Below are 55,020 nucleotides of genomic sequence, written 5' to 3' on the forward strand. Positions count from 1 at the left end.
ATTATCTTTCGCCAGCAGAGTTCGCGGCGAAACATCGGGCAACAGCGGATGCTCCTGCCGCTTTCCAGGAGCTGGTTTAAAGGGACTTTGCTAGAAGCCGACTGGCCCTACCGAAGGGGGCAGGTCAGGACCGACCGGCTTTAAAAAAACTGTCCCACCGAAGCGGGATCGCTTGCCGCCCCCCGGCCGGTCGCAAACTGCCCGTTGGAACTAGTCGCGGGCGCGGCGTCAGCAAGGGGGCAAAAGCTACCGTTGGCTCATTATGCGACGCATATCACCGGCCCGACTCGTTCGTGCGAGGTCGATGATGGTCCGATCGAGACGGCGCCGCCGCCTTGTCCCGGAGCGATTGGAGTTGTTCTCACTGAATCGCAGTCGACGCTGCGGCAGATATCCGCCTCCATTGGAAGTTTGGGACCCAAAACAGCGAAGCCAAAGCAGAAAGCCCTCATACCGAGGGCTTTCAATTTAGCTACAGTTTCAAAACTTTATTGCACTACTTAGTCGACGCTACAGCGGCGTTGGACTTACGCGAAGTTCTTCGCGGCGAAATCCCAGTTCACGATGTTCCAGAACGCTTCGACGAACTTCGGACGCGCGTTGCGGTAGTCGATGTAGTAGGCGTGTTCCCAGACGTCGATCGTCAGGAGCGCCTTCGCATCCGTCGTGAGCGGCGTAGCCGCGTTGCTCGTCGAGACGATATCGAGCGAGCCGTCCGCCTTCTTCACGAGCCACGTCCAGCCCGAGCCGAAGTTACCCACGGCCGCCTTCGTGAAGGCCTCCTTGAAGGCATCGTACGAGCCCCACTTGGCGTTGATCGCGTCGGCCAGCGCGCCCTTCGGCGCACCACCGCCTTGCGGCGTCAGGCCATTCCAGAAGAACGTGTGGTTCCAGACTTGTGCGGAATTGTTGAAGATGCCGCCCGACGACTTCTTGACGATCTCTTCGAGCGAGAGATTCTCGAACTCCGTGCCCTTGATCAGATTGTTCAGATTCGTGACGTAGGCCTGGTGATGCTTGCCGTAGTGGAATTCGAGCGTCTCTTCCGACATATGCGGCGCAAGCGCTTTCTTGTCGAACGGCAACGGCGGGAGCTTATGTTCCATGGTGCAGTTCCTTCTATCGATTGATCGAGTGTGGGGTACTTTGTCGCAGGTTACGCTTCCGAGGCTTGGATTGTAGGCGACTTGGAATAACCCCACAAATCAGTAGCCCTTTTTCCGCAGCATTGACCGCAGCCTCGACGCAACGACGTAAAAAATGCTGAGATCGCGGCCTATGGTCGCATCTTTCGAAAGCCCGCTACCTGCCCGGGCATCTTCGCCACGGTCCTTCAGAAACCATCGGTCAGGCGCGGCTGCACATCGGCGAACGAAACATCCGCCGCCCCTTGCGCGAGGTGGACCGTGTAGCGACGCGCGGGTTTCACCGCGCTCGGGCTGCGGATCGCCCGCCCCGTCTCGCCGTCGAGCAGGGCCGCATAGCCGCGCTCCAGCGTGCGTTGCGGGCTGAGTACTTCGAGTCGAGCGCAAAGCGTGCCCAGTTTCGCTTCCTGCCGCTCGGCCAGGCGCGCGAGCGCGACATCGAGGCGGCGCGCATATCCGATCAGCGCGGCGCGCTCAGCCGCCAAATCGGGCCGCCACCGCTGCCAGCGAAGACGCACGACCGCAAAGCGCGCTCGCGCATCGCGCACCGGCCGTCCTGCCGCCGCGGCGAGTCGCGCCTGCAATTGCTCCAGATGCACGCGCTGTCGCCGCAAGCGCTCGGCCGGACTCACGAGCCGGCGTGCAAGCCAATCCAGTTGCTGCGCGCGCCGCTCCATCAGGCGGCCGAAGCCGCGCGCCAGCGCGGCGACGCGCTGATCGAGTTCGCGCAGCAGAACAGTACGCTGCGGGCTGACGAGCTCGGCCGCCCCTGTCGGCGTCGGCGCGCGCACATCGGCGGCAAAATCGGCAATCGTCACGTCCGTCTCATGGCCCACGCCGCTCACCACGGGGAGATCGCTTGCCGCGATCGCACGGGCAAGCACTTCTTCGTTGAAAGCCCAGAGATCTTCGATGGAACCGCCGCCGCGGCACACGATCAGTACGTCGACCTCGCGCCGCGCGTTGGCCTGCCGGATCATCGCCGCGAGCTTCTCGCCAGCGCCCGCCCCTTGCACGGGCGCCGGATAGACGATGACCGACACGTGAGGCGCGCGCCGCGCCAGCGTCGTCAGCACATCGCGCAGGGCGGCCGCCTGCAGCGATGTCACGATGCCGATGGAGCGCGGATGCGTCGGCAACTCACGCTTGCGCTCGGCGGCGAAAAGCCCCTCCGCTTCGAGCTGCGTCTTCAATCGCAGAAACGCTTCATAGAGCCGGCCGACGCCCGTGCGACGCACCGCCTCGACATTGAGCTGGAGCTCGCCGCGCGGCTCGTACATCGTCACGAGCGCGCGAACCTCGATCTTGTCGCCTTCGCGCGGCGTGAATTCGGCGTATTGCGCGCGGCCCCGAAACATCACACAGCGCATCTGCGCCTGCGCATCCTTGATCGAGAAATACCAATGTCCGCTCGCCGCCCGCGTGAAGTTCGACACCTCCCCGGCCACCCACGTCAGCGGAAACGAACGTTCGAGCATCGTGCTGACAGCCCGATTGAGCACCGACACGGGGATGGCCAGCTCGCCGTCGGGCCCGCCGCCCGGTAATCCGGATGAAGAATATGAATGCATTCGAGGTCCCGTTTTTTGCTGGACAGACGATAGTCCGCCACCCGGCCGACGTCCAGTCGAAATTGGGCCACGCGATGCAAGGTTTCCCACATATCGAGCATTGCGGGCCGCACGGCGTACGCGTGGCGCAAGAGCGCGACCAATTATCGCAACCCTTTGATTAACAACGATTTTTATTTGTTCACACAAACACGGTCGCCGATGGGATGCTTGATTTATCGGCCTTTGCGTCGTTTGTGACGAGGGTTCTTCACAGAGTTATCCACAACCGTCGCGCGTTGCGCGTAGCGCCCCCGCTCCAGCCGGGCCTTGCCCGGCGCCGCCCGGGCGCGCTAGAGTGCCGGGTTCCCACTGCAGCGATACGAGCCCAACCGACCGACGATATGCGCGTTCTTAACCGATTCGCCGAGAGAACCCTAGCGCGGCTCGAAGCGTACATCGCCCGACAATGGCAACGCCGCGGCATGTTCGCGATCGCATGTGTCCCGTTGGCCTGTATGTTCAGCGTCGTCGCGGCCCTGCGCCGCATCGCTTTCTCGCTCGGCTGGCGGGAGCGCGTGCGCGTTGGAGTGCCCGTCATCATCGTCGGCAATCTGACGGTAGGGGGAACGGGGAAAACGCCGACCGTCATCGCACTCGTCGACGCGCTGCGCTCGGCCGGATTCACCCCCGGCGTAGTGTCGCGCGGCTACGGGGCGAAGCTGCGCCGCCCCCGGGCCGTTACCTCGGCCTCACGCCCGGACGAAGCCGGCGACGAGCCGCTGCTCATTGCGCGTCGCACCGGTGCACCGGTCTGGGTGTGCCCCGATCGCGTCGCTGCGGCCCATGCACTCGTCGCAGCGCACCGCGATGTCGACGTGATCGTCAGTGACGATGGCCTGCAGCACTACCGGCTCGCGCGCGACATCGAAATCGTCGTGTTCGATCAGCGCTTGGCGGGCAACGGCTTGCCGCTGCCCGCGGGCCCATTGCGCGAGCCGCTCTCGCGCAGGCGCGACGCCACGCTCGTCAACGATCCATTCAACCGGACGCTGCCGCCGTGGCCCGACACGTTCGCCCTCGCGATCGCGCCCGGCGACGCCTGGCATCTCGCCGATCCGGCGCTGCGCAGACCGCTTTCGCAATTCGCCGGCGAGCGTGTGCTCGCCGCGGCAGGCATCGGCTCGCCCGAGCGCTTTTTCGCGACGCTGCGTGCCGCGGGTCTCGCCCCCGAAACGCTCGCGCTGCCCGATCACTACGCCTTTCGCGACGATCCATTTGCGCACACGCGCGCGGACATCATTCTGATCACCGAAAAGGATGCGGTAAAATTGCGCTCCCGGCACGACGCGCGAATCTGGGTCGTTCCTGTCGAAGCCACGCTACCTGGCCGCCTTATCGCACTCGTTGTGGAGAAACTCCGTGGACGCTCGCCTGCTTGAAATTCTCGTCTGCCCGATTTGCAAGGGGCCGCTGCGCTACGATCGCGCCCACGAGGAATTGATTTGTCAGGCCGACAAGCTCGCCTATCCGATTCGCGACGGCATCCCGGTGATGCTCGTCGACGAAGCCCGGCAAACGGTCGAGGGTACCCCCGTCGAGCCGCTCGATCCCGCCGGCGGCGCATGAGGCCACGAAAAGTCGCCGCGACCGAAAGCATCCCTTCCCATCCGCAGTAGCGCCTCCTTCGATGATCGACTCCCCAACGCCCGACTCTGCGTCTTTCGTCGCAGTGGTGCCCGCGCGCCTCGCTTCCACGCGCTTGCCCGAGAAGCCGCTCGCCGATATCGCCGGCAGGCCGATGGTCGTGCGTGTGGCCGAACGCGCGCGCGCAGCAGGCGCGTCGCAGGTATTGATCGCTTCCGATGATGCGCGCGTCATCGACGCTGCCCGCGTGTGGGGGATCGACGCGCTGTTGACGCGTGCCGATCACCCGTCCGGAACGGACCGGCTCGCCGAGGTCGCCACCCATTTCAATTGGAGCGACGACACCATCGTCGTGAATGTGCAAGGCGACGAACCGCTCATCGATCCCGCGTTGATCCGCGCGGTGGCGTCGCATCTCGCAGCCCATCCCGACTGTGCGATCGCGACGGCGGCCCATCCGATCGAAGAGCCCGCGGAGGTCTTCAGTCCCAACGTCGTCAAAGTCGTGCTCGATGCGCGCGGCCGGGCGCTCTACTTCTCGCGCGCGCCGATTCCGTGGATGCGCGATGCCTATCAGCCGCATTGCTCGACAGGCGCACTCGACGTGGCGGCGATGCCGTCACCGCCGGCCGATACCGTCTTTCGTCATATCGGGCTCTACGCTTACCGCGCGCGCTTTCTGCGCACGTACCCGACGCTCGCGCAAGCGCCGATCGAGCAGACCGAGATGCTCGAGCAACTGCGCGCGATGTGGCACGGCGAGCGCATCGCCGTGCTCGTCACACCCGATGCGCCCGCACCCGGCGTCGATACGCCGGCCGACCTCGAGCGCGTGCGCCTGCTTTTTAGCTTGGAGCGTTGACGGGCGTGGCATAATCAGGCCCGAAAAGCGCGAGCATTCGCAACACTCGGCTTCCGGTTCCCGCCCGCTTCGCCGCCCGCCTTCGCGAACACGTTGCCCGATGGGCCGTGCCGCCGGCGGGACACCGCCACTGGGTGTCCGCGGGGATGGCCGATCCGCTCGAACTTCGCGCCGAAGCATTCCATACAATTCGGAGATATCACCATGCGTTTGATCCTGTTGGGTGCGCCCGGCGCCGGAAAGGGTACCCAAGCGAACTTCATCAAGGAAAAATTCGGGATTCCGCAGATTTCGACCGGCGATATGCTGCGCGCGGCGGTGAAAGCCGGCTCGCCGCTCGGCGTCGAAGCCAAGCGCTTCATGGATGCGGGTGAACTCGTCCCCGATGCGCTCATCATCGATCTCGTCAAGGAACGGCTGCGCGAGCCCGATTGTGCGAAGGGCTATCTGTTCGACGGTTTTCCGCGCACGCTGCCGCAGGCCGAAGCGATGAAGCAGGCCGGCGTTGCGATCGATTATGTTCTCGAGATCGATGTGCCGTTCGACGAAATCATCGTGCGCATGAGCGGCCGCCGCACACACCCGGGCTCGGGCCGTACCTATCACGTGAAATTCAATCCGCCGAAAGTGGAAGGCAAGGACGACGTGACGGGCGAGCCGCTGATCCAGCGCGACGACGATAAGGAAGAGACCGTGAAAAGACGGCTCGACGTCTATGTCGCGCAGACGAAGCCGCTCATCGAGTACTACCAGCAATGGGCACAGCGTGGTGCCGAGAACGGCCTCGAAGCGCCGCAGTACCGCCGCATTTCGGGACTCGGTTCGGTCGACGATATTCGCCAGCGCGTGTTCGAAGCGCTCGTGTAACGACACGCTCGATTTCGTCGCACGACAAGCGCTCGGTAACCGCCCAGAAGACCCGCCCTCGCCGGCGGGTTTTTTTGCGCCCGCGACAAGCGATTACAATCTGCTGCGGTCCATCGCCCCGCGGTCACGAGCCGCGCCGGCGCGGGCCGCCATCCAGTCAACACGTCAAGGAGTCACAGCATGGAAATTCGCGGCAACGCATTCCTGATCACCGGAGGCGCATCGGGGCTTGGCGCCGCAACGGCACGCCTCATCGCACGAGAAGGCGGCAAGGTGGCCCTCGCCGATTTGAACGAAGCGGCGGGCAATGCGCTTGCGGGCGAACTCGGCGGCACCTTCGTCAAATGCGACGTGAGCCGCGAAGAGGATGCGCAGCGCGCCGTGGATGCCGCGCTCGGACTCGGCAAGCTCGTCGGCCTCGTGAATTGCGCCGGCGTGGCGCCGGCCGTCAAGACGGTCGGCAAGGACGGCCCCCACCCGCTCGAGGCATTTCGCCGCACGGTAGAGATCAACCTGATCGGTACGTTCAACGTCTTGCGCCTCGCCGCCGCCGCGATGTCGAAAAACGAACCCAATGCGCAAGGCGAACGCGGTGTGATCGTGAATACGGCCTCGGTCGCCGCGTTCGACGGTCAGATCGGCCAAGCCGCCTATGCAGCTTCGAAAAGCGGCGTCGCCGGGATGACGTTGCCGATCGCACGCGATCTGGCGCGCAGCGGGATTCGTGTGATGACGATTGCGCCGGGCATCTTCGAGACGCCGATGCTGCTCGGCATGCCGAAAGAAGTGCAGGACTCGCTCGGTGCCATGGTGCCGTTCCCGTCGCGCCTCGGTAGACCGGACGAATACGCGATGCTGGTCAAGCAGATCCTCGACAATCCGATGTTGAACGGCGAGGTCATTCGGCTCGACGGTGCCATCCGGATGCAGCCGAAATAACGGGTGCCGAACGGCAAAACGCCCGCAGCGTGCATCGTGCTTGCGGGCGTTTCCAGAATGTTCGTGGCGCTCAGTGCTCGGTCACGTCGAGAACGCCGGCGCCGCGGCGGGTGCGCTCAGCCGTTGCCTTGATCCGTCCTTTGACGCAACTCCTGGAGCTGCGTTTCCACGGTCATCGCGTCTTCCGCATCGGGGCGATCGCTCAGGTAGCGCTCCAGATCTTCGAGCGCAGGCCGCAGGTAGTCCAGCCGCGCGTAGGCGAAACCGCGGTCGCGCACCTCTTCGACGTCCTCCGGCAGCAAGATGACGAGCCGCTGCTGCACGGCAAGCAAGCGCTGCCAGCGCTCCGTTTGCAGATAAATCGCCTTCAGGTTGCGCAGCATGCGCGCAATGATCTCGCGGCTCGTCGCCGGCTGCAGCAGCATGCGCAGCGCGCTGCCGAGCGATTCGGTCACATGTGAAAGATAGGGCTCGAGCATCTCCACCATCTGCGCCTCGGAAAGCGACTGGCCCGTTGTCGGATCGAGCATGACATCGCCCTCCGGCAACGTCACGCGCATCAGGAAGTGACCGGGAAACGAAACGCCATGAACGGGCACGCCGATTTGCTCGCCCAGCTCCATATAGAGCACGGCCAGCGTGATCGGAATGCCGCGGCGCCGCTTGAGCACCGTATTGAGATGGCTGTTGTCGGGGTCGTAGTAGTCGTTCAGATTGCCGGCGAACCCCAGGTCGCGGAAAAAGAATCGGTTCAGCGCGCCAATTTTTTCGGTCAGCCCCGCCTCGGCGGGCAAGCGGCGCTTGAGCCGCAACGCGAGCTCGTCGAGTTCGGCCAGCGTGGCCTGCAAATCGACGTCGGGATAGGCATCCTGAGCGATCGCAAGCGCGGTCTCGGTGAGCGGCAGGCCGTCGTCCTCCGCAACCAGGCTGGCGAAGTAATCGAGAACCGATGTCATGATCGTCACTTGGCTCGCCTTCTGAAGTACGCGTATTTGAAACCCATCAGCCACAGCATGCTGAAATATAGCGCGGCAAAGAGCACGCTGCAGGCGGCGAGCAAGCCGATGCGCTCGAGCGGCCGCGCGTGCATGCCGATCCAGTCGAAGTTCGCCGCGCACCAGTGCATCGCGCCGGCCAGCACGAGCGACGCACCGGCCAGCTGAGCGAGGAACAACGTCCATCCGCTCGACGGCGTATAAATGCCGCGCCGGCGCAGCCCGGCGAACAACAACAACGCATTGACGCAAGCGCCGAGCCCGACGCTCAGCGTCAGCCCGGCGTGCGCGAAGATCGGCACGAACACGAGATTGCCGATCTGGGTCGCAATCAACACACCCACACCGATCTTCACCGGCGTCTTGATGTCCTGCTTCGCGTAGAAACCCGGCGCGAGGATTTTGATCAGAATGAGCCCGACGAGCCCGACCCCGTAGGCGGCCAGTGCGCGCCCGACCATCACGACCGAAAAGCCGTCGAATCGGCCATAGTTGAATAGCGTCGCGGTCAGCGGCTCGGCGAAGAAGAAGAGCGCGAGCGCACTCGGTGCGGCGAGTAGAAATGTCACGCGCAATCCCCAATCGAGCAAGGCCGAATACTCGTGGGTGTCGGCGTCGACGTGGGCCTTCGAGAGGCTCGGCAGCAGGATCGTCCCAAGCGCAACGCCGAGCAGCGCCGTCGGGAACTCCATCAGGCGGTCGGCGTAGTTAATCCAGGACACGGCGCCGGGCCCGAGCCGCGATGCGATGTTCGTGTTGATGATGAGGCTGAGCTGCGCCACGGAGACGGCGAAAGTGGCCGGCACCATTTTGACGAGCACACGCTTGACGCCGCGATGGGCAAGCGCTGCGATCGGATTGAGCCCGATGCGCGGGACCATGTCGATTCTGCGCAGCCCAGGCCATTGCACGGCGAATTGCAGCACGCCGCCCACGATGACGGCCCACGCGAGCGCGAACACAGGTACTCTCAGATGCGGCGCGACGGCCAACGCCGCCACGATGAACGAAATATTCAGCAGCACGGGCGCGAACGCCGGCAGCGAAAAATTTCCGTAGGTGTTGAGCACGCCGGAAGCCAGCGTCGTCAGCGAGATGAAGATGATGTACGGGAACATGATCCGCGTCATCGAGACGGCGAAGACGAATGCCTGGCCGTCGTTCTTCAACCCGGATGCGACGACGAACACAACCCACGAGGCCCCCGCCACCCCCGCGAGCGAGATGGCCGCGAGCGCCCAGGCGAGCACGGTCGACATGGCATCGACGAGCCGCTTCGTCGCATCGTGCCCTTCGCTATTCTTGAATTCGGCGAGAATCGGCACGAACGCTTGCGAAAATGCCCCCTCGGCCGAGAGCCGCCGTAGCAGGTTCGGAATGCGGAAAGCGACATAGAAGGCGTCGGTGAACTGGCTTGCACCGAAGGCTCGGGCAATCAGCGTTTCGCGGATCAGGCCGGTCACGCGGGAGAGCAGCGTGAAGCCGCTGACCGTCAGCAGGGCTCGGAAGAGATTCATGGGGCGCCTATTATACGGACAGCCGATGTTCTCTCCGCTGCGGCGTGAAATTTGCCAGGTGCCTGATTTTGTTGCTATACTCGCGCGTTTCGAAGCTCTGTCTCGCTTCGCCAACGGTTTTTGCGCCCCGGGCAACCGTTCCCGGCGGTTGAATCGAAAAACGGTGCCTGAACCAACATTCGGCCGGGCACCGGGAAAACAGTACAGGACAAGGAACTCTCATGGCTAACTCTGCACAAGCACGCAAGCGCGCCCGCCAAGCCGCGAAAGCGAACTCGCACAACTCGGCGCTTCGCTCGAAGTACCGCACGGCGGTCAAGGCTGTCCGCAAGGCGATCGAAGCCGGCGATCAAGCCAAGGCTGCCGAAGTCTTCCGTCTCTCGGCCAAGACGCTCGACATCATCGCCGACAAGAAGATCGTGCATAAGAACAAGGCCGCTCGCCACAAGAGCCGCCTGGCCGCTGCCGTCAAGGCACTGCAGCCCGCTGCGCAGTAACCTCGCAGTCAGCCTTTGCGCTCGAGCGCCGCAAGCGGCGCTTTCCCGCTTGGCCATCTCGAATGGCGCGGAATGATCGAGCGCTGGTGAAGACGAAAAGAAGCCCGCAAACGAACGTTGCGGGCTTTTTGCTGTGCACCTTTCTTCCCCAGCGCTTCCCTCGTCGCGCACCTGAGAACGGCCTCAGGCGGCCTTCGGGCGCGACGTTTCAGCGTCCGCGCTTCATCGCGCCATAGTCTTCCGGCAATTCACAGGCCTCGGTGACGACGAGGTTGTTATCTTTCGCGAAGTTCATGACGAAATCGAACGCCATCGGCTCGAGTTCGCGCAGGCGCGAGTCGAGAATGACGCATTTGAGATCGCCGAGCAACGTCGGGCGCACGTAACGCGAATACTGTAGCCGGGCATTGGGGCCCCGCACGCCGGGACCGTAGCGGGCCATGACGCCGGCCAGACGCTCCGACCAATCGCTCGGCCGAAACTTCTTCCCGTCATGGGTGATGCCCTGAATGAAATACTCGGTGAAGGGTGCTTCGACCATGCAAGAAACCCATGTGAGGCGCCCGAAGCTGGCATGCCCGCCGGGCTTGAGGAAACTTGTCGATTATACCGGAACGGACTTTCTTCCGCACCGCACACAAGAAGCAAAGGGCGTACCGTGACGCTGCCGCCGACTCGTCAAACGGCGGGAAATCCTTTATGCTGCATTAGGTTATCCATTGCACGGCGGCACCGCCCGGCCCCCTCCGGCCGGTCAAGTCCGCCGTATTTGCTTTATGTCTGACAAAAAAGTCCGTCACTATCTGCAGTTCAAGGATTTCTCGCTGGACGAGTACGAATACGTGCTGGAACGTGCTCGCATTCTCAAGCGCAAGTTCAAGAACTACGAGACCTATCACCCGCTGCACGACCGCACGCTCGCGATGATCTTCGAGAAGCATTCGACGCGCACGCGGCTCTCGTTCGAAGCCGGCATCTTCCAGCTCGGCGGCCACGCGGTGTTCATGAGCACGCGCGATACCCAACTGGGCCGAGGCGAGCCGATCGAGGATGCGGCGCAAGTCATTTCCCGGATGGTCGACATCATCATGATTCGCACGTTCGGGCAGGACATCCTCCACCGCTTCGCCGAAAACTCGCGCGTGCCCGTCATCAACGGGCTGACGAACGAATATCACCCGTGTCAGGTGCTGGCCGATATCTTCACGTTCTATGAGCACCGCGGGCCGATCGCCGGCAAGGTCGTCGCGTGGGTCGGCGATGCGAACAACATGCTCTATACGTGGATCGAGGCGGCCCAGATTCTCGGCTTCAAGCTGCGCGTTTCAACGCCGGCCGGCTATAAGCTCGAGCGCTCGCTCGTCGCGCCTGAAAGCGCGCCGTTTTACGAGGAGTTCGACGATCCGAACGAAGCGTGCAGCGGCGCGGATCTCGTGACGACCGATGTCTGGACGAGCATGGGTTTCGAAGCGGAAAACGAGGTGCGCAAGGCCGCATTCGCGGAGTGGTGCGTCGACACGGACATGATGGGTCGCGCGAAAGCCGATGCCCTGTTCATGCATTGCCTGCCGGCTCACCGCGGCGAGGAAGTCAGCGCGGAAGTCATCGACGGTCCGCAAAGCGTCGTCTGGGACGAGGCCGAAAACCGGCTGCACGTTCAAAAAGCGCTCATGGAGTTCCTGCTGCTCGGCAAGCTCAATCACTGAGCCTCATGCGCCGGCCCGATGAAGGGCCGCCGCCTTCGAATGCTCAAATGACGAGCGGCTCGGGCTCGAGCTCGACGCCGAATCGCTCGCGCACATCGGCTTGAATCGCACGAGCGAGCGCCAACACATCGGCACCGGTGGCCCCGCCGCGGTTGACGAGGACGAGCGCCTGGCGCTCGTGCACGGCCGCTGCCCCAAGCGCCCTTCCTTTCCAGCCGCATCGGTCGATGAGCCAGCCGGCCGCAAGCTTCGCCCGGCCGTCAGCCTGGCGGTAAGCGACGATATCGGGCGAGCTCTCCCGCAGGGCTTCCAAGGTCGAAGCGTCGACGACCGGATTTTTGAAAAAACTGCCCGCGTTGCCGAGCACGAGCGGATCCGGCAGTTTCGCGCGACGCACCGCCACCACCGCATCGAACACCGCCTGAGGCGTCGGGGCCACCCCACGCGCGTCGAGCTCGCGCGCGAGATCCGCATAATCGACGCGCGGCGTCCAGGCCTTCGGCAAACGGAACGTGACCGAGACGATCGCGAAGCGCTCGCGCCCCTCTCGCTTGAACACGCTATCGCGATAGCCGAAACGGCACGCGTTCGCGTCGAATTCGGCGCGAGCCCCCGTCGCGAGTTCCACCGCTTCGAGCGAGGCGAACCGCTCGCACATCTCGAGCCCGTAAGCGCCAATGTTCTGAATCGGCGCGGCACCGACGGTGCCTGGAATCAACGCGAGATTCTCGAGCCCCGGCCAACCCATCGATAACGTCCACGCGACGAACGCGTGCCAGTTTTCGCCCGCATGCGCCCGGACGTACCAGGCCTCGTCGTCCTCGCGCACGAGCCGCTTGCCGGTCAGCTCGACGATCATCGCGAGTCCGTCGAAATCGTCCGTGAAGACGATGTTGCTGCCCGAGCCGAGCACGAGCGTGCGCATGCCGGCCGCACGGGCATCGCGCGCGGCAAGCGCGAACTGCTCCGGGCGTTCGATGCGGCACGCTAGACGCGCGCGGACGTCGAAGCCAAACGTGTTGTGCGCGCGCAGCGGGTAGTTCGCGAGAAAGACGACGGAATCGGTAGCGGACATCGGCAAGGCCCCTGGCGGCGGCGACACGCCGCAGCTTGGGCAAATGAGAATGGGATCGGTAAAATGGCGGTCGGTCCGTGATTATAGCGAGTGACGCCCGCCACGCGGTTCGCGTCGCCGATGCTTCAACCCCTGGGAGAAACCTCTATGCCGTCGTTCGATGTCGTTTGCGAAGCCAACATGGTCGAAGTGAAAAACGCGGTCGAACAGTCGAACAAGGAAATTTCGACGCGCTTCGATTTCAAGGGCTCCGATTCGAGAGTCGAGCAAAAAGAGCGCGAGCTGACGATGTTCGCCGATGACGAGTTCAAGCTCGGCCAGCTCAAGGACGTCCTCATCGCGAAGATGGCCAAGCGCAATGTCGACGTGCGTTTTCTCGACTACGGCAAGATCGAGAAAATCGGCGGCGACAAGGTCAAGCAGATCGTCACGATCAAAAAGGGCGTGTCGGGCGATCTGGCGAAAAAGATCGTCAAACTCGTCAAGGACAGCAAGATCAAGGTCCAGGCGAGTATTCAGGGCGATGCGGTGCGCGTATCGGGCGCCAAACGCGACGATCTGCAAAGCGTGATAGCGATGCTGCGCAAGGATGTGACCGATACGCCGCTCGACTTCAACAACTTCCGCGACTGAACCCGCGCGTGCTCGCCAGCCGCGCGAGCACGCGTCAGTGCTTGCGCGGGTGCGCGTGCGAGCCAGGCGCCGCCGGCCTCTTCTTTTCGCCGATACGGCTTTCCTTGCCGGCAATCAGCTTGCCGATATTGCCGCGATGGCGCCAGATCAGCAGCGCGCTCATCGCAAAAACGGCCCAGGCCACGACGTTGGGGCCAAACAGGAAGACGTCGAAAAGCGGGGCGAACACGGCGGCCACGAGCGCAGCCAGCGACGAGTAGCGAAAGAAGAACGCAACGATGAGCCAGGTCAGCACCGTCGCGAGCCCGAGCACCGGGTTGATCGCAAGCAGGACACCAGCGGCCGTGGCGACGCCTTTCCCACCCTTGAACCTGAAGAATACCGGGTACAGATGGCCGAGGAAGACGGCCAGCGCCACGGCGGCGACCGCATTGTCATCGAGGCCGTAGCGCGGCCCCACATGCGCTGCGAGCCAGACGGCGAGCCAGCCTTTGAACGCATCGCCTGCCAGCGTCAAGACGGCCGCGACCTTGTTGCCGCTGCGCAGCACGTTCGTCGCACCGGGGTTCTTCGAGCCGTAGGAGCGCGGATCGGCCAGGCCCATCGCGGCGCTGACGACGACGGCAAACGAAATGGAGCCGATCAGATAGGCGAGAACGGCGGCAACGAGAATTTCCATGGAGAGGCTCTTTCAACAGTAACGTGCGCGTAAGGCCGAGTGCGGCGCACATTCTACCGAACACGGCCGCCCGTTCAATCGACGCTCGCGCAGTGGACCGGTTTTGCATCGAGCAATGCGCTCAGCACGCGGGGCTCGAGGCTCACCAGATAGCCGCGGCGGCCGCCATTCAGATAGATCGAAGCGAGTTCGAGAATCGAGGCTTCGACATAGACCGGCATCGACTTTTTCGTGCCGAACGGCGATGTGCCGCCGACGAGATAGCCCGAGTGCCGGCTCGCCACCTCGGGCTTGCACGGTTCGACACGTTTCGCGCCGATCTGCCGCGCGAGATTCTTGGTCGATACCGTGCGGTCTCCATGCATGAGGACGATGAGCGGCTTGGCATGCTCGTCCTCCATGACGAGCGTCTTGACGACGTGGTGTTCGTCGATGCCGAGTTGGCGCGCCGATTCGGCGGTGCCGCCATGCTCGATGTAATCGTAAGGGTGCTCGCCGAAACGGATGCCATGGCGGCGCAGCACCTGCGTCGCGGGGGTCTCGGACACATGTTTCGTTTTGTTCATCGGCGCATTGTACGGCGACCGACACGCGCGCGGATCAGCCGCGCGGGTGGTGGGCCGCGTGCAACGTCTTCAGTCGCTCGCGCGCCACATGTGTGTAGATTTGCGTCGTCGAAATATCGGCGTGGCCGAGCAGCAGTTGCACCACGCGCAGATCGGCACCGTGGTTCAGCAGGTGCGTCGCGAACGCGTGCCGCAGCGTGTGCGGCGACAATGGGGCGCGAATATCGGCCGCGCGCGCGTGGCGCTTGATGATGTTCCAGAACTGCTGGCGCGTCATGCCCTCGGCGCGCGCGGTCACGAAAAGGGCATCGGCGCTGCGCGCAGCGAGCAAGGCAGGCCGCGCATCGCGCAGATAACGCGTGATCCAGCCGTGTGCCTCTTCCCCGAACGGAACCAGCCGCTCTTTCGAGCCCTTGCCCATCACGCGCACGACACCTTCGTTCAGCCCGACCTCGACAGTCTTGAGCGTCACCAGCTCGCTCACACGCAATCCGCTCGCATACATGAGTTCGAGCATCGTGCGATCGCGCAGGCCGAGCGGCGTATCGATCTGCGGCGCGGCCAGCAGGGCCTCGACCTGCTTTTCCGTCAGCGTCGACGGGAACCGCGGCGGCTGTTTGGCCGAGCGGATTCGCAGTGTGGGATCGGCCTTGGCGCGATGCTCGCGCATGGCCCACGCATAAAAGCGGCGGAACACCGAAAGGCGCCGGTTCGCCGATGTCGCCTTGCCGTCGCTGCGCGCGGCGAGATAGCCGTTGACGTGGAGTTCGGCCGCCTCGTCGATGCGCAGCCGATGCTCTCGCCCCAGCCACTGCGCGAACAGGCGCAAATCGCGCCGGTAGGCTTCGAGCGTATTGCGGGCCAGCCCTTGCTCCAGCCAGAGCGCATCGCAAAACGCGTCGATCGACTGCGTGCTCGCCACGGCTTCGGGCGCCGGCGCGTCGTCCGCGGGAAGCGCCGCGTCGAAATCGGCAAGCTCGCTCATAGCGCGAGCGCCTGCTGTGCGCTTTCATGCGCGAGGAGCCAGCGCTTGACGCGCAGGTAGAAACCATCGCCGGCATGATGATTGAAGCCGCCGAGGCCGTTCGCCGCCACCACGCGATGACACGGAATCACGATAGGAAACGGGTTGTCGCCGCAGGCTTGGCCGACGGCGCGCGGCACGCCATCGATCTCGCGCGCGAGTTCACCATAAGTGCGCGTCTCGCCTGGGGCAATTGCGCACATCGCCTGCCAGACGCGCCGCTGAAAAGGCGTGCCGACATCCGCAAGCGGCAGATCGAACGACGCAGCGGCCGTTTCGAAGTAATGCGCGATTTGTGCCACGGCGCGTTGGGCGAGCGGCGAGACCGGTGCACGCTGCTCGGCCGACGCGGGCAGATATTCGATCAGCTCGACGACGCCGGCCGCATCGTTCACGCGAATACCCACCTTGCAGAAAGGCGCGTCCATCACGGCGCTCAACATAGTCCCTCTCCTTCGCTCATGCCGCCTCGAGTGCCCATTCGACGTGCTCTCGCACGAGCGCCGATGCATCGCCGGCGCGCGCGCGCAATGCCGCGACGACGCGCTCGCGAGCGGCCGCATCGAGCGCCGTGTCGCCTTCGACGCGCAACGCGTTGCCGAGCGCGACGGCCAGGTTGCGCAGCCAGCATTCGTAACCGATACGCCGAATCGCACTGCCTTGCAAGCGCAGATCGAAGTCATCGGCGCTCCAGGCGAACAGCTCGAGGAGCGTCGCGCGATCGAGCCCGTGGCGCACGTCGAAGTCGTCCACGGGCGCGGCCTGCGCGAACTTGTTCCACGGACACACGAGTTGGCAATCGTCGCAACCGTAGACGCGATTGCCGATCAACGGACGCAATTCGACGGGGATGCTGCCCCGCAGCTCGATCGTCAAGTAAGAAATGCAGCGTCGCGCATCGACCCGATACGGCGCGACGATCGCCCCGGTCGGGCAGGCATAGATGCAGCGCGTGCAATGTCCGCAATGCGCTCCGGCCGGGCGGGACGGTTCGCTCGTATCGACGGGCAGCGGAATATCCACATAGATCTCGCCGAGAAAGAAGAGCGAACCCGCATCGCGCTCGAGCAGCAGCGTATGCTTGCCGCGCCAGCCGATGCGCGACTTGTGCGCGAGTTCGACTTCGAGCACCGGCGCCGAATCGGTGAACACACGGTAACCATATTCGCCGATCTCCCGTTCGATGCGCTCCGCCAACTGCTGCAACCGCTGGCGCATGACCTTGTGATAGTCGCGGCCGCGCGCGTAGATCGACACGATGGCCGCCGAGGGGTCGGCGAGCCGCGCGTGCTCGCGCGCGCGCCAGTCGGCCGGTGCGTCTTCGGGCGCAATGGCCGATCGGGACGATTTGAACGATTTGACGCCCGAATCGGTCCGCCTACCCGATACGTCGCCTGACGAGCCGCTTTCAACCTTGCGCGGTTCGAGCACGGCGGCCGGCACGTAGGCGATGCGCGCGGTGATCACGCGTCGCGTTCCGGCCACAAGCTCGGCCGGCCGCGCGCGTTTCACCCCATGTTTGGCCATATAATCCATCTCGCCGTGGCACCCCGCCTCGAGCCAGGCGAAGAGCCCAGCCTCGGCCTCGGACAGATCGATATCGCTGATGCCGATCGCACCGAAGCCAAGCTCGCTGCCCCATGCCTTGATCCGCTGTGCGAGCGCCGCCAGCGCCGCATCGTCGAGACGCGAGCCCAGGGCGGTCCTCTCTTCGCGACGCGAAGCGTCGTGCGAAGCGCCTGCCGCTTCGGACGTCTTCCTGCTCATGGCGGCGTGTTCCGTACATCGTTCATCACGCTATTTTACGAGAATGCCCGTGGCGCCCGATTCGTCGCTTCATCCGCCCGCGAGCGTCCTGCTCGAGCGCACTTTTGCGCTCGAGAACCTCGCCGCCACCGAAGCATTCGGCGCACGTTTCGCAGCGGCGATCGACGCGGTGCGCGCGAGGCCTGCATTCGAGGGCCTGCATGTGCAACTGCTCGGCGATCTCGGCGCCGGCAAGACGACGCTCGTGCGTGCCACCCTTGCAGGGCTCGGACACCGGGGCCGCGTGCGGAGTCCCACCTACACACTCGTCGAACCGTATGCGCTGCCGCGCGACGGGGGCCAGTTCGACGTCTATCACTTCGATCTCTATCGGTTTGCCGACCCGGCCGAATGGGCCGACGCCGGCTTTCGCGAGTATTTCGATTCGGGTGCCGTCTGCCTCGTCGAATGGCCGGAAAAGGCCGGCGAGTTGCTGGGCGTGCCCGATCTGGTCTTCGCGCTCGAAACCGAGGGTGAGCGCCGTCGGCTCGATGCGCGCGCTTACAGCGAATCAGGAAAAGCATGTCTAGAAAGATGTTGATCAAGCCGTTCCATTCGATCGAATCGGCCGCCACGGCGGCGCCGAGCTGGCGCCGGCGCAAGGTGCTGCGCGCCGGCGCCTCGACGCTGCTCGTCGGGCTTGCCGCGCCGTTGCTCGCGCCGGCCAACGCGCTTGCGAGTTCGGTGCTCGGCGTGCGCGTCTGGCCCGCGCGCGATTACACGCGCGTCACGATCGAATCGGACCAGCCGCTGCAAAACACGCAGCAACTGCTGCAGGGACCGGACCGGCTCGTCGTCGATCTGTCAGGGCTCGATCTCGATCAGGCCTTGCGCGATCTCGTCTCGAAGATCGCACCGAACGACCCGCAGATCCGCTCGGTACGCGTCGGCCAGTTTCAGCCGCATGTCGTGCGGCTCGTGTTCGACCTCAAGGGCTCGGTCAAGCCGCAAGTGTTTTCACTGCCGCCCGTCGGGACGTATCGCTACCGGCTCGTGCTCGACCTGTACCCGACCGTCGCCCCCGATCCGCTCATGGACCTGCTCGCGCAAACCGAGCGTAAGGAAAAACAACTCGGCGAAAACCAGTCCGGCAACGAGCCGCTCGCGCCGGCACCGCTCGGGGGCCCCAGTGCGCCGCCCGCGCCCCACGACAACAGCGATGCGTTCTTCGAGCGTTACGCTCAGAACGTGCCGCCGGAAGGACATGCCGGCAGCGGCAACGCCCCATCAGGGCGCAAGCCGGGTAGCTTCGCCCATGGCAAGAGCGGCAAGGAAACCGGCGGCGGCCAGGCGACTGGCGACGGCTCGGACAGCGCGCTTGCGCGCAATGGCGATGACGGATTGGGTGACGAAGCGTACCCGTTTTCGACGCCGAAACCCGGGCGCACGGTTCGGCTGCTGACCGTCGCGATCGACCCGGGCCATGGCGGCGAAGACCCGGGCGCGATCGGCAGCGCGGGCACCTACGAAAAGCACATTGCGCTCGATGTCGCGAAGAAGCTGCGCGCGCTGATCGACGCGCAGCCCAACATGCGCGCGATGATGACGCGCGATGCGGATTTCTTCGTGCCCCTGAACGTTCGCGTGCAAAAGGCACGGCGCGTCAGCGCGGATCTTTTCGTTTCCATCCACGCCGACGCATTCACGACGTCGGCGGCGCGCGGCTCGTCCGTGTTCGCGCTCTCGGAGCACGGCGCCTCGAGCGCGGCGGCACGCTGGATGGCGAACAAGGAAAACGCGTCCGATCTGATCGGCGGGATCAACGTCAAGACAGCGGATGAAGCCGTGAATCGCGCGCTGTTCGATATGTCGACCACGGCGCAGATCCGCGATTCGCTGCGCTATGGATCGTACGTGCTGCGCGAGATCGGCGACATCAACAAGCTGCACAAGGGTGCTGTCGAGCAAGCCGGCTTCGCGGTACTGAAGGCGCCCGATATCCCCTCGATCCTCGTCGAGACGGCTTTCATCAGCAATCCCGAGGAAGAAGCGCGCCTGAACGACGAGAACTATCGCAATCAAATGGCGAGCGCGATCCTGAAAGGCATCAAACGCTATTTCGCGGCCAATCCGCCGCTCGCCAAGAGCCGCATGACCTGATCGACACAGATCGATACAGACGCCCCGGTACAATGGCGTCGTCGCGCAACGGCGCGTCGCCACGGAGCCTGCCATGTCGCCTGTACCGGAATCGTCACCGCTGCCTGAGTCGGTCCGAGCGGTCCTCAAGCCTTCGCAGCGCGACATCGGCGGCTTCGCCGTACGGCGCGTGCTGCCCGCGCTCGCCGCGCGCCTCGTGGGTCCTTTCATCTTCTTCGATCACATGGGTCCCGCCGCGCTTGCGCCCGGCGAGGGCCTCGATGTTCGCCCGCACCCGCATATCGGTCTTGCGACGGTGACCTACCTGTTCGAAGGCGCCATCGTTCATCGCGACAGCATCGGTTCCGTGCAGACGATCGTGCCGGGCGACGTCAACTGGATGACGGCGGGACGCGGCATCGTCCACTCCGAGCGGACCCCGCCCGATGAGCGAGCCCGCGGACCGCGCATGCACGGAATTCAGACCTGGGTTGCGCTGCCGCTCGAGCATGAAACGATCGAGCCTGCGTTCGAGCATCACGCGGCCGCGACACTGCCGCGCATCGAGCGCGGCGGCGTCACGCTCGACGTAATCGCGGGCTCTGCCTTCGGCGCACGCTCGCCCGTGCGTACGTTCTCGCCCACGCTGTACGTGGCGGCGCGCTTCGCGCCCGCAAGCGCACTGGCGCTCGACACCGAGCACGACGAGCGCGGCGTCTATTTAGTCGACGGCGATCTCGCGATCGACGGCATGCCGCTGCCACTGGGCCATATGGCGGTGCTGAGCCCCGGCGAGACGGCGACGCTCGCCAGCACCGGCGGGGCCACCGCCATGCTGCTTGGCGGCGCGAAACTTCCGGGCGAGCGTTTCATCGAATGGAACTTCGTGGCCAGTTCGCGCGAAAAGATCGAGGCCGCCAAGCGCGCCTGGAGCGAGCAGACGATGGGCCGAATCGAAGGCGAGACGGAGTGGATCCCGCTTCCCGAGCGCCCGCACCGGTGAGGCGGTGACGGCGCAGGGTTGAAATGCTGAGGCCCGGTCCCAATCTGAGCCGCACGTCTACTGCAAACGAGGATGCGATGAACACCACTTTGGCCACTTTCGAACAGGATGTGATCGAGGCGTCCAAGCTCGTCCCGGTCCTCGCCGATTTTTGGGCGCCGTGGTGCGGTCCGTGCAAGACGCTCGGCCCGCTGCTCGAAAAGCTCGAGCAGGACTACGCCGGAAAATGGCGCCTCGTGAAGGTCAATGTCGACGAAAACCCGGAACTGGCAGCCCACTTTCAAGTGCGCAGCATTCCGCATGTCCTGGCATTCGCCGATGGCCGGCCTGTCGATCAATTCATCGGCGTATTGCCGGAGAGTCAGTTGCGCGCATTTCTCGATCGGCTCGTGCCTAACACCGCGCAAACCGAGCATAAGCGCGCGCTGGCGGCGCTGCAAAGCGGCCAGCGCGACGTGGCGATCGATCACCTGCAAGCCGCGCTTGCACTCGAGCCCGGCAACGACGACGCGCGGCTGGATCTGATCCAGGCGCTGCTCGACGACGAGCGCATCGATGAGGCGCGCACGGAGGTTGAGCGGCTTTCGCCGAAGACGAAGCAAGGCATCGACGTGCGCTATAACACGCTGAAAACGCGGCTCGACGCGCTCGACGCGGCAACCGAGCTGCCGCCGACCGATGCGCTGGAGGCGCGCATCGCGACGAATCCGGGCGATCTCGAAGCCCGCTTCGACCTCGCGAGCGCGCTGATCGCGCGTCGCGATTACGGTGGGGCGCTCGCGCACTTGCTCGAGATCGTCAAGCGGGACCGGACGTTCCGCGACGACATCGGGCGCAAGACGATGCTCTCGGTCTTCGATCTCGCTGCGCACCAGCCCGAGCTCGTGGCCGAATGGCGGCGTAAGCTCAGCGCGGCCCTTCACTGACGAAAGGCGCGGCGGCGGCACGGCGCGGGAACGCCGTTTTGGCCGCCGCTTCCGCCTTCCCGCCTACCCCGCGGCCTTTGCCAGCGCCGCCAGCACGTGCGCGGCCGCCGCAAAACCGAAGCTCGCGGTCACGCACACGCTGGAGCCGAACCCGGCGCAATTCAGGCCGATCGGCCCCGCATGCCCGGGCGACGCTTCCAGATGTTGGGCGACATCGTCCATGTCGCATACCGCCGCCTCGGGATAGATGAGCGGCTCGTCCGAATAGACGGCACTGACCTTGAACTTCGCCTTCGGTCCACGCGGGAAACCGTGGTGCTTGCGCAATTGCGCGCGCACTTTCGAGAGCAGCGGATCTTGAATCGTCGAGGCGAGATCGTCGATGCGAATGCGCGTCGGATCGAGCTGGCCGCCCGCGCCGCCCACCGTGACGAGCGGTTGCCCGCGGGCCGCGCACCAGGCGATGAGCGCCGTCTTGGTGCGCACGCTGTCGATGGCATCGACGATGTAATCGAGCCTGCCGCCGAAGAGCGCCTCGAAGTTGTCCGGTTCGGCGAAGTCCTCGACGAGGCGCACGTCGCAAGCCCGGTCGATGAGGCGGATGCGTTCGGCCATCGCCTCGACTTTCGGCTTGCCGAAATTGCCGTCGAGCGCATGGATCTGGCGGTTCGTGTTGCTCTCGGCCACGTTGTCGAGATCGACGAGCGTCAGTGTGCCGATCGCGCTGCGCGCAAGCGCCTCCGCCACCCACGAGCCGACGCCGCCGATCCCGACGACGGCCACATGCGCCCGCTCGAACGCGGCCAGGGCGCGAGCGCCGTAGAGCCGCGCCACCCCGCCGAAGCGCCGCGCACGGTCCGCATGATCGAGATCATGCTCAGTGCGCGGGAGATGGATAAGATCGGGGCTCGTTCCCTGAGTGGCGGACATGATGCGTAAAGTGAAAGCTGCGTGAAAACCGCGGTCGAAACTACGGAGAAAGACTGCACTCGAGGGGCAGGGGTCTATTGTGCCCGATAGCGTGCCCCGGCCGTTGCTTTCGAAAAGACGACAGGAGCGCGGTCGCGCACGTTTTTTCGGCCTTGGCTATACTTGAACCGACTGAAGCGGTCACATAAGAAGATGATCACTCTTGCCGAACTTCGCAACGAATACGCGCGCGGGTCGCTCGACGAACACGATGTCGAGGCCGATCCCATCCGCCAGTTCCAGCTCTGGTTCCAGCAGGCACTCGACGCCCAGGTGCCCGAGCCGAACGCGATGACGCTTGCCACCGTGGACGAGCTGGGGCAGCCGTCGGCCCGTATCGTGCTGGTAAAGGGAGCAGACGAGCGAGGCTTCGTCTTTTTCACGAATTACGAAAGCCGCAAGGGCCACGATCTGGCGATCAATCCGCGGGCAAGTCTGCTTTTTTACTGGATCGAGCTCGAGCGTCAGGTGCGCATCGAAGGCACGGTCGAGAAAACGAGCGCTCACGAGAGCGATGCCTATTTCGCGTCGCGCCCGCTCGGATCGCGTATCGGCGCATGGGCCTCCGAGCAAAGCAGCGAAATTACCGACCGCACAGTGCTCGAGGAGCGTGAAAAAGCGTTTGCCGAGCGATTCGGCGACAATCCCCCGCGCCCGCCGCAGTGGGGAGGCTACCGCGTCGTGCCGGCGAGGATGGAATTCTGGCAAGGTCGACCGTCTCGTTTGCACGACCGCATCGTGTACACGCGCAATGCCGACGCGAGCTGGCAGATCTCACGCCTATCGCCATGACAGAAGATTGAAACGGACTGGTTTTTTTTCGAAGTCCACACCATGCCGATGCTCCAAGCGCCGGACATGGTTGTTTTGCTTAGCTTTGCTATTCATTTCAACGGACACGGAGAATCTCGCATGTTCTGGGAAAAGAAGCTGGCTCAGTGGGTGGAAGACGTGCGGGCGACGACGAATCTGCCCGCGCGCCTCGTTCTTTGGGATGGGCAGCAGCACGACTTCGGCAGTTTCGCCGCACCGCAAGTCACGCTGAAGGTCAACCATGCCTCGGCATTGCCGCTCCTGCTCGAACCGAGTCTCGACAATCTCGGCGAAGCGTATGTGAAGGGCAAGATCGATATCGAGGGCAAACTTTCGGACATCATTTCGATCGGCTATTCGCTCGCTAAGAACACCATTACGGGCGCCAGTAAGCTCGCTCGCGTGCGGCGCTATTTCAATCACACGAAATCGTCGGACAAAAAAGCCATTCAATATCATTACGACGTTTCGAACGCGTTCTATCAGCTCTGGCTCGACGAGAACATGGTCTATTCATGTGCCTACTTCGAAAACGGCGACGAGGATCTCGCCACGGCACAGTTGAAGAAGATCGACCATATCCTCACCAAGATTCAGTTGCAGCCGGGGCAGCGGCTGCTCGACATCGGCTGCGGATGGGGTGCGCTGGTGCTGCGCGCGGCCAGCAAGTTCGGCGCGAAGTGCGTCGGCGTGACGCTGTCGCAAAACCAGTTCGATCTGGCGACGGAACGGGTCAAAGCGGCGGGCCTCAGCGATCGCATCGAAATCCGTCTGCAGGATTACCGCGATATCCCGGGACAGTTCGATCGCGTGACGAGCGTCGGGATGTTCGAGCACGTCGGGCGCAAGAACCTGCCGACCTATTTCGCGAAGGTCCGGGAGCTGCTCGCCGAAGACGGCATCGCCATGAATCACGGCATTACGTCGACGGACTACGACAGCGGCGAAACCGCACTCGGGGGCGGCGAATTCATCGATCGCTACGTGTTCCCCGACGGCGAGTTGCCTCATATCAGCCTCGCGCTCGAATCGATGCAGCGCGGTGGCCTCGAAGCCGTCGATATCGAAAGCCTGCGCCGTCACTACGCACGCACGCTCAACATCTGGACGGAAAACTTCGAGACCCACGCGGACGAAGCGCGCAAGCTCGTCGACGACGAGAAATTCCGCATCTGGCGGCTCTATCTCGCCGGCTGCGCCTATGCGTTCGAGCACGACGACGTATCGATCTATCAAATCGTCTGCCGACGAGCCGGACGCAGCGCGCAGACGTTGCCGTGGTCCCGCCGCTACATGTACGATCGGCCGCTTGGAGAAACGCGTACGAGTACCGCGCCCGTTGCGGCCATCGATGGACGATAGCAAAGACGACCCACAATTCGATCTCTTCGGTTCATTGCCGGCGCCCGAGGGCGCGCCGCGAACCTCGTCGGAGGAGTCCGACCATACCGAACCGGCCCGGGCCAGCGCCGCGACTCCCGCCAAGGGCGGGCGCCGTGCGCGGCCCGTGCTGCCGGCCGCCTTCCCGCCCGAGCTCGGCGAGCTGGCTGGCAGCTTGCCACCGCAGATTCGCCTCGGAACGTCTTCGTGGTCGTTTCCGGGTTGGGAAGGCATCGTCTACGGTGAAGCCTACAGCGATTCGAAGCTCTCCCGCGACGGGCTCGCCGCCTACGGCATCCATCCGCTGCTGCGCACCGTCAGCCTCGATCGATCGTTTTACGCGCCGCTTTCCGTCGCCGAATATCTCCGTTACGCGCAACAGGTACCCGACGATTTTCGTTTCATCGTCAAGGCACCGGCATCGGTGACCGATGCGACGGTGCGGGGCGAACGCGGGGAGCCCGTCGCCGACAATCCCTGTTTTCTCGATGCGGGCCTGGCCGCTCGCGAATTCGTGGAGCCGTGCCTGGCAGGCCTTGGCGCCAAAGCCGGCGTGCTTGTTTTTCAGTTTTCGCCCATGCCCGAACGCATGCTCGCCGAGCCGGCGGCATGGATCGAACGGCTCGCCGCCTTCTTTGCCGCGTTGCCGCCGCTGCCCAGCGGCACCGATGAAGCGCCGGGCCCTTGCTATGCGCTCGAAATACGCGATGCGTGCCTGTTGACGCCGCGGCTCATCCGCATGCTGCGCGAGCGCGGTGTGCGTTATTGCGTCGGGCTGCACGCGCGCATGCCCGAGGCATTGCGCCAGGCCGCAGCCCTCGCCCTCATGGACGGTGACGAGCCAGCCGGCCCGCTCGTCGTTCGCTGGAGTCTGCACAGCGGATTCAAATACGAGCAGGCGAAGGCGAAGTACGAGCCGTTCAATCGGCTCATCGATGAAGACCCCGCCACGCGGCATTCGCTCGCAGAACTGGCCGCCCGTTATGCGCTGGCAGGCCGGCCGGTACTCATCATCGTCAACAACAAGGCAGAGGGCTCAGCCCCGCTTTCGTGCGCTGCGCTCGCTCGAGAAATAGCAGCGGCTTGCGAGCGACTGCGTGAGGAAACCACTGGTGGGGGTGGGAGCGCAGGCGTCGAGCAGAGCGAGCGCTGACTCCAGCGCCTGCGCCGCCACGTACCGTTCTACCTCCGACTCATTGCCATCAAACGCCGGAGCGTGTCCAACTGGCGAACTTGGCCCGGAACTTGGCGACTTTCGGGGCCACGACGAATGCGCAGTAGCCTTGCTCGGGATGTTGCGCAAAGTAATTCTGGTGATAGGCCTCGGCGGCCCAATAGTTGTCGTCGAGGGAGCGGACTTCGGTCACGATCGGTTTGTCGTACACGTGCTCCTGCGCGAGTTCGTCTATGACCTCGCGCGCAATGTCGCGCTGCGTATCGGAGTGCGTGAAGATGATCGACCGATATTGCGCTCCGACGTCATTGCCCTGTCGGTTGAGTTGCGTCGGATCGTGGATTGAAAAAAATACCTGGAGGATCTCCCGGTAGCTGATTTTCTTGGGGTCGAATTGAACCTTGACCACTTCGGCGTGACCGGTCCCGCCGTCGCACACCTGCTCGTAGCTCGGACGCGGGACGTTGCCGCCCGCATACCCCGATTCGACGGAAACGACGCCGTCGAGGTCGACATAGACCGCTTCCAGACACCAGAAACAACCTCCGCCCAACGTAGCGGTTTCCATCGGCTCAGTCATGACTGCCTCCCTGTCGACGCGCGTTTGTGCTTCGGTCTGTTCGCTCACAAACGGATTCTAAAAGCTTAGTGCGTTTTATGTGCGGCGGAGCGTTCGAGCCACCGGCTGACCCGAATGCGCGGCGAAATGTCCGGATTCCATTAGAATTTCGCCTATTCGCCTTTTCGCACCATGACCTTCGACTCTTCGTTCCTGCTGTTCCTTCCCCGCCTGTCCACGCCACAAGCTCGTCCACGATCCCGCCGCCGGGAGTCACGCCGATGAAGCATGCGAGCCCACCCGACTTCGATTCGGGAATGTTCCGCCGCGCGCTTGGCCAGTTCGCCACGGGCGTCACCGTCATCACCACCCGCGCCCCATCGGGCCAGTTGATCGGCATCACGGCGAGTTCGTTCAATTCCGTGTCGCTCGATCCGCCCCTCGTGCTCTGGAGCCTCGCGACCCGGTCCGCATCGATGCCGGTGTTTCGCAGCAACAGCCACTACGTGGTGAACGTGCTGTCCGAAACGCAATACGATCTCTGTCAGCGCTTTGCCACGGTCAAGGGTGACCGGTTCGCGGGGGTGTCGCACGCGGCAGGCGGCACCGGCATGCCTGTGCTCGACGGCGCGCTCGCCTGGTTCGAGTGCCATAACCGAAGCCGTTACGACGAGGGGGACCACGTGATCTTCGTCGGAGAAGTCGAGCGCTGCGGCGTCCATCCGGACGCCGAAAGCATGGCCCCGCTCGTTTTCCACGGCGGTGCATTCCATGGATTGAAGCCGCGGTAAAACACGGCGCACCGCCCCCTGTCCCATCAGACGCTCAGTGCGGCGTCGGCGTCGGCGTCAGCGTCACCGGCACGCCGGAGTCTTCCTTGAGCGTTTGCAGAACGATGTTCGACCGGATATCCATCACGCCGGGCGCCTTGTAGAGCTTCGAAAGCACGAAATCGGAGTAATGCTTGAGGCTATGCGCGAGCACGCGCAGCAGATAATGGCTCTCGCCCGTCACGACGAAGGCCGCAACCACTTCAGGCCACTCGCGCACGGCCGTGGCGAAGCGCTCGTGCCAGTTCTCCTGATCGTTGCGCATCGAAACCTGCACGAATGCCTCGAGCTCGAGCCCGAGCGCCTCGCGGTTCAGACACGCCCGGTAACGCTCGATGACGCCCTGCTCCTCCAACAAACGCAACCGGCGCAAACACGCCGATGGCGATAGCGAGATTCTTTCCGCAAGGTCGAGATTGCTGATGCGGCCCTCGTTTTGCAACACACTCAGAATGCGGCAATCCGTGGCGTCTAGTGAGATCGCGTTCATTTTTGCCCCCATTTCGATGCTTATCTCGAATTATCTTCTAGTCCGGCCCGCGTTGCGCGACGATTTCGCAAGCACCTTGCGCGCCTGGGCGCTTATCATCGAAGGATCCGTTTTTTTTACCACCCGCCAAAATGGACAGTCGCATGCTCTGGGATATTTCGCCGCCCGTCGAAGCACACACGCCGGTCTGGCCGGGCGATACGCCGGTCACGATCGAACGCGTCTGGAAAATGGACGCGGGCTCGCCCGTCAATGTCGCACGGGTGACACTCTCGCCGCATACCGGCGCGCACGCAGACGCGCCGCTGCACTATGACGCTCACGGCGCTGCGATCGGGTCTGTCGGCCTTGCGCCATACCTGGGAGCGTGCCGGGTGATCCATTGCATCGGCGCCGCACCGCTCGTGACACCGGCTCATGTCGCGGGGCAACTCGATGACACGCCCCCGCGCGTGCTGCTGCGAACCTACGAGCGGGCCCCTGTCGACGCGTGGGACGACGCGTTTTGTGCTGTGGCGCCCGAGACGCTCGATCTGCTAGCGCAACGCGGCGTGATGCTGATCGGGATCGATACGCCGTCGCTCGACCCTCAGACCTCCAAAACGATGGACGCTCACGGACGCGTGCGCGCCCACGGGATGGCGATTCTCGAAGGGCTCGTGCTGGACGCGATCGAACCCGGCGATTACGAACTCATCGCGCTGCCGCTCAAATTGACGACGCTCGATGCGAGCCCCGTGCGCGCGGTCTTGCGCGCGTTGCCCGACAAGCCCGACAAGCGCTGCTGAAGTTTTTGGATCGATCCGCCTTTCGACCCGTTCGTTTCCTGCTGCCCATACACCATGAAAACCCGTGACGAAGCGCTCGCGCTAGACCGCAGCGATCCTCTCGCGCACCTGCGCGGCCGTTTCGCGCTCGACGCGCAAACGATCTATCTTGACGGCAATTCGCTCGGCGTGCCGCCTGTCGCCGCGGCGGCGCGCGCACGCGCGGTCATCGACGACGAATGGCGCGGCGGGCTCATACGCAGTTGGAACAGCGCAGGCTGGTTCGCGTTGCCGCGCAGGCTCGGGGATAAACTCGCGCCACTCGTGGGCGCCGCGGCGGGCGAGACCGTCGTGACCGACACGATCTCGATCAATCTGTTCAAACTGCTCTCGGCGGCGTTACGCGAAGCCGACGCGCGCGATGCGAGCCGCCGCGTGATCGTCTCCGAGCGCGCGAATTTCCCGACCGATCTGTATATCGCACAGGGGCTCATCGAACAACTCGATCGCGGCTACACGCTGCGGCTCGTCGACGACCCCGCGGATCTGCCCGCCGCGATCGACGACGAAACGGCCGTCGTCATGCTCACGCACGTCAACTATCGCACCGGCCATATGCACGACATGGGCGCACTGACGCAGATCGCTCATCGTGCCGGCGCGCTCGCGCTCTGGGACCTCGCCCATTCGGCCGGCGCGGTGCCCGTCGATCTGAACGGCGCCAACGCCGATTTCGCGGTCGGCTGCACGTACAAGTATCTGAACGGCGGCCCGGGCTCGCCGGCTTTCGCGTGGGTGCCGAAGCGTCATCAGGCGCGGCTCTCGCAGCCGCTCTCCGGATGGTGGGGACATCGCGCCCCGTTCGCGATGGACCCGCGTTATACGCCCGACGACGGCATCGGACGGTTCCTTTGCGGCACGCAGCCCATCGTTTCGATGGCGCTCGTCGAAAGCGGGCTCGACGTTTTTCTCGAGACGGACATGCAGGCCGTGCGCCGCAAGTCGCTCGCCCTCACCGATCGATTCATTGCGCTTGTCGAATCGCGCTGCGCGGGCCAGGCGCTTTCGCTCGTCACGCCGCGCGCGCACGCGCAGCGCGGCTCGCACGTGAGTTTCGAACATCGGCACGGCTATGAAGTGATGCAAGCGCTCATCGCGCGCGGTGTCATCGGCGACTATCGCGAGCCGTCCGTGCTGCGCTTCGGGTTCACGCCGCTCTACACGCGCTTCGTCGACGTCTGGGATGCCGTCGAAACGCTGCGCGACATTCTCGAGCGCCAAACGTGGCGGGCGCCCGAATTCGCCGCGCGCCATACCGTGACTTGAACCGAAGTGCGCCCGAGCGGTGCGGATCGACGATGAGCCGCATTGCAGAAGTTGCAGAGGAATTCGACATGACCGATCACATGGAGTTACCCGAGTTGCCGGACGTATCCGGTGCCGGTACGGCGAAGGCCCGCAGCGCAAGCGCGCGCAACGGCGAAGGCTGGTATGACGCGAAGCTCGATTTTTCACAATCGATGAGCTATGGCGATTACTTGTCGCTCGAATCGCTGCTGTCCGCGCAGCATCCGCTGTCGCCCGATTACAACGAGATGCTGTTCATCATTCAGCACCAGACGAGCGAACTCTGGATGAAGCTCGCGCTCTATGAGCTGCACGCGGCGCTCGATTGCGTGAAGGGCGACGCTCTGCCGCCCGCCTTCAAGATGCTCGCGCGCGTGTCGCGCATTCTCGAACAACTCGTTCAGGCGTGGAATGTTCTGGCCACGATGACACCGTCCGAATACACCGCCATGCGCCCGTATCTCGGCCGGTCGTCGGGCTTTCAGTCGTATCAATACCGGCAAATCGAATTCATGCTCGGCAACAAGAACGCCCAGATGCTCAAGCCGCACGAGCATCTGCCGGACATCCTGGCGGCCGTGCGCGCGGCGCTCGAGGCGCCCTCGTTTTACGACGAAGTGATCAAGCTGCTTGCGCGACGCGGCTTCGCGATCGCGCCCGAGCGGCTCGAGCGCGACTGGACCGCACCCACCGCCTACGACGCTTCGGTCGAAGCGGCATGGCTCGAGGTCTACCGCAACCCGTCGCAGCACTGGGAACTCTACGAGATGGCGGAGGAACTCGTCGATCTCGAGGACGCATTTCGCCAGTGGCGCTTTCGTCACGTGACGACGGTGGAGCGCATCATCGGCTATAAGCAGGGCACCGGCGGCACAGCGGGCGCTCCGTATCTGCGCAAGATGCTCGACGTCGTGCTGTTCCCCGAGCTTTGGCACGTGCGCACCGTGCTTTGAAACGAGGAAGCGCCGCCACTGCTGCGGCGCCGTGCCGATACCCCCGCGCAGCGAAGCGGTTTTCCGATGGAGCGGATGATATGTTATATCATGTCACCCACACTCAATCGGGACCGACTTCATGTCCGCTGCCGCTCACTCCCATTCCGTCGCCGATCGACTTGCGCGCGCCGATGCGTTCGCGGCCGAAAACGGCCTCGCGCTGACGCCGCTGCGTCGGCAGGTCTATGCACTCGTTGCGAGTGCGGGCAAGCCGATCGGCGCCTACGACCTGCTCGCGGCACTCGAACCCGAGCGCGGACGGGTCCCACCCACCACGGTCTATCGCGCACTCGACTTTCTCGTCGAGCACGGCTTCGTGCATCGAATCGAATCGCGCAATGCGTTCGTCGCCTGCTGCGAGGTCGGCAAACCGCATCAGAGCCAATTCCTGATTTGCGAGCGTTGCGGCGAAACCGTCGAGATCCCCGGCGATGAACTTGCCGAGCGCCTGTCCGCGACGCCGCCCGCGCACGGGTTCGAAGTCCACAAGCAAGTCGTCGAGCTGAGCGGACTGTGCGGCGAATGCAAGGCGGAGGGCCGGTCGCGGTCCCGGTCCGCGCCGCCGCGCTCTTCGTAACGTCGATACCAAGGAAAAATATTGATGAATTCGATTGCCAAGCTTCGGCGCATCGGCCGCAATAGCCGTACCGTCGCCATCGCGAAAGCCGCCGCGGCGGGGTTCGCTGCGTTGTCGATGAGCGCAGCGGCGTTCGCGGCCGGCGACGTCAAAGTCAACATCGTGGCGGCCGAGAATTTCTATGGCGATATCGCGAGGCAAATCGGCGGCGACCATGTCGACGTGACGAGCATTCTCAGCAATCCCGATCAGGATCCGCATCTGTTCGAGGCTAGTCCGAAGACGGCGCGGGCGCTGCAACACGCCGCGATCGTCGTCTACAACGGCGCCGCGTACGATCCGTGGATGGAAAAACTGCTGGCCGCGTCCAAGGGCGGCCAGCGCACGACCATCGTCGCTGCCGAACTCGTCGGCAAGAAGAGCGGCGACAACCCGCATCTCTGGTACGACCCGCAGACGATGCCGGTCGTCGCCCGCAAGATCGAGGCGGCGCTGGTTATGTCGGACCCGACGCACAAGGCCGATTACGACCGGCATCTGGCGGCCGTCATCGATGCGCTCAAGCCGATCGACGAGAAGGTCGCACAGTTGCGCGAGCGCTATCGCGGCACGCCGGTGACCGCAACGGAGCCCGTGTTCGGCTATCTGTCGGACGCGATAGGCCTCGATATGCGCAACATGCGCTTTCAGTTGGCCGCCATGAACGACACCGAACCGAGCGCCAGCGACATCGCGGCGTTTGAGCGCGATCTGCGCGAGCGGAAAGTCCGCGTGCTGATCTACAACAGCCAGGCAACGGAAGCGTTGACCAAGCGGATGCTCCAGCTCGCGCAGCACGCGGGCGTGCCGACGGTGAGCGTCACGGAAACGCAACCGGCGGGCAAGACGTTCCAGCAATGGATGGTCGCTCAGCTCGGCGCGCTCGAGGCTGCGCTCAGCGCAAAACAACCATGATCGAGGCAATGGCAATGGCAACGGCGTCGGCCCGCGGCTGCACACTCGAACTCGAGCGCGTCACGATCGCCCTGGGCGGGCGCACGATCCTTGCCGATACCGATCTCTCCGTTGGCGCGGGCGAATTCGTCGGCGTGCTGGGCCCAAATGGCGCGGGCAAAACCACCCTGCTGCGCGCGATTCTCGGGCTCGTGCCGCTCGCGCACGGAACGATCCGCATCGCGGGCGAGCCGATCGCCCGCGGCAACCCGGGCATCGGCTACATGCCGCAAGTGCGCAGCGCGCTTGCGGGCCGGCGGCTGCGCGGGCGCGACTTCATCGCCATGGCGGCGGACGGACATCGTTGGGGCCTGCCGCGTACCGATGCGGCCACGCGCGCCGAAGTCGACCGGGTCCTGAATCTCGTCGACGGCCACGCGTTGGCCGAGCGCCCCTTGTCCGAGCTCTCAGGTGGCGAGCGGCAGCGGCTTTTGCTCGCGCAATGCCTGCTCGGCGAGCCGCGCCTGCTGCTGCTCGACGAGCCGCTCATCAGCCTCGATCCGAACCATCAACGCGGTGTGGTGGAACTCGTGCGCCGCGTGCAGCGCGAGTTGGGCATCACGGTGCTCTTTTCCGCACACGAGCTGAACCCGCTGTTGAGCGCGCTCGATCGCGTGCTGTATCTCGGCAACGGCTCCGCGGCGCTCGGCACCGTCGACGAAGTCATCACCCGGCCGGTGCTGTCCCGGCTCTACGGCTCGCCGATCGACGTCATGCGCGTGAACGGCCGCATTTTCGTCATGTCCGGCGACGTCGAAGTCGAAAAACACGATCACGCGCACGAGGGCGAGCCGGGGGCCGGCAACGGGCACAGCCACGGCCACGGATCCGCCGGCGAGCACCGCCACGTCCATTCTCACGGGCACACGCACGATGTTTGAATACGACTTCATGGTCAACGCGTTCGCGGCATCGGGCATCATCGCGGTGCTGGCCGGAATCGTCGGCTACTTCCTCGTCATGCGCGAGCAGACATTCGCGGGGCATGCGCTGTCCCATGTCGGCTTCACGGGCGCGACGGGCGCCGCGCTGATCGGCGTCTCGCCGCTCTGGGGGATGATTGCGTTCACGCTCGCCGCGGGGCTTTCGATGGGCGCGCTCGGCGAGCGGCTGGCCGGACGCGATGTCGCCATCGGCGTCGTGCTCTCGCTTTCCCTTGGCTGCGGACTGCTGTTCCTGCACTTCTTCACCGCGTACGCCACGCAAATCACGGCACTGCTGTTCGGCAACGTGCTCGGCGTCACGCATGCGACGCTCGCCATACTGGCCGGCATCGCGGTGGCTAGCCTCGTCGCGCTCGGCGTAATCATGCGCCCGCTCGTTTTTGCGACGCTGCAACCCGAGCTCGCCGAAGCGAAGGGGGTCTCGCTGCGCGTCGTATCGATGCTGTTCCTGACGATCGCCGCCCTCACCGTGGCGGCCTGTACGCAGATCGTCGGCGTGTTGCTCGTCTTCACGCTGATGGTCGGTCCTGCCGCCGCGGCGCAGAACATCTCCACGCGCCTTCGCAGCGGGATCGCGCTCGCCGCCGCGTTCGCACTGGCGCAGGCGTGGCTCGGCGTGACGCTCGCGTTCTATACCGATTGGCCCACGAGCTTCTGGATCACCGCCCTCGCCGCACTCGTCTATCTGGCGAGTCTGCTCGCGCGACGCCGATCTTGACTTTCACTCCGCGCAAACCGATCATTCGCTCATCGACAGAACAAAAGATCGACCCCATCGCGTCCAATCGACGAGTGGGGTCATATCTGACTGGATCGGAGACAAGCGATGGACAATGCGCAGCGCAGCGCTTCAAATGTAATCGTCCACCTCGGCGCGGGATCGTTTCACCGCGCCCATCAGGCGTGGTATCTGCATCGGCTGCAGCAGGCGAGCGCGCCGGGCGAGCCCCGATGGTCGCTCACGGTCGGCAATATCCGCGGCGACATGAATGCCGTGCTCGACGCACTGGCGGCGCAACAGGGGCGCTATACGCTCGAGACCGTCACGCCGCAAGGCGAGCGCGCCTATGAAACGGTCGGCTCGATCGGCCGCGTGCTGCCGTGGTCGCCCGGGCTCGAGGCGCTCGTCGAAGCGGGTGCCGATCCGGCGTGCAAGATCGTCTCGTTCACGGTGACCGAGGGCGGCTATTACCTCGACGAACACGACCGGCTCGATACGGCCAATGCCGATCTCGCCGCCGATCTGCGCGGCGGGCGAACCACGATCTACGGTGCGCTGGCTGCCATTCTCGAAGCCCGCCAATCCCGCAATGCGGGCCCCGTCACACTGCAAAGCTGCGACAACCTGCGCAGCAATGGCGAGCGGTTCGAAGCGGGCATGCGCGCGTTTCTCGAGTCGAGCGGCCGCACGGCGCTCGCCGAGTGGTTCGAAGCCAACACGTCCTGCCCCAATTCGATGGTCGATCGCATCACCCCGCGCCCCACACCCGAAGTTCGCGAACGCGTGAAGGCGGCGACCGGTGTCGACGACGCCTGTCCCGTCATGGGGGAGGCCTTCATCCAGTGGGTCATCGAAGATCGCTTTTGCGCCGGGCGTCCGGCATGGGAGCGCGTCGGCGCGGAACTCGTCGAATCGGTGCTGCCCTACGAGGAAGCGAAAATCCGCATCCTGAACGCGAGCCATAGCTGCATCGCATGGGCCGGCACGCTCGCGGGGCTGACGTTCATTCATGAAGGCACGCACGACGCGCAGATCCGCCGGTTCGCGTACGACTATGTGACGCAGGACGTTATCCCCTGTCTCACGCCCAGTCCGCTCGATCTCGCCCGCTATCGCGACGTCGTGCTCGACCGCTTCGGCAATCCGTATATCCAGGACACGAATCAACGCGTGGCCGCCGATGGCTTTTCGAAGATTCCAGGCTTCATCGCGCCGACGCTTTCGGAATCCTTTGCGCGCGGCGTCGAGCCTCGAGCTACCGCGGTCCTGCCCGCGCTTTTTTTCCGCTTTCTCGAGCGCTGGCGGCAAGGCACGTTGCCCTATACCTATCAGGATGGCGTGATGGACGAGGCCGCCGCGCGCGGCATGTTCGACGCGCCCGACCCACTGGCCGCTTTTTGCGCATCCCGGCTCCTGTGGGGTGGGCTGGCCGACAGCCCAGCCCTCGTGGCCGCGCTGCGAAGCGCGCTCGAGCGTGTCGATGGCTGGCTCGCCTCGAGGCGCTGAATCGATCGGCAGGGCTCACCCCCATTGCAGTGCATCATTGCGCCCGGCTAAAGTAGCGCATCGCGCTTTTCGACTCCGAATCTGAAGGGCTCACCGCCATGTATCTCGGCATCGATCTCGGCACGTCCGAAGTGAAGGTCTTGCTGCTGGACCCGAACGGGCACGTGCTCGGCACGGCCGGCTCGCCGTTTTCCGTCTCGCGGCCGCATCCGCGCTGGTCCGAGCAGAACCCCGCCGACTGGTGGGAAGGCACCTGCATTGCGCTCGCGAAGCTGCGCGAGTTGCACCGCGAAGCGTTTTCGCAGGTGCGCGGCATCGGACTCTCCGGTCAGATGCATGGCGCCGTCTTGCTCGACGAGCAGGACCGCGTGCTGCGTCCCGCGATTCTCTGGAACGACATGCGCAGCGTCGACGAATGCGAAGCGCTGACCGCGCGCGCGCCGCGGCTGCCTGAAATCGCCGGGAACCTGGCCATGCCGGGTTTTACCGCGCCGAAGCTGCTGTGGGTCGCGCGCCACGAACCCGAACTCTTTCGCCGTACCGCTACGGTGCTGCTGCCGAAAGACTATTTGCGCCTCATGATGACGGGCGACAAGGTCTCGGATCCCTCGGACGCCGCTGGGACGCTTTGGCTCGATGTCGGCCGGCGCGACTGGTCCGACGAACTGCTCGGCGCATGCGACATGAAACGCGCCCAAATGCCCCGCTTGGCTGAGGGCAGCGCCCCGTCGGGCGTGCTGCGGCCCGAGCTCGCCCGTGACTGGGGGCTTGCCTCGAACGAGATCGTCGTTGCGGCCGGTGGCGGCGACAACGCGACGAGCGCCATCGGCATCGGTGCGACGGAGCCCGGCGACGGTTTCGTCTCGCTCGGTACGTCCGGGGTGTTATGCGTCGTCGGAGATCGTTTCCTGCCGAATCCCGCTTCCGCCGTTCATGCGTTTTGCCATGCCATTCCCGACCGCTGGCATCAGATGAGTGTGGTGCTCTCCGCGGCGAGCTGTCTGCGCTGGGTCTGCAAGCTGACCGGCACCGACGAGCCGACGCTCGTCGCCGAAGCTGCCGCGCTGCCGCCGGAAGCGCTCGGCGATGCGCCGATTTTTCTACCCTATCTGTCGGGGGAGCGCACGCCCCATAACGATCCGTTCGCGCAGGGCGTTTTCTTCGGCATGACGCATGCGACCGATCGCGCGCTGCTCGGCTACGCCGTGCTCGAAGGCGTGACGCTCGCGCTGGCCGACGGGCTCGACGCCTTGGCCGCCGCCGGGACCACGCCGAACGCGCTCTCGCTGCTGGGCGGCGGAGCGCGCAGCGCCTACTGGGCGCAGTTGCTCGCCGATGCGCTATCGACTCCGACACGTCAGCATGGCGGCGGAGAAACCGGCGCGGCGCTCGGCGCGGCACGGCTCGGATGGCTGGCGGCGGGCGGCGACCCTGCGCAGGCATTGGCCAAGCCGCCCATCGTCGCGGAGTTCGCACCGAACGCCGAGCGGCATGCTGGATTGCGCAGGCGGCTCAATTCGTACCGAGCGCTCTATCGTCACGTGCGGCCGCTGTTCGATCCGGCACATCGGCAAGTCGCCTGCATGTAAGCGGCCCAAAAGGTTTTTCAGTCCTATCGGCATCGCATCCGTGTCCAAATCCAACGACAAGCTCGAACTTGCAACCCGCGCGGCCTGGCTCTACTACGTAGCCGGCGATACGCAAAATGAGATCGCCGAGAAGTTGCAAGTCTCGCGCCCCGTTGCGCAGCGGCTCGTGGCATTCGCTGTCGAAAAGAATCTGATTCGTGTGCGCGTCGAGCATCGCTTGGCCGATTGCCTCGCGCTCGCCGCGCGCCTGTCGGAGCGATACGGCTTGTCGATGTGCGAGATCGCACCCGTCGACGACGATAGCCCCGAAGCGATCGGCCGCAAGCTTGCCGTCGCGGGCGCGCAGGTCATGGAACGCTATCTGAGCGAAGAAAAGCCGATGATCGTCGCCGTCAGCAGCGGCCGTACGCTCAAGGCTGCCGTCGATCAACTCGGGCAGATCGAGCGGCCGCAGCATCGGCTCGTCTCGATGGTCGGTGCGATCGCGCAAGACGGATCGTCGAACCGTTACGACGTCGCGCTGCATATTTCGGAGAAGACGGGCGGCAAGCACTTTCTGCTGCCGGCGCCGCTGCTTGCCGATAGCGAAGCCGAGCGGGCGCAGTGGTGCAACCACCGTCTTTATCGCATCGTCGAAGGCCTGTCCGCGCAAGCGGACGTGGCGTTCGTCGGCATCGGCGACATCGGGCCGCAATGCCCGCTTCATGTCGACGGCTTCATCACGGCAGACGAAGTGCAAGAACTCACGAGCCTCGGCGCCAGGGCGGAAATGTTGGGGCTGCCGATCAATGACGAAGGCGCGCGCGTTGAATCGCCGACAGGGCGGCGCGTGACGAGCCTGCAGCTCGATGCGCCGCCCAAACGCCCGACGATCGGTTTTGCGGGCGGCCCGCGCAAGCATCGGGCCGTGCTGGCCGCGCTCAAAGGCGGCTGGCTCTCGGGGCTGGTGACCGATGAAGCGTGCGCGCGTGTGGCATTGGCGGAGGCCTAACGCCTGTTCGCGCTCATTGCGGACTTGTGCCGGCAAGCTCCCCGGCGAAGAACGCCGAGAGCCATTGAGGTACGGGCCGCCAATGCGACTCACGGCCCGTTTGGCATAAGCGCAGGCTGCCCTGCCTCGATCGCAGGTGGAATCGCCCCGCCCCGGCGGCTCACGCCGCCGACAGTACCTCGACGATCTTGCGATCGAACGCGCGGCCCTCCTGATCGAACAGATGGCAATGCTCCGGCTCCGAGCCGAGTCTCAACGCCTCACCCCGCTCATGCCGCTCGAGCGGGGGAATGCGCGCGATCAGTCCGTCGGGCGCCACCGGGGAATCCGCGTAAAGATAGGCGGCGTCGCCAAGCGACTCGACCGCGGTCACCGTCGCGGCCACACCGAACTCGCTGCCACCCGCGGCGCGTACGTGCAAGTGCTCGGGGCGAACACCGACCGTGACGGGCTCGCCCTCGCGTACGCCGCGCGGCTCCACGGCCACTTGTTGCATCTCGCCGGTTTCGTAGCGCACGAGCACGCCATCGGGCCCTGAGCTTTGCACGACGCCTGCAAGGAAATTCATCTTCGGCGAACCGATGAAACCCGCCACGAAGCGGTTCGCAGGCGCGTGGTAAAGACGGTTCGGGCTGCCGACTTGTTCGACGTTGCCGGCGGACATCACGACGATCTTGTCGGCCAGCGTCATCGCTTCGACCTGATCGTGCGTCACGTAGATCATCGTGGTCTTCAAATCGTCGTGCAGCCGCGCGAATTCGAGCCGCATCTTCACGCGCAGCGCCGCATCGAGGTTCGAGAGCGGCTCGTCGAAAAGAAACACCTTGGGCTTGCGCGTAATCGCACGCCCGATCGCCACGCGCTGCCGCTGGCCGCCCGACAGCTGCTTCGGTTTGCGGTCGAGCAGGTGATCGATATGCAGAATCTTCGCGGCGTTGCGCACGGCCTCGTCGATCTCGGCCTTCTTCGTGCCCGCGAGTTTGAGGCCGAACGCCATGTTGTCGTAGAGCGACATATGCGGATAAAGCGCGTACGACTGGAACACCATGGCGATGCCGCGCTTGGCGGGCGGCACCTCGTTCATGCGCGCGCCGTCGATGGTCAGCTCGCCGCCGCTGATGTCCTCGAGGCCCGCGATCATCCTGAGCAACGTCGATTTCCCGCAGCCGCTCGGACCGACGAACACGACGAACTCGCCATCGGCAATATCGAGATTCACATTGCGCAGCACTTCGTTTTCGTCGTAGCGCTTCGCAATGCCGCGCAAGGTTACGCTTGCCATGATTCGTCTCCTTTCATATCGGTCGATGCCCGTGCGAACGCGTCGCCCGAGTCGAGCCATCGGTCGACGAGCGCCGGCAGGCGGCGCATGTCGTCGAATACGTGTCGTGCGCCCGCAGCCGTGAGCGCATCGACGTGTTGATGAGTCGCATGCCCGCCACCGACGAAGCCGAGCGCCGTCATACCCGCGGCACTCGCGGCCGCGACCCCGGCCACGCTGTCCTCGACGACGAGGCATGCCTGCGGCGCCACGCCCAAATGATCTGCCGCGGCAAGGTAGACATCGGGCGCAGGCTTCGGCCGCGCGACGCGATCGGCGCAAAAGAGCCTGTCGCCGAAAAAGCGCGCGAGCCCGGTGCGGGCCAGCACGGCCTCGACATAGCCCGTGTAGCTGTTGCTCGCGCAAGCCTTCGTCAGCGAAACGGCGTCGAGCGCCACTTCGACGCCCGCGACGATGGGCGCGTCGCGCGCCGCGGCTTCGACACTGCGCCTGATCGCTTCGATCTCGTCGCCGCGCAACGTCTTGCCGAGCTCGGCCGCGCTGTCGCCGAGCACGCGCTCGATACGCAGCCCCAGCAGCGGCATCACGACAGGCTCCACGTCGACATCGGGCCATCGCGCGCTGAGTTCGGCGATCAGCATCTGTGCCGCGACCGCTTCGCTGTCGATGAGTACCCCATCGCAATCGCAAATCAACAGCCGGTCGGGGCGAGCAGCGATCGATCCCGTCATTTCACGGCTCCGAACGTCAAGCCGCGAACGAGCTGCTTCTGCGAGACCCAGCCGACGAGCAGAATCGGCGCGACGGCCAGCAGCGATGCAGCCGACAGCTTCGCCCAGAAGAGGCCCTCCGGGCTCGAGTACGAGGCGATGAACACAGTCAGCGGCGCCGCATGCGAGCTCGACAGATTGATGCTCCAGAACGCCTCGTTCCACGAAAGTATGACGAGCAACAGCGCGGTGGACGCGAGCCCCGGCAATGCCATCGGCGTGAGCAGATAGACGATTTCCTGCCAGGTCGACGCGCCGTCGATGCGGCCTGCCTCGAGGATGTCGCGCGGAATTTCGTTGAAGTACGTGAATGCCATCCAGACCGCGATAGGCAGGTTCATCAACGAATAGACGATGACGAGGCCCCAGACCGTATCGAGCAGTCCGAGGTTCTTCCAGAGCAAGTAGATCGGCACGAGTACGCCGACGGATGGCATCATCTTCGTCGAGAGCATCCACAACAGCAGCTTTTGCGTGCGCCGCGTCGGGAAAAACGCCATCGTATAGGCGGCCGGCACCGCGAACGCGAGGCACAACAGCGTAACGCCGGCCGAGATCAGAATCGAGTTGCGCGCGAAAGCAAAGTAATCGCTGCGGGCAAAAACCTCCCTGAAGCTGTCGAACGTCGGCGAAAAAATGAGCGAAGAGGCATAGGCGTCGCGCTCCGTCTTGAATGCGGTGATCGTCATCCAGAAGATCGGAAAGAACAGCGCGAGCGAGATCAGCCACGCGAATGTGCCCGGTATCGCGCGCTTGAGCGCGGCGAGCGACGGCAATGGCCACCCCGTGCGGGCGGCAGGCAGCGTCGGATGGCTCATTTGTCGTACTCCCCTTTGAGGTTTTTCGCGAGCATGCGCACGAGAAAGAACGCGACGACATTCGCGAGCACGACGGCGAGAATGCCGCCCGCCGACGCGAGCCCGACATCGAACTGCTGCAGACCGAGCGCATAGATGAGGTACGACAGGATCGTCGTCGCATTGCCCGGGCCGCCCGAGGTCGTCGTATAGATCTCGGCGAAGATCGACAGCAGGAAAATCGTCTCCATCATGACTACCACCGCAATGGCTCGCCGCAGGTGCGGCAGCGTGATGAAGAAGAACATGGCGATGGGGCCGGCGCCGTCGATGCGCGCGGCTTCTTTTTGCTCTTCGTCGAGCGATTGAATCGCCGTGAACAAAATCAGAAACGCGAATGGCAGCCATTGCCAGGCGACGATCACGATGATCGAGAACAGCGGGTAGTCGGCCAGCCAATCGACGGGCTGCATACCGAAAGCACGCATCAGGTCGGCCATGATGCCGTAGACCGGATGCAGCATCATGTTCTTCCAGATGAGCGCGCTGACCGTGGGCATGACGAAGAACGGCGCGATCGCGAACAGGCGTGCAATACCCTGGCCGATGAATTTCCGATCGAAGAGTACCGCCATCAACACACCGCCGACGACCGTAATGCCGAGCACCGACCCGATCAGCTCGAGCGTGTGCACGATCGAGGGCATGAACGCCGGATCGGTGATCAGATAGCGGTAGTTGTCGAGGCCGGCAAACCCGGTGGCATCGGGATTGAGCAGGTTGTAGCGCGAGAACGAGTACCAGATCGTCATCGCGAGCGGAATCGTCATCCAGAGCACGAGAACCGCGACGGAAGGCATCGCGAGCCAGCGTGTCGGCAATGCGCGCCGCTCGGGACTCGGCACGGCGGCCTCGTTCTCCGCATGCACCATGGGAAGGTGAAGATGTCGCATCGTTAAGGCCTCCTGATCTTCCGTCACCTCGTTACATCGGCCCGGCCCGTCTTGCTCGGCGTGCCGGGCGAACGGCGCGGGACCCGACGATGCGCATGGCACGCATGGCATGCATGGCACGTATTGCGCGCATCGTCCGATCGATTACTGCGTTTCGGGTCCCGCTGCCGCGGGTGCGTCTTGCCGGTTACTTTTGATAGCCCGCCTGCCGCACCGCGCGATCGGCCGCCGCGTTACCGGCCGCAAGCGCCTGATCGACGGACATCTGGCCCGCGAGCGCGCCCGAGACGCTCTGCCCGACTACCGTACCGAACGATTGAAACTCAGGAATGCCAACGAACTGCACGCCGGTGTAGGGAACGGGCTTCAACGTCGGGTGATTCGGGTCGGCCGTCTCGATCGCCTTCAGCACGAAGTCGGAGAACGGCGCCGCCTGCTTGTACTCGGCGCGCGCATATGTCGATTGGCGCGTGCCGGGCGGCACGGAAGCCCAGCCTTCGTCCTTGGCCACGAGTTCGATATAGGGCTTGCCCGTCGCCCAACCGATGAACTTCTTCGCGGCATCCTGCTGCTTGGACGTCTTCGGAATGGCGAGCGCCCAGGCCCACAACCAGTGCGAGCCGTTCGCCGTGGCTTCCGTCGGCGCTGCGGCGAAGCCGATCTTGTCGGCCACCTGCGACTGCTGCTTGTTATAGAGCATGCCGGCAGCCACCGTCGCGTCGATCCACATCGCGCACTTGCCCGAGGACATCAGCGTCAGGTTTTCATTGAAGCCGTTCGAGCTGGCGCCCGGGGGGCCATCCTTTTTCATCAGATCGACATAGGTGCTGACGGCCTTTTTCCATTCGGGCGTGGTCAGTTGCGCGTGCCACTTTTCGTCGAACCAGCGGCCGCCGTAAGCATTGACACGCGTCGTCAGGTAGGCCATGTTTTCACCCCAACCCGCCTTGCCGCGCAAGCAGATGCCGTAGATGCCGGCCGACTTGTCCGTCAGCTTGTCGGCAAATTGCGCGATCTGATCGTAGGTCGGATTCGGCGGCATCGTCAGGCCCTTCGCCGCGAACAAATCCTTGCGGTAGAACGTCATCGAGCTTTCCGCGTAAAACGGCAGCGCGTAAAGCGTACCGCCGGACGAAAGGCTGTCGCGCACGGGTTTGAGCACGTCGTTCAGATCGTAGTCAGCGGGCAGATTCGTCATCGGCGAGAGCCAGCCGCGCTTGCCCCACTGCGGAGCCTCGTAGGCGCCGATCATCATGACGTCGAACTGGCCGCTGCCCGTCGTGATATCGGTCGTGGCGCGTTGGCGCAGCACGTTTTCCTCGAGCACGACCCAATTGAGCTTGATATCCGGATTGGCCTTTTCGAACTCGGCCGAGAGCTTTTTCATCTCGAGCATGTCGGGATTGTTCACGACAGCGATCGTGACGGTCGCAGCCGATGCGGCACTGGCGGCGCCTCCCGCCGCGCAAGCCAGCACAGCGGCGCCCAACGCCTTGTATGCAAAACGGCGGGCGGTACCGAATTCAGGTTGCATCGTGTGTCTCCTAGTCTTGTACGTTGTAGGGAACTGCTCGGGCTCACGCCGCATCCGTCAGCCTTTGTTGTAGGCGCGCATGCGGCAAAGGTCTAGCTCATCCAGTTGCCGCCATCGACATTGAGGGTTTGCGCCGTGATGTAGTCGGCGTCGGCCGAGGCCAGAAAGAGCGCGGCGCCCGTGAGATCGGCGGGTACGCCCATGCGACCCAGCGGCACGGCCTCGCCCACGAGGCGTTTTTTCTCGCCGAGCGGCCGGTTTTCGTAGCGCGCGAACAAGGCGTCGACCTCGTTCCACATCGGCGTATCGATCACGCCGGGTGCGATGCCGTTGACGTTGATGCCGTGCGGTGCGAGGGCCAGAGCGGCCGATTGCGTATAACTGAGCACGGCGGCCTTCGTTGCGCAGTAGTGCGAGACGAGCGCTTCGCCGCGGCGCCCCGCCTGCGAGGACATATTGATGATCTTCCCGCCCCGGTCCTGCTCGACCATGCGGCGGGCCACCGCTTGCATCATGAAGAACATGCCTTTCACGTTGACGGCGTAGAGCTTGTCGAAGATGTCCCACGATTCGTCGAGCAGCGGGCGCATGTCGAAGATGGCGGCGTTGTTGAACAGGATGTCGATGCCTCCGAAGCGCTCCACCGTGGAAGCGACGATGCGTTCGATGTCCTCGCGGCGCGTGATGTCGGCGGTGAGCGCATGGACATGTTCGGGATGACGCTCAGCGAGCGATGCAGCGGCACCGCCGGGCTTGACATCGACGAGCACGCAGCGCGCGCCTTCGCTCAGATAACGGACGGCGACGGCCTCGCCGATTCCGCTCGCGGCGCCCGTTACGATCGCCACCTTCTCGTGCAATTTCACGAAACGTCTCCGTGGGTAGTGAAGTGACCCGTTTTTTTCGGTGAGCTATCGCTCATTCGCAGAGCATTTGCTCGTTTTGTGATCGAATGATCGGATACGCGTTCGGGCCTGTCAAGCGTGAGGAAGCGGTTTCGATGTTGCAGTGCGGGAGAGCTTCCTGCCCGACTTGCCCTCGGCGCCCGCGGGTGTCATGCAAATGAATTACACTTCAGCGATTGACTATGGGAGAACGACATGACGGCAAGCGCATTAGTGCAGACGCGCATCGACCCGGTACTCAAAGACCGTGCGACAGCGGTGCTGGAAAAGATGGGGCTGACGATATCGGACGCGATGCGGATTTTGCTGACCCGCATCGCGAACGAAGGCGCGCTGCCCTTAGGATTGACGACCGACCCGGCTGCGCACGACGCTTGGTTCCGCGCGCGGGTGAGAGAGGCATTGGAAGACGATCGTCCCGTTGTTCAGGACGAGGAAGTCGAAGCCCATTTCGCTGAACGACGTGCGGCAGCGGCCGCCAAAACCCGAAAGGACTCTACGTGAACGTTAAGTGGTCGCGTTGCGCTATAGATGACCGAGACGACATTTTCGAAACGCCAAACACCCTTAGCACCGCTGCCCCAGCACATCATCCATCAACGGCACTGCGGCGAGCGCAAGCAGCACCGTTGCGAGTGGCACCGTCGATACGAAGCCGAGATGCTTGAACCCGATCGCGCCCGCCAGACCGCCGCAGGTGAACGCGGCCAGGAGCGATGCCAGTAGCGCCAGCCGCTGCCGGTCGCAGCGCACGAACAGCGGATCGAGCGCTGCGTCGCCGCGCGCGCCGTTCCAGTAAAACAGCCTGCCCAGTTCGATGCCGAGATCGGTGACCAGACCGGTCATGTGCGTCGTACGAATTTCCGCCTTGGAAATCTTGGTGATCATCGCGTTTTGCAGCCCCATCACGAAGCACAGCAGCGCCACGGTGGCCGGTACGAACAACACCCGATGCAGTTCGAGATTCGAGCCCAGCAGCCCGAAACATACCAGTAGCATGGCCTCGAGCATCAGCGGCATCGCATAGAGGCTCGTCAGCGAGCGACGTCGGCCCCAATTGATCAGGATCGCGGAAGTCGCCGCGCCGCACAGGAACGAGAGCAAAGACGTGATACACGTTGCGGCCGCCGCGATGCTGCCGAGGGCCAGATTGTCAGCGAGCGAAGAGACGATCCCCGACATATGCGACGTGTATTGACCCACTGCCAGGAAGCCGCCCGCGTTGGCCGCCCCGGCGACAAACGCGAGCGAGCGCCCGAGCCGACGATTGGCTTCGTCGGTACGCTCGGGCATCGTGAACCCGCGGAGATATTGGATCGGCATGCTGAACGGCTCGCGCGTCGTCGGAACGACGTTAAAGGGCGCGCGCAACGGACGCCGCAATGGCAGACATACGCATTGGCGCGCAGCAAATCGTAGCACGCCGCCGATCGTCTCGCCGAACCGTCCGTCTTAGGCGAACGCGAGCGATAAGGCCCGCGCGTGGTGCGCGATGTGATCCTCGATGAACGTTTCGATGAAGTAATAGCCGTGGTCGTAGCCTTCATGCCGGCGCAGCGTCAGCGGCTGGCCGGCCGACAGGCATGCGGCTTCGAAGACATCCGGATGCAGTTGCTCCACACGGAATTTATCGGCGACGCCCTGATCGATGAGAATGCCATCCTCGAAACGGGTCGAACCGGGCCGCCCGACGAGTTCGCTTGCGTCATATTGCCGCCATGCATCGCGGTCGTCGCCGAGGTAGCCTGAAAACGCCTTTTGCCCCCACGGGCAGCGCATCGGCGCCGAAATAGGCGCGAATGCCGATACCGATCGATAAAGGCCGGGGTTGCGCAAAGCGAGCACCAGCGCCCCATGACCGCCCATCGAGTGTCCGCAAATCGACAGCCGCGAGCCGTCGATCGGCAGCTCCGCGAGCACCGTCTCGCGCAACTCGTCGCGCACGTACGAGTACATCTTGTAGTGGTTCGACCACGGCTCGCGCGTAGCATCGACGTAAAAGCCCGCCCCAACGCCGAAATCCCAGTTCTCGGCGTCGCCTTCGATGTTCGCGCCGCGCGGGCTCGTGTCAGGCGAGATCAGCGCCATGCCCAGCCGCGCGGCGAAGCGCTGCGCACCCGCCTTGATCGGAAACGTCTCTTCCGTGCTCGTCAGGCCCGCAAGATAGAACAGCGCCGGCACACGGCCATGTTGCGCATGCGGCGGCAAATAGACCGAGAACTGCATCGGCAGCCCGATCGTTTTCGACTCGTGCCGATAAAAACGCTGCTGCCCGCCATGACAGGCGTGCGACGAGAGCAATTCGAGCATATGCGTCTCCTTCAATAGAGCACGACCGAGCGAATCGATTCGCCCTTTTTCATCAGGTCGAAACCTTCGTTGATCCGCTCGAGCGGCAGGGTGTGCGTGATGAGGTCGTCGATGTTGATCTTGCCTTCCATGTACCAGTCGACGATCTTCGGCACATCGGTGCGTCCGCGCGCGCCGCCGAATGCGGAACCCTTCCATTCGCGTCCGGTGACCAGTTGAAACGGACGCGTGCTGATCTCCTGCCCCGCGGCCGCGACGCCGATGATGAACGATTGCCCCCATCCCTTGTGCGTGCATTCGAGCGCCTGGCGCATCAGTTGGACATTGCCCACGCATTCGAACGAGTAGTCCGCGCCGCCGTCCGTCAACTGGACGATATGGTCGACCACGTTGTCGACCTCGTTCGGGTTGATGAAGTGCGTCATCCCGAACTTCTTCGCGAGTTCGACTCGCTTCGGATTGATGTCGATCCCGATGATCTTGTCCGCGCCCACCATCTTCGCGCCCTGAATCACATTGAGGCCAATTCCGCCGAGCCCGAACACGACCACATTGGCACCCGCTTCGACCTTCGCCGAATAGACGACCGCGCCGACACCCGTCGTCACGCCGCAGCCGATGTAGCAGACCTTGTCGAACGGTGCGTCCTCCCGGATCTTCGCAACCGCGATTTCCGGCACGACGATGTAGTTCGAGAACGTCGACGTGCCCATGTAATGGAAAATCGGCTTGCCGTCGATCGAAAAGCGCGACGTCGCGTCAGGCATCAGGCCCTTGCCCTGCGTGGCGCGAATCTTCTGGCAGAGGTTCGTCTTGCGCGACAGGCAGAACTTGCATTCGCGGCATTCCGGCGTGTAAAGCGGGATGACGTGATCGCCCTTTTTGAGCGTGCCCACGCCTGGGCCGACATCGACGACGATGCCCGCGCCCTCATGCCCGAGAATCGCCGGAAAAATCCCTTCGGGATCGGCACCGGACAACGTGTAGTAGTCCGTGTGGCAAATACCGGTGGCCTTGACCTCGATCAATACCTCGCCCGCACGCGGTCCCGCGAGTTCGACCTCTTCGATCGTGAGCGGGGCGCCCGACTTCCATGCGATTGCGGCTTTCGTTTTCATCTACACGTGCTCCTGAGTTGTTTCTTGGGCGTGGTTTGGTCGGCCTACATGCCTTCGCCACGCGGCGACGGCCATGATCGCGCAAATCCGCTTCTCGCGCGAGCCACCGTGCGACGCGCGTCGATGATTTCTCGACATGCCGGAGCCTCTTCGCTCGAAGACCGGCATCACCGCTTGGCCACATCGAACCAGCTTTCCGTACGCCCATATAAATCGAGAAACCGCGCATATCGCGCGGCCAGCGCCGCATCGCCGCTCGGGCTCGCCACTGGCTCGGCGGGCGGCGCAAGCGCCGGCAGGTCCGCTTCGCGCCAGTGGCCGCTCGCCAGCCCCGCGATCAGTCCCGCACCGCGAGCGCCGACGTTGGGGCAATCCACAGCGTCGAGTTCGGCATCGAGCGCATCGGCAAGCAATTGCCGCCAGCGCGGATCGACCGAGCCGCCACCCGCCAGCCGCAAGCGATCGACCTCGCGCCCCGGTTGCGGCGGACTTTGCCCCGCATCGGCGCGGATCGCATCGAGCCCCGCACGCAGCGCGAATGCGACGCCTTCGAACGCCGCGCGCATCATCGTGCCGCGTGTGTCGTCGAGGCCGAGGCCTAGCCAGCCGCCGCGCGCGGCCGGGTTCATCCAGGGCGAGCGCTCGCCGCTCAGGTAAGGCAGGAATGTCACGGCTGAGCGTGTCGTCTCCGTGCTGGTCAGGCCGAACGCGTCCGCATAGGCAGCGGGCCAGTCAACGTAACCGAGCCAGGCGCGCACGTGCTCGAGCGCGACACCCACGTTCTGCATCGCCGCCATGCGGTACCACTGCCCCGTTGCCGTCCGATAGCGATGCAACCCGCGTGCGGGCCGGGGCTCGTTCGTCGCCAGAACCACGATCTGCCCTCCGCTGCCCGTGGTCACGAGCGCATCTCCGTCGTGCGCGAGGCCGCTGCCGAGTGCGGCGCTCGCCGTGTCGGCCGCACCCACCGCGAGCGGAATGCCGGCTGGCAGACCGAGCGAGCGCGCCGCCTCGGCCGATAGTTCGCCCGCCGCCGCATACGAATGAGGCGCGAGCGGCGCGAACCACTGGCGCGGCAACCCAAGTGCGGCAATGCGCTCGTCGTCCCACGCCCCCGAAGCATCGGTAAGCGCGGTTGCGCAGGCGTCCGACGGATCGCTGAGTGCGGCTCCGCCCAATGCCACGCGCAGCCAATCCTTCGGTTGCAACGCCCAGCGCGTCGCGGCCACCGCCCTCGGCTCGTTTTCCACGATCCACCGTAAGAGCGGCCCCGCCATGCCGGGCGCGACGGGGTTGGGCTGCGGCTCGGGCCACGCATCGAGTAAGCCCGCGGCGCGCGTGTCGGGCCAGAGCATCGCCGGGCGCACTGCGCGGCCCTGCTCGTCCGTCAGTACCACGCCGTGCATCTGGCCCGCGATGCCGATGGCTTTAACGCCTGCCCGCTCCTCGTGTGGCAGAGCCGCCGCGGCGTCGATGAGGGCTCGCCACCACGCCTCGACCGGGGTTTGCGCCCATCCGGGCTGCGGTGTCTCGACCGCATAGGCCGCGCCGGACGCGGCCCGTTCGTGCCCGTCTTCGTCGAGGATCGCAAGCTTGAGCGAGGCGGTGCCAAGGTCGATACCGAGAAATCGCATGGTGAAGGAAACCGGTTTTTTGGAGCGGATGGGGGTTGGCGCGGCGCGGGAACGGCGAGCGCAACACATGATAGCGGGTGCCGTCAGGCTGCACCGTGCAGCGAACCTCGAGGCCGTCCGTCGCACGGCGCACTCGCGATCGAACTCGATCTCCAACTCGAATCACACTGCGGTCGCGAACGAACGGCTGAGCGACGATATGTTCAGGACTCCGAATTGACCGGTGGGACAAATGGTCGCGCCATGTCCCTATTTTTTTCCTACTTGCGCCTACGACCTGAGCGGCCCGTCTGGTGTGGTTCTCAGGGGCGTTGGCCATTGATAGCCGCAATTCATCAGATCTTTGAATTGATCGAATTAGACCAATTTAAGCCTTCATATCGGGGCATGCTACGCCGTCCAATGTCTTTAGGATTCAATCTACCGAGAGGTTCCGAGAGTCCTGGTCAAGTTAATGGATTTCCCGAATCTCCCTAAAGGGGTCGGCGTCGGCAGCCGTAAACAAGCCGAGAGGCCCATTGGTCCTCCCGGCGTGCTCGCGCTGCGATAGTCGCTGATTACTTCGGATTCCTAACTTTCTTTGGAGCTCACCATGCTGCGTTTCATCATGTCCCTGTCGCGCGACGAGCGCGGCGTTAGCGCGCTCGAATATGCCATTCTCGCGGCGATCGTGGTTGCTGCGCTCGTCTCGGTCGGTACTGTCTTTAGCGGCGCCGATGGATTGTCGGCTCTGTTCACCACCCTGTTTACGAAGATCAAGGCCCAGCTTCCCGCGTAAGCGGTCGGATGGATGCCCGTTGCTGCACGCAGCCTCGGGCCCATCAGCAACTGGTGCGTCCTTTTGCCGCCAGGAGAGTTCGTCATGGATCCGATCAAAGCGATGGCATACCTCGTCCTTGCCGTGCTCGCACTCTCGGATCTTCGCCGGCGGCGTCTGCCCAATGTCTGGGTATCTGCGTTCGCCGCGCTCTATCTACTGGAGGCGGCACTGAACGGCAGCGCGCTCCCGGAAATTGCCGCGCACGCCGCGCTCGGCGCGTTTTCGCTCGGCCTCGCCGCTGTGTTTTTTCGGCTGGGCTGGCTCGGAGGCGGTGACGTGAAGTTCGGTGCGGCCGTCTTGCTTTGGTGCGGCCCCGCTTACGCCCTCGCACTACTCGTCATCGTTTCAGTGTCCGGCGCCCTCCTCGGCCTTTCAATGCTCGCACTCGCGTTTGCACTTCGCCACCCCGCTTGCAGCGGTGTCGCCCGACGCACGACCTGCCTCTCCGCGTCCCGCGGCGTCCCCTATGGACTCCCACTCGCGCTAGGGGGAGCCATAGCAGTGCTGCTGCAGCCGACAGCCGGTATTCGTGCCGTAGCCACGCTGCTGACATCCTCGTTCGGTCATCCACTCGGTCTCGCGCTAATCGGCCATGCGCGATTTGCCTAACGAGAACGCGCCGTCCCTATGCCAAACATTCTGAAGCTTGCCGCGCTCATCGCCGTTGCCGCGATTGGTGCTTTCGTCATTCGCGCGCTGTTCATCGCGGCTTCGGCGCCCGGCGTTGCGAAGCCCGCTGCGCTCGTGCGCGTGCGCGCCGCAGCGGACGAGCTGCCCGACGGTCTGCTGTTGAGAGAGTCCGACCTCGTCTGGAAAGCGGTACCACGCGATCAGATCCCGGCCGGCGCGCTGTTGGAAGGCTCGCCCGAAGCCGGCGCAAACAATGACCTGAAAGGTGATTTGCTGCGTCACGCCGTGCATGCGGGCACGCCACTCGGCCTCACCGATGTCATCTTGCCCAGCGCGCCCGGCTTTCTTGCCGCGGCGCTCAAGCCAGGCATGCGCGCAATCTCGGTATCTATCGACGACGTTTCCGGCAACGCAGGACTCATTCAACCGGGCGACTTTGTCGACGTGCTGCTCACGCAGCAAATTCGCGCCGATGCGGGCGTCGATGTTCCGCCGGCGCGGGCTGTGGAATCCGAAACGGTTGCGGAACGCGTGCGCGTGCTTGCGGTCGGCTCTGCCTTCAAACGTCCGAAGGACGATGCGGCGGCCTCGACTACGAACGTGCGAACGGCGACTTTCGAAGTCACACCGGCCGGCGCGCAGTCGATCACCGTGGCTGCGCATCTCGGCACGCTCTCGCTTGCGCTGCGCAGCTTTGCGACGCGCGACAAGCACGGCTCCGACGCCGAAGACGTCTCACGCGCGCAAACGCCGCCCGTCTGGGCCGGCGACGTGTCGCGTGCGCTAAAGGCCGTGGCTCCGCCTGCCGCAACACCCGGCAGACCAGCGGCACAAGTCCGGCAAGTCATGATCTATCGCGGCTCGAAGGCCGAACTGGCAGGCGGCTCGGCACAAAACGGCGCACCGCCGGGCGGACAGCCGCTGCCGCCATTGCCGCCCGGTACGCCAGCGGGCGTGCCCGCCCGTACCGCAAACGAACCCGCTACCCCTGCAGGAACATAGGACTCACATGGCCAGCCTCACACGCGCCAATCCGTTCGCACGCCGCGCACGCCATCGCCCGGCCACGCTCGCCGAACTCGCGACGCAGCTCGCGCATTTTGGCGCGCTCGCCGCATTCCTTTGCATTGCGATGCTCGCCGGCGCGCGTGCGGCATCGGCCGACGAACCGGACGCATTGTCCGTCGCGGCGGGCGGTGGGACGATGATCTCGCTGCCCGAGCCGGCCGTGGCCGTCTTCGTGGCGGACCCCGATATCGCCGATGTCCATGTGCCCACGCCGCGTTCCGTTTTCGTGCTCGGCAAGAAGGCCGGCACGACGACGCTCTTTGCATTGGGCGCAAACAATCGACAAATCCTGCGCAAGACGATCAGCGTGTCCACGGACACGGGTTCCGTTCAGCGGCTCTTGGATACGCGCTTTCCGCAGTTGGGCGTGCATGTGACGAGCGCGCCCGGCTCGCTGATGGTAAGCGGCTCGGTGCCGAGCGCGGCCGATGCCGACGCCGTCGTCCAGACGCTGCAGCCCTATTTGCACGCCAAGGAGCAACTGGTCAACCGGATGACGGTCGCGCATCCGATTCAGGTACTGCTGCGCGTTCGCATCACTGAAGTCGATCGCAACATCACGCATCAGCTCGGCGTCGACTGGAACGCGTTGGGCAAGAACGGCAACTTTTTCGGTGGCCTGTTCAACGGGCGCGCAATCTTCGACTCGACTACCAACCTTTTCAACCTGTCGTCGACGGGCGCGTACTCAGTGCTCGGCGGGTTCAAGGCTGGCGGCACGCAGATCGAGGGCGTCCTGGACGCGCTCGACAAGGAAGGGTTGATCACGATGCTGGCCGAACCCAATCTGACCGCCGTCTCGGGACAAACTGCGAGCTTCCTCGCGGGCGGTGAACTACCGATTCCCGTTCCGCAGACCGGCTCGACGAGCACGATCACAATCGAATATAAGCCCTACGGCGTCTCGCTCAATTTCACGCCGACCGTCATGGCGGATAACCGCATCAGCCTTAGCGTGCGCCCCGAAGTGAGCCAGATCGATCCGACGAACAGCATCACGCTGAACTCGATCGTCGTGCCCGCGCTAACGGTGCGCCGTATGGAAACTACGGTGGAGCTGTCGAGCGGGCAAAGCTTCGCCATCGGCGGTTTGTTGCAAAGCACGTCGAGCGATGTCCTGTCCGAGCTGCCGGGCCTCGGCCGGCTGCCGGTGCTCGGCAAGCTGTTTTCCTCGACGAGCTACCAGAACAACAAGACCGAGCTCGTCGTCATCGTCACGCCTTACATCGTCGGCCCGACCGGCCCAGGACAATTGCACGGCGCGCTCGACGACATCATGCGCCCGAGCACCGACGTCGAATTCGCCGTCCAGCATTCGCTCGGAGCGGATCCGCTGTCGGGGCAGTCGCCTCGCCTCGTCGGCGCCGCCGGCTTCGTCTACTGAGCAGGAGAACCCGGACCATGATGAACTCACGGCACATCCTCATCGTTACCGTCTTCGCCGGCGCCGCGAGCATCGGCCTCACGTCCTGCATGTCGGCGCCGCTCGGCATGCCCGACGCGTCGGTGATCGGCTACGTGCCCGGGGAAAACGGCGGACATGCGGTCCCGCCCTCATGCGAGGCACTCAACGAAGCGGCGCCGATGCGAGACGCCGGGATGCAACGCCCAGGTGTGGCGTTCGGCTGCGCCACGTATTCGAATCTCGCGGCAATGGTCGCACGCCCCGCCGATTTCGTGAGCCCCCGCCCATACGCCGGGGCTGACGCCCCGCTGGCCGCAAGCGCTGTGCGGCGCTACGAAGAAGGCCGCGCAATGCCGCTGAGCGGAGCCTATAGCGGCAATTCGGCGTCTTCCTCGTCTTCTTCGCCCGCGGCATCGCCGGCGGGTTCACAGTAACGGAGACGACCAGCATGGGCGCTCACGAAACCAGTCTGTTCAAACGCCACGCGCGCCCTTCCGGCGCGGAGAAGCTCATTGCGGTCGTCACCGACGCCACCAGCGCCGAGGTCATCAACAACGTAGTCGTCGATGAAGGCATCGCGACCTCGCACGTCACACTGGGTTCGCTCGACGATGCAGTGGGCGTCATGACTGCGCTCAAGGAGTCTCCGCACTACCTGATCATCGATGTGTCAGGCTCTGCCATGCCGATTTCCGATCTCATGCGGCTCGCGGATGTCGTGGACCCATCGGTCACGGTCGTCGCAATCGGCGAGCGCAATGACGTCGGCCTTTTCCGAAACCTGCTGCAACTCGGCATACGCGACTATCTCGTCAAACCGCTCACGGTCGAGCTGGTCAGGCGTGCGCTCGCCGCAAACGACGCGAGCACTTCGCCGCGAATGGGCAAGGCGCTGAGCTTCGCGGGCACGCGAGGCGGCGTCGGCGTGACGACGATTGCGACGGCGCTTGCGAGCCACCTCGCCGACAAGACGCGCCGCCGCATCGCATACATCGACCTCGACCCGTACGGCGGCGCAGCAGCCTCGATGTTCGGCGTATCCGCCACGAGCGGTCTCATCGAACTGCTGCAAAACCCGCATCGGCTCGACCAACAGCTGATCAACCAGGCGTTCATCGCGCAGAGCGATCGCTTGTTCGTCCTGGCCTCCGAACTACCGTACAACCAGGATTTTTCGTTGCGCGCGGGGGCGCTCTCCGAACTCATCGCCATGCTCAAGCGCCACTTCCATTACATCGTGATGGATTTGCCGCATCGGGGCGGCATGCTGATCGACGAAGCGTTCGAGGCAAGCGCGATGATCCATGTCGTAGCGGACCTCTCTGTGCACTCGACGCGCGAAGCGGCGCGCCTGTGCCAGTTCGCCGAAGCACGCGACGCGAATCCCGCGATATCGGTACTCGTAAACGAGTCGAGACAGCCCGTGCCCGGCCGCGTGAATTCGAAGGATTTCGTCGGTGCGCTCGCGCGGGGATCGGTCCATTCGCTGCCGTACGAGCCGCAGACGCTGGCGCTTGCCGAAAATCTCGGAGAGGCGCTCGCCAGCACGCAGCGTTCGCCGTTCGCAGCGGCGATCGTCGCGCTCGCCAACTCGATCACCGGCAACGAGGAAGCAGCGACACCGGCGCGCACA

The 55,020-nt window shown here is 64.4% G+C and carries 57 protein-coding genes (1 of these 57 only partly in view); 33 read left to right on the plus strand and 24 right to left on the minus strand.

The annotated features are described in order from the left end of the window. Positions 1–527: 527 nt before the first annotated feature. Positions 528–1,106, minus strand: a complete 579-nt coding sequence (gene sodB, locus GWC77_RS12840) for a superoxide dismutase [Fe] (protein ID WP_173257284.1) — start codon at positions 1,104–1,106, stop codon at positions 528–530. Positions 1,107–1,333: 227 nt separating this feature from the next. Continuing rightward, on the minus strand, positions 1,334–2,716 hold the full coding sequence (gene xseA / locus GWC77_RS12845; protein ID WP_173257285.1) for an exodeoxyribonuclease VII large subunit: 1,383 nt from the start codon (positions 2,714–2,716) through the stop codon (positions 1,334–1,336). Positions 2,717–3,099: 383 nt separating this feature from the next. Between xseA and lpxK the strand changes: the two genes are divergently transcribed. From lpxK to GWC77_RS12870, 5 genes are all read left to right on the plus strand, one after another. Then, positions 3,100–4,137, plus strand: coding sequence for a tetraacyldisaccharide 4'-kinase (gene lpxK, locus GWC77_RS12850; protein WP_173257286.1), 1,038 nt, complete (start codon positions 3,100–3,102; stop codon positions 4,135–4,137). Further along, positions 4,118–4,324, plus strand: coding sequence for a Trm112 family protein (locus tag GWC77_RS12855; protein ID WP_173257287.1), 207 nt, complete (start codon positions 4,118–4,120; stop codon positions 4,322–4,324). The genes lpxK and GWC77_RS12855 overlap by 20 nt, the downstream gene beginning before the upstream one ends. A gap of 61 nt (positions 4,325–4,385) precedes the next feature. Beyond that, positions 4,386–5,204 (plus strand): 3-deoxy-manno-octulosonate cytidylyltransferase, encoded by an 819-nt coding sequence (gene kdsB / locus GWC77_RS12860; protein ID WP_173257288.1) that lies wholly within the window; start codon positions 4,386–4,388, stop codon positions 5,202–5,204. Positions 5,205–5,408: 204 nt separating this feature from the next. Continuing rightward, on the plus strand, positions 5,409–6,071 hold the full coding sequence (gene adk, locus GWC77_RS12865) for an adenylate kinase (RefSeq protein WP_173257289.1): 663 nt from the start codon (positions 5,409–5,411) through the stop codon (positions 6,069–6,071). A gap of 180 nt (positions 6,072–6,251) precedes the next feature. Next, a complete protein-coding gene (locus GWC77_RS12870) occupies positions 6,252–7,010 on the plus strand; it encodes a 3-hydroxyacyl-CoA dehydrogenase (protein WP_173257290.1) in 759 nt (252 codons plus the stop codon). Positions 7,011–7,126: 116 nt separating this feature from the next. Here the strand turns inward: GWC77_RS12870 and GWC77_RS12875 are convergent, their stop codons facing one another. Next, complete coding sequence (locus tag GWC77_RS12875; RefSeq protein WP_173257427.1) at positions 7,127–7,966, minus strand: SirB1 family protein; 840 nt, start codon at positions 7,964–7,966, stop codon at positions 7,127–7,129. A 5-nt stretch (positions 7,967–7,971) separates the two neighbouring features. Beyond that, the gene (murJ, locus tag GWC77_RS12880) at positions 7,972–9,522 is read right to left on the minus strand and encodes a murein biosynthesis integral membrane protein MurJ (protein ID WP_173257291.1); all 1,551 of its coding nucleotides are present in this window, start codon (positions 9,520–9,522) and stop codon (positions 7,972–7,974) included. A gap of 221 nt (positions 9,523–9,743) precedes the next feature. On the opposite strand from murJ, the gene rpsT reads away from it, so the two are divergent. Next, positions 9,744–10,019 carry a 30S ribosomal protein S20 gene (rpsT, locus tag GWC77_RS12885; protein ID WP_173257292.1) on the plus strand — a complete coding sequence of 92 codons (276 nt, stop codon included), beginning with the start codon at positions 9,744–9,746 and terminating at the stop codon, positions 10,017–10,019. A 208-nt stretch (positions 10,020–10,227) separates the two neighbouring features. Here rpsT and GWC77_RS12890 read toward each other — a convergent pair whose 3' ends face one another. Continuing rightward, positions 10,228–10,560: a DUF3579 domain-containing protein gene (locus GWC77_RS12890; RefSeq protein ID WP_173257293.1), complete on the minus strand. Its 333-nt coding sequence runs from the start codon at positions 10,558–10,560 to the stop codon at positions 10,228–10,230. A gap of 235 nt (positions 10,561–10,795) precedes the next feature. Here GWC77_RS12890 and argF point away from each other — a divergent pair, with 235 nt between their 5' ends. Then, complete coding sequence (gene argF, locus GWC77_RS12895) at positions 10,796–11,725, plus strand: ornithine carbamoyltransferase (RefSeq protein WP_173257294.1); 930 nt, start codon at positions 10,796–10,798, stop codon at positions 11,723–11,725. A gap of 43 nt (positions 11,726–11,768) precedes the next feature. Here the strand turns inward: argF and murB are convergent, their stop codons facing one another. Beyond that, positions 11,769–12,800, minus strand: a complete 1,032-nt coding sequence (gene murB, locus GWC77_RS12900; protein ID WP_173257295.1) for a UDP-N-acetylmuramate dehydrogenase — start codon at positions 12,798–12,800, stop codon at positions 11,769–11,771. A gap of 147 nt (positions 12,801–12,947) precedes the next feature. On the opposite strand from murB, the gene GWC77_RS12905 reads away from it, so the two are divergent. Continuing rightward, a complete protein-coding gene (locus GWC77_RS12905) occupies positions 12,948–13,433 on the plus strand; it encodes a YajQ family cyclic di-GMP-binding protein (protein WP_173257296.1) in 486 nt (161 codons plus the stop codon). Positions 13,434–13,467: 34 nt separating this feature from the next. Here GWC77_RS12905 and plsY read toward each other — a convergent pair whose 3' ends face one another. The 5 genes from plsY to queG form a co-directional block, all read right to left on the minus strand. After that, positions 13,468–14,112 carry a glycerol-3-phosphate 1-O-acyltransferase PlsY gene (gene plsY / locus GWC77_RS12910; RefSeq protein ID WP_173257297.1) on the minus strand — a complete coding sequence of 215 codons (645 nt, stop codon included), beginning with the start codon at positions 14,110–14,112 and terminating at the stop codon, positions 13,468–13,470. 74 nt (positions 14,113–14,186) lie between these two features. Continuing rightward, entirely contained in the window at positions 14,187–14,678 is a 492-nt protein-coding gene (gene ybaK / locus GWC77_RS12915) for a Cys-tRNA(Pro) deacylase (RefSeq protein ID WP_173257298.1), read from the minus strand. Between the two features lie 34 nt (positions 14,679–14,712). Beyond that, the gene (gene xerD, locus GWC77_RS12920) at positions 14,713–15,663 is read right to left on the minus strand and encodes a site-specific tyrosine recombinase XerD (RefSeq protein WP_173257299.1); all 951 of its coding nucleotides are present in this window, start codon (positions 15,661–15,663) and stop codon (positions 14,713–14,715) included. Next, positions 15,660–16,145, minus strand: a complete 486-nt coding sequence (locus GWC77_RS12925; RefSeq protein WP_173257300.1) for a methylated-DNA--[protein]-cysteine S-methyltransferase — start codon at positions 16,143–16,145, stop codon at positions 15,660–15,662. Before GWC77_RS12925 ends, xerD begins: the two co-directional genes overlap by 4 nt. A 16-nt stretch (positions 16,146–16,161) precedes the next feature. After that, the gene (gene queG, locus GWC77_RS12930; protein ID WP_173257301.1) at positions 16,162–17,469 is read right to left on the minus strand and encodes a tRNA epoxyqueuosine(34) reductase QueG; all 1,308 of its coding nucleotides are present in this window, start codon (positions 17,467–17,469) and stop codon (positions 16,162–16,164) included. Between the two features lie 43 nt (positions 17,470–17,512). On the opposite strand from queG, the gene tsaE reads away from it, so the two are divergent. The 4 genes from tsaE to trxA all read left to right on the plus strand — a co-directional run bounded on the left by tsaE (position 17,513) and on the right by trxA (position 21,516). Continuing rightward, the gene (gene tsaE, locus GWC77_RS12935; protein WP_173257302.1) at positions 17,513–18,049 is read left to right on the plus strand and encodes a tRNA (adenosine(37)-N6)-threonylcarbamoyltransferase complex ATPase subunit type 1 TsaE; all 537 of its coding nucleotides are present in this window, start codon (positions 17,513–17,515) and stop codon (positions 18,047–18,049) included. Next, a complete protein-coding gene (locus GWC77_RS12940; RefSeq protein WP_173257303.1) occupies positions 18,031–19,608 on the plus strand; it encodes an N-acetylmuramoyl-L-alanine amidase in 1,578 nt (525 codons plus the stop codon). The genes tsaE and GWC77_RS12940 overlap by 19 nt, the downstream gene beginning before the upstream one ends. Before the next feature lie 100 nt (positions 19,609–19,708). Continuing rightward, the gene (locus GWC77_RS12945; protein ID WP_173257428.1) at positions 19,709–20,590 is read left to right on the plus strand and encodes a pirin family protein; all 882 of its coding nucleotides are present in this window, start codon (positions 19,709–19,711) and stop codon (positions 20,588–20,590) included. A 77-nt stretch (positions 20,591–20,667) separates the two neighbouring features. After that, entirely contained in the window at positions 20,668–21,516 is an 849-nt protein-coding gene (trxA, locus tag GWC77_RS12950; RefSeq protein ID WP_173257305.1) for a thioredoxin, read from the plus strand. Between the two features lie 63 nt (positions 21,517–21,579). Here trxA and GWC77_RS12955 read toward each other — a convergent pair whose 3' ends face one another. Next, the gene (locus GWC77_RS12955) at positions 21,580–22,446 is read right to left on the minus strand and encodes a ThiF family adenylyltransferase (protein ID WP_173257307.1); all 867 of its coding nucleotides are present in this window, start codon (positions 22,444–22,446) and stop codon (positions 21,580–21,582) included. Positions 22,447–22,638: 192 nt separating this feature from the next. Here GWC77_RS12955 and pdxH point away from each other — a divergent pair, with 192 nt between their 5' ends. From pdxH to GWC77_RS12970, 3 genes are all read left to right on the plus strand, one after another. Next, positions 22,639–23,277 (plus strand): pyridoxamine 5'-phosphate oxidase, encoded by a 639-nt coding sequence (gene pdxH, locus GWC77_RS12960; RefSeq protein WP_173257309.1) that lies wholly within the window; start codon positions 22,639–22,641, stop codon positions 23,275–23,277. Positions 23,278–23,397: 120 nt separating this feature from the next. Then, on the plus strand, positions 23,398–24,660 hold the full coding sequence (locus GWC77_RS12965; RefSeq protein ID WP_173257311.1) for a cyclopropane-fatty-acyl-phospholipid synthase family protein: 1,263 nt from the start codon (positions 23,398–23,400) through the stop codon (positions 24,658–24,660). Continuing rightward, on the plus strand, positions 24,650–25,831 hold the full coding sequence (locus GWC77_RS12970) for a DUF72 domain-containing protein (RefSeq protein WP_173257313.1): 1,182 nt from the start codon (positions 24,650–24,652) through the stop codon (positions 25,829–25,831). The genes GWC77_RS12965 and GWC77_RS12970 overlap by 11 nt, the downstream gene beginning before the upstream one ends. Positions 25,832–25,880: 49 nt before the next feature. Here GWC77_RS12970 and msrA read toward each other — a convergent pair whose 3' ends face one another. Then, positions 25,881–26,432, minus strand: coding sequence for a peptide-methionine (S)-S-oxide reductase MsrA (gene msrA / locus GWC77_RS12975; protein ID WP_173257315.1), 552 nt, complete (start codon positions 26,430–26,432; stop codon positions 25,881–25,883). A gap of 260 nt (positions 26,433–26,692) precedes the next feature. On the opposite strand from msrA, the gene GWC77_RS12980 reads away from it, so the two are divergent. Then, positions 26,693–27,202, plus strand: a complete 510-nt coding sequence (locus GWC77_RS12980; protein WP_173257317.1) for a flavin reductase family protein — start codon at positions 26,693–26,695, stop codon at positions 27,200–27,202. Between the two features lie 34 nt (positions 27,203–27,236). Here the strand turns inward: GWC77_RS12980 and GWC77_RS12985 are convergent, their stop codons facing one another. Next, positions 27,237–27,731: an Lrp/AsnC family transcriptional regulator gene (locus tag GWC77_RS12985; protein ID WP_173257319.1), complete on the minus strand. Its 495-nt coding sequence runs from the start codon at positions 27,729–27,731 to the stop codon at positions 27,237–27,239. Positions 27,732–27,862: 131 nt separating this feature from the next. Between GWC77_RS12985 and kynB the strand changes: the two genes are divergently transcribed. The 10 genes from kynB (at position 27,863) to GWC77_RS13035 (ending at position 38,161) form a co-directional block, all read left to right on the plus strand. Further along, complete coding sequence (kynB, locus tag GWC77_RS12990; protein ID WP_173257321.1) at positions 27,863–28,519, plus strand: arylformamidase; 657 nt, start codon at positions 27,863–27,865, stop codon at positions 28,517–28,519. Positions 28,520–28,573: 54 nt separating this feature from the next. After that, entirely contained in the window at positions 28,574–29,824 is a 1,251-nt protein-coding gene (gene kynU, locus GWC77_RS12995; protein ID WP_173257323.1) for a kynureninase, read from the plus strand. Between the two features lie 68 nt (positions 29,825–29,892). Continuing rightward, complete coding sequence (gene kynA / locus GWC77_RS13000) at positions 29,893–30,798, plus strand: tryptophan 2,3-dioxygenase (RefSeq protein WP_173257429.1); 906 nt, start codon at positions 29,893–29,895, stop codon at positions 30,796–30,798. A 121-nt stretch (positions 30,799–30,919) separates the two neighbouring features. Next, entirely contained in the window at positions 30,920–31,417 is a 498-nt protein-coding gene (locus tag GWC77_RS13005; RefSeq protein ID WP_173257325.1) for a Fur family transcriptional regulator, read from the plus strand. 24 nt (positions 31,418–31,441) lie between these two features. Continuing rightward, entirely contained in the window at positions 31,442–32,371 is a 930-nt protein-coding gene (locus GWC77_RS13010) for a metal ABC transporter solute-binding protein (protein ID WP_173257326.1), read from the plus strand. Positions 32,372–32,385: 14 nt separating this feature from the next. Next, the gene (locus tag GWC77_RS13015) at positions 32,386–33,291 is read left to right on the plus strand and encodes an ABC transporter ATP-binding protein (RefSeq protein WP_254366933.1); all 906 of its coding nucleotides are present in this window, start codon (positions 32,386–32,388) and stop codon (positions 33,289–33,291) included. Then, positions 33,284–34,072 carry a metal ABC transporter permease gene (locus tag GWC77_RS13020; protein ID WP_173257330.1) on the plus strand — a complete coding sequence of 263 codons (789 nt, stop codon included), beginning with the start codon at positions 33,284–33,286 and terminating at the stop codon, positions 34,070–34,072. The genes GWC77_RS13015 and GWC77_RS13020 overlap by 8 nt, the downstream gene beginning before the upstream one ends. Before the next feature lie 108 nt (positions 34,073–34,180). Then, positions 34,181–35,581 carry a D-arabinitol 4-dehydrogenase gene (gene dalD / locus GWC77_RS13025; RefSeq protein WP_173257332.1) on the plus strand — a complete coding sequence of 467 codons (1,401 nt, stop codon included), beginning with the start codon at positions 34,181–34,183 and terminating at the stop codon, positions 35,579–35,581. Positions 35,582–35,679: 98 nt separating this feature from the next. Next, positions 35,680–37,170: a xylulokinase gene (xylB, locus tag GWC77_RS13030; protein ID WP_173257333.1), complete on the plus strand. Its 1,491-nt coding sequence runs from the start codon at positions 35,680–35,682 to the stop codon at positions 37,168–37,170. 40 nt (positions 37,171–37,210) lie between these two features. After that, on the plus strand, positions 37,211–38,161 hold the full coding sequence (locus tag GWC77_RS13035; RefSeq protein WP_173257335.1) for a sugar-binding transcriptional regulator: 951 nt from the start codon (positions 37,211–37,213) through the stop codon (positions 38,159–38,161). A gap of 160 nt (positions 38,162–38,321) precedes the next feature. Here the strand turns inward: GWC77_RS13035 and GWC77_RS13040 are convergent, their stop codons facing one another. From GWC77_RS13040 to GWC77_RS13065, 6 genes are all read right to left on the minus strand, one after another. Next, positions 38,322–39,443, minus strand: coding sequence for an ABC transporter ATP-binding protein (locus GWC77_RS13040; protein ID WP_173257337.1), 1,122 nt, complete (start codon positions 39,441–39,443; stop codon positions 38,322–38,324). Then, positions 39,431–40,174, minus strand: coding sequence for an HAD family phosphatase (locus GWC77_RS13045; protein WP_173257339.1), 744 nt, complete (start codon positions 40,172–40,174; stop codon positions 39,431–39,433). Before GWC77_RS13045 ends, GWC77_RS13040 begins: the two co-directional genes overlap by 13 nt. Further along, positions 40,171–41,031: a carbohydrate ABC transporter permease gene (locus GWC77_RS13050; RefSeq protein WP_173257341.1), complete on the minus strand. Its 861-nt coding sequence runs from the start codon at positions 41,029–41,031 to the stop codon at positions 40,171–40,173. The genes GWC77_RS13045 and GWC77_RS13050 overlap by 4 nt, the downstream gene beginning before the upstream one ends. After that, positions 41,028–41,963, minus strand: coding sequence for a carbohydrate ABC transporter permease (locus GWC77_RS13055; protein WP_173257343.1), 936 nt, complete (start codon positions 41,961–41,963; stop codon positions 41,028–41,030). Before GWC77_RS13055 ends, GWC77_RS13050 begins: the two co-directional genes overlap by 4 nt. 187 nt (positions 41,964–42,150) lie before the next feature. Then, positions 42,151–43,497 carry a sugar ABC transporter substrate-binding protein gene (locus tag GWC77_RS13060; protein WP_173257345.1) on the minus strand — a complete coding sequence of 449 codons (1,347 nt, stop codon included), beginning with the start codon at positions 43,495–43,497 and terminating at the stop codon, positions 42,151–42,153. 92 nt (positions 43,498–43,589) lie between these two features. Then, a complete protein-coding gene (locus tag GWC77_RS13065) occupies positions 43,590–44,363 on the minus strand; it encodes an L-iditol 2-dehydrogenase (RefSeq protein ID WP_173257347.1) in 774 nt (257 codons plus the stop codon). 234 nt (positions 44,364–44,597) lie between these two features. Here GWC77_RS13065 and GWC77_RS13070 point away from each other — a divergent pair, with 234 nt between their 5' ends. Further along, a complete protein-coding gene (locus tag GWC77_RS13070; RefSeq protein WP_173257349.1) occupies positions 44,598–44,906 on the plus strand; it encodes a type II toxin-antitoxin system RelB/DinJ family antitoxin in 309 nt (102 codons plus the stop codon). A 63-nt stretch (positions 44,907–44,969) separates the two neighbouring features. Here GWC77_RS13070 and GWC77_RS13075 read toward each other — a convergent pair whose 3' ends face one another. The 4 genes from GWC77_RS13075 to GWC77_RS13090 form a co-directional block, all read right to left on the minus strand. Then, on the minus strand, positions 44,970–45,725 hold the full coding sequence (locus GWC77_RS13075) for a YoaK family protein (RefSeq protein WP_173257350.1): 756 nt from the start codon (positions 45,723–45,725) through the stop codon (positions 44,970–44,972). Between the two features lie 129 nt (positions 45,726–45,854). Beyond that, entirely contained in the window at positions 45,855–46,712 is an 858-nt protein-coding gene (gene fghA / locus GWC77_RS13080; protein WP_173257351.1) for an S-formylglutathione hydrolase, read from the minus strand. A gap of 11 nt (positions 46,713–46,723) precedes the next feature. Next, on the minus strand, positions 46,724–47,830 hold the full coding sequence (locus GWC77_RS13085) for an S-(hydroxymethyl)glutathione dehydrogenase/class III alcohol dehydrogenase (RefSeq protein ID WP_173257352.1): 1,107 nt from the start codon (positions 47,828–47,830) through the stop codon (positions 46,724–46,726). Positions 47,831–47,997: 167 nt separating this feature from the next. Continuing rightward, positions 47,998–49,464: a xylulokinase gene (locus GWC77_RS13090; protein WP_173257353.1), complete on the minus strand. Its 1,467-nt coding sequence runs from the start codon at positions 49,462–49,464 to the stop codon at positions 47,998–48,000. 592 nt (positions 49,465–50,056) lie between these two features. On the opposite strand from GWC77_RS13090, the gene GWC77_RS13095 reads away from it, so the two are divergent. The 6 genes from GWC77_RS13095 to GWC77_RS13120 all read left to right on the plus strand — a co-directional run. Then, positions 50,057–50,242, plus strand: coding sequence for a Flp family type IVb pilin (locus GWC77_RS13095; protein WP_173257354.1), 186 nt, complete (start codon positions 50,057–50,059; stop codon positions 50,240–50,242). Between the two features lie 84 nt (positions 50,243–50,326). After that, a complete protein-coding gene (locus GWC77_RS13100) occupies positions 50,327–50,893 on the plus strand; it encodes a prepilin peptidase (protein WP_254366934.1) in 567 nt (188 codons plus the stop codon). A gap of 18 nt (positions 50,894–50,911) precedes the next feature. Continuing rightward, positions 50,912–51,916 (plus strand): Flp pilus assembly protein CpaB, encoded by a 1,005-nt coding sequence (cpaB, locus tag GWC77_RS13105; protein ID WP_173257356.1) that lies wholly within the window; start codon positions 50,912–50,914, stop codon positions 51,914–51,916. A gap of 130 nt (positions 51,917–52,046) precedes the next feature. Further along, positions 52,047–53,366: a type II and III secretion system protein family protein gene (locus GWC77_RS13110; RefSeq protein ID WP_254366938.1), complete on the plus strand. Its 1,320-nt coding sequence runs from the start codon at positions 52,047–52,049 to the stop codon at positions 53,364–53,366. An 89-nt stretch (positions 53,367–53,455) separates the two neighbouring features. Beyond that, positions 53,456–53,821, plus strand: a complete 366-nt coding sequence (locus GWC77_RS13115; RefSeq protein ID WP_254366939.1) for a CpaD family pilus assembly lipoprotein — start codon at positions 53,456–53,458, stop codon at positions 53,819–53,821. A 14-nt stretch (positions 53,822–53,835) separates the two neighbouring features. Continuing rightward, positions 53,836–55,020 carry the 5' portion of an AAA family ATPase gene (locus tag GWC77_RS13120; protein WP_173257361.1) on the plus strand. The gene runs 42 nt beyond the window's last position, so only the first 1,185 of its 1,227 coding nucleotides appear in the window; it begins with the start codon at positions 53,836–53,838; its stop codon lies off the right edge, out of view.

Source organism: Paraburkholderia sp. NMBU_R16 (genome assembly GCF_013282575.1).
Taxonomy (GTDB): Bacteria; Pseudomonadota; Gammaproteobacteria; order Burkholderiales; family Burkholderiaceae; genus Trinickia.

Coding starts and splice junctions, on each gene's coding strand:
- sodB (WP_173257284.1), bottom strand. CDS start 1,106: ATGGAACATAAGCTCCCGCCGTTGCCGTTCGACAAGAAAGCGCTTGCG.
- xseA (WP_173257285.1), bottom strand. CDS start 2,716: ATGCATTCATATTCTTCATCCGGATTACCGGGCGGCGGGCCCGACGGC.
- lpxK (WP_173257286.1), top strand. CDS start 3,100: ATGCGCGTTCTTAACCGATTCGCCGAGAGAACCCTAGCGCGGCTCGAA.
- kdsB (WP_173257288.1), top strand. CDS start 4,386: ATGATCGACTCCCCAACGCCCGACTCTGCGTCTTTCGTCGCAGTGGTG.
- adk (WP_173257289.1), top strand. CDS start 5,409: ATGCGTTTGATCCTGTTGGGTGCGCCCGGCGCCGGAAAGGGTACCCAA.
- GWC77_RS12870 (WP_173257290.1), top strand. CDS start 6,252: ATGGAAATTCGCGGCAACGCATTCCTGATCACCGGAGGCGCATCGGGG.
- GWC77_RS12875 (WP_173257427.1), bottom strand. CDS start 7,966: ATGACATCGGTTCTCGATTACTTCGCCAGCCTGGTTGCGGAGGACGAC.
- murJ (WP_173257291.1), bottom strand. CDS start 9,522: ATGAATCTCTTCCGAGCCCTGCTGACGGTCAGCGGCTTCACGCTGCTC.
- rpsT (WP_173257292.1), top strand. CDS start 9,744: ATGGCTAACTCTGCACAAGCACGCAAGCGCGCCCGCCAAGCCGCGAAA.
- GWC77_RS12890 (WP_173257293.1), bottom strand. CDS start 10,560: ATGGTCGAAGCACCCTTCACCGAGTATTTCATTCAGGGCATCACCCAT.
- argF (WP_173257294.1), top strand. CDS start 10,796: ATGTCTGACAAAAAAGTCCGTCACTATCTGCAGTTCAAGGATTTCTCG.
- murB (WP_173257295.1), bottom strand. CDS start 12,800: ATGTCCGCTACCGATTCCGTCGTCTTTCTCGCGAACTACCCGCTGCGC.
- GWC77_RS12905 (WP_173257296.1), top strand. CDS start 12,948: ATGCCGTCGTTCGATGTCGTTTGCGAAGCCAACATGGTCGAAGTGAAA.
- plsY (WP_173257297.1), bottom strand. CDS start 14,112: ATGGAAATTCTCGTTGCCGCCGTTCTCGCCTATCTGATCGGCTCCATT.
- ybaK (WP_173257298.1), bottom strand. CDS start 14,678: ATGAACAAAACGAAACATGTGTCCGAGACCCCCGCGACGCAGGTGCTG.
- xerD (WP_173257299.1), bottom strand. CDS start 15,663: ATGAGCGAGCTTGCCGATTTCGACGCGGCGCTTCCCGCGGACGACGCG.
- GWC77_RS12925 (WP_173257300.1), bottom strand. CDS start 16,145: ATGTTGAGCGCCGTGATGGACGCGCCTTTCTGCAAGGTGGGTATTCGC.
- queG (WP_173257301.1), bottom strand. CDS start 17,469: ATGAGCAGGAAGACGTCCGAAGCGGCAGGCGCTTCGCACGACGCTTCG.
- tsaE (WP_173257302.1), top strand. CDS start 17,513: ATGCCCGTGGCGCCCGATTCGTCGCTTCATCCGCCCGCGAGCGTCCTG.
- GWC77_RS12940 (WP_173257303.1), top strand. CDS start 18,031: ATGTCTAGAAAGATGTTGATCAAGCCGTTCCATTCGATCGAATCGGCC.
- trxA (WP_173257305.1), top strand. CDS start 20,668: ATGAACACCACTTTGGCCACTTTCGAACAGGATGTGATCGAGGCGTCC.
- GWC77_RS12955 (WP_173257307.1), bottom strand. CDS start 22,446: ATGTCCGCCACTCAGGGAACGAGCCCCGATCTTATCCATCTCCCGCGC.
- pdxH (WP_173257309.1), top strand. CDS start 22,639: ATGATCACTCTTGCCGAACTTCGCAACGAATACGCGCGCGGGTCGCTC.
- GWC77_RS12965 (WP_173257311.1), top strand. CDS start 23,398: ATGTTCTGGGAAAAGAAGCTGGCTCAGTGGGTGGAAGACGTGCGGGCG.
- GWC77_RS12970 (WP_173257313.1), top strand. CDS start 24,650: ATGGACGATAGCAAAGACGACCCACAATTCGATCTCTTCGGTTCATTG.
- msrA (WP_173257315.1), bottom strand. CDS start 26,432: ATGACTGAGCCGATGGAAACCGCTACGTTGGGCGGAGGTTGTTTCTGG.
- GWC77_RS12980 (WP_173257317.1), top strand. CDS start 26,693: ATGAAGCATGCGAGCCCACCCGACTTCGATTCGGGAATGTTCCGCCGC.
- GWC77_RS12985 (WP_173257319.1), bottom strand. CDS start 27,731: ATGAACGCGATCTCACTAGACGCCACGGATTGCCGCATTCTGAGTGTG.
- kynB (WP_173257321.1), top strand. CDS start 27,863: ATGGACAGTCGCATGCTCTGGGATATTTCGCCGCCCGTCGAAGCACAC.
- kynU (WP_173257323.1), top strand. CDS start 28,574: ATGAAAACCCGTGACGAAGCGCTCGCGCTAGACCGCAGCGATCCTCTC.
- kynA (WP_173257429.1), top strand. CDS start 29,893: ATGACCGATCACATGGAGTTACCCGAGTTGCCGGACGTATCCGGTGCC.
- GWC77_RS13005 (WP_173257325.1), top strand. CDS start 30,920: ATGTCCGCTGCCGCTCACTCCCATTCCGTCGCCGATCGACTTGCGCGC.
- GWC77_RS13010 (WP_173257326.1), top strand. CDS start 31,442: ATGAATTCGATTGCCAAGCTTCGGCGCATCGGCCGCAATAGCCGTACC.
- GWC77_RS13015 (WP_254366933.1), top strand. CDS start 32,386: ATGGCAACGGCGTCGGCCCGCGGCTGCACACTCGAACTCGAGCGCGTC.
- GWC77_RS13020 (WP_173257330.1), top strand. CDS start 33,284: ATGTTTGAATACGACTTCATGGTCAACGCGTTCGCGGCATCGGGCATC.
- dalD (WP_173257332.1), top strand. CDS start 34,181: ATGGACAATGCGCAGCGCAGCGCTTCAAATGTAATCGTCCACCTCGGC.
- xylB (WP_173257333.1), top strand. CDS start 35,680: ATGTATCTCGGCATCGATCTCGGCACGTCCGAAGTGAAGGTCTTGCTG.
- GWC77_RS13040 (WP_173257337.1), bottom strand. CDS start 39,443: ATGGCAAGCGTAACCTTGCGCGGCATTGCGAAGCGCTACGACGAAAAC.
- GWC77_RS13045 (WP_173257339.1), bottom strand. CDS start 40,174: ATGACGGGATCGATCGCTGCTCGCCCCGACCGGCTGTTGATTTGCGAT.
- GWC77_RS13050 (WP_173257341.1), bottom strand. CDS start 41,031: ATGAGCCATCCGACGCTGCCTGCCGCCCGCACGGGGTGGCCATTGCCG.
- GWC77_RS13055 (WP_173257343.1), bottom strand. CDS start 41,963: ATGCGACATCTTCACCTTCCCATGGTGCATGCGGAGAACGAGGCCGCC.
- GWC77_RS13060 (WP_173257345.1), bottom strand. CDS start 43,497: ATGCAACCTGAATTCGGTACCGCCCGCCGTTTTGCATACAAGGCGTTG.
- GWC77_RS13070 (WP_173257349.1), top strand. CDS start 44,598: ATGACGGCAAGCGCATTAGTGCAGACGCGCATCGACCCGGTACTCAAA.
- GWC77_RS13075 (WP_173257350.1), bottom strand. CDS start 45,725: ATGCCGATCCAATATCTCCGCGGGTTCACGATGCCCGAGCGTACCGAC.
- fghA (WP_173257351.1), bottom strand. CDS start 46,712: ATGCTCGAATTGCTCTCGTCGCACGCCTGTCATGGCGGGCAGCAGCGT.
- GWC77_RS13085 (WP_173257352.1), bottom strand. CDS start 47,830: ATGAAAACGAAAGCCGCAATCGCATGGAAGTCGGGCGCCCCGCTCACG.
- GWC77_RS13090 (WP_173257353.1), bottom strand. CDS start 49,464: ATGCGATTTCTCGGTATCGACCTTGGCACCGCCTCGCTCAAGCTTGCG.
- GWC77_RS13095 (WP_173257354.1), top strand. CDS start 50,057: ATGCTGCGTTTCATCATGTCCCTGTCGCGCGACGAGCGCGGCGTTAGC.
- GWC77_RS13100 (WP_254366934.1), top strand. CDS start 50,327: ATGGATCCGATCAAAGCGATGGCATACCTCGTCCTTGCCGTGCTCGCA.
- cpaB (WP_173257356.1), top strand. CDS start 50,912: ATGCCAAACATTCTGAAGCTTGCCGCGCTCATCGCCGTTGCCGCGATT.
- GWC77_RS13110 (WP_254366938.1), top strand. CDS start 52,047: ATGCTCGCCGGCGCGCGTGCGGCATCGGCCGACGAACCGGACGCATTG.
- GWC77_RS13115 (WP_254366939.1), top strand. CDS start 53,456: ATGTCGGCGCCGCTCGGCATGCCCGACGCGTCGGTGATCGGCTACGTG.